At 50.4% G+C, this 55,674-nt stretch carries 57 protein-coding genes, 1 tRNA gene and 1 other RNA gene (2 of these 59 only partly in view); 36 read left to right on the top strand and 23 right to left on the bottom strand.

Features of this window, described 5'->3' with window-relative positions; translation table 11 throughout:
- From Q8M75_RS03625 to Q8M75_RS03655, 7 genes are all read left to right on the top strand, one after another.
- Window positions 1–40: the end of a class I SAM-dependent methyltransferase gene (locus Q8M75_RS03625; RefSeq protein WP_305486278.1), read on the top strand. It extends 758 nt beyond the left edge of the window; 40 of the gene's 798 nt are visible here — the last part of the coding sequence; its start codon lies beyond the left edge, outside the window; the stop codon is at window positions 38–40.
- 192 nt (window positions 41–232) lie between these two features.
- Complete coding sequence (coxB, locus tag Q8M75_RS03630) at window positions 233–1,387, top strand: cytochrome c oxidase subunit II (protein WP_305486280.1); 1,155 nt, start codon at window positions 233–235, stop codon at window positions 1,385–1,387.
- A 33-nt stretch (window positions 1,388–1,420) separates the two neighbouring features.
- Entirely contained in the window at window positions 1,421–3,025 is a 1,605-nt protein-coding gene (ctaD, locus tag Q8M75_RS03635; protein WP_305486282.1) for a cytochrome c oxidase subunit I, read from the top strand.
- A gap of 29 nt (window positions 3,026–3,054) precedes the next feature.
- Window positions 3,055–3,165, top strand: a complete 111-nt coding sequence (locus tag Q8M75_RS03640) for a cytochrome oxidase small assembly protein (RefSeq protein WP_234408098.1) — start codon at window positions 3,055–3,057, stop codon at window positions 3,163–3,165.
- A 13-nt stretch (window positions 3,166–3,178) separates the two neighbouring features.
- Window positions 3,179–3,775 carry a cytochrome c oxidase assembly protein gene (locus Q8M75_RS03645; protein WP_305486286.1) on the top strand — a complete coding sequence of 199 codons (597 nt, stop codon included), beginning with the start codon at window positions 3,179–3,181 and terminating at the stop codon, window positions 3,773–3,775.
- Window positions 3,772–3,966, top strand: a complete 195-nt coding sequence (locus tag Q8M75_RS03650; protein ID WP_305486287.1) for a DUF2970 domain-containing protein — start codon at window positions 3,772–3,774, stop codon at window positions 3,964–3,966. The genes Q8M75_RS03645 and Q8M75_RS03650 overlap by 4 nt, the downstream gene beginning before the upstream one ends.
- Before the next feature lie 30 nt (window positions 3,967–3,996).
- Window positions 3,997–4,851 carry a cytochrome c oxidase subunit 3 gene (locus tag Q8M75_RS03655; RefSeq protein ID WP_305486289.1) on the top strand — a complete coding sequence of 285 codons (855 nt, stop codon included), beginning with the start codon at window positions 3,997–3,999 and terminating at the stop codon, window positions 4,849–4,851.
- 57 nt (window positions 4,852–4,908) lie between these two features.
- Here the strand turns inward: Q8M75_RS03655 and Q8M75_RS03660 are convergent, their stop codons facing one another.
- Window positions 4,909–5,118 (bottom strand): twin transmembrane helix small protein, encoded by a 210-nt coding sequence (locus Q8M75_RS03660; RefSeq protein ID WP_108469815.1) that lies wholly within the window; start codon window positions 5,116–5,118, stop codon window positions 4,909–4,911.
- A 15-nt stretch (window positions 5,119–5,133) separates the two neighbouring features.
- Here Q8M75_RS03660 and Q8M75_RS03665 point away from each other — a divergent pair, with 15 nt between their 5' ends.
- From Q8M75_RS03665 to Q8M75_RS03685, 5 genes are read left to right on the top strand one after another with little or no spacing between them, the layout of a single operon-like run.
- Entirely contained in the window at window positions 5,134–5,910 is a 777-nt protein-coding gene (locus Q8M75_RS03665; RefSeq protein WP_305486291.1) for an SURF1 family protein, read from the top strand.
- Window positions 5,911–5,917: 7 nt separating this feature from the next.
- A complete protein-coding gene (locus Q8M75_RS03670) occupies window positions 5,918–6,577 on the top strand; it encodes a hypothetical protein (protein ID WP_305486293.1) in 660 nt (219 codons plus the stop codon).
- On the top strand, window positions 6,574–7,695 hold the full coding sequence (locus Q8M75_RS03675; RefSeq protein WP_305486296.1) for a heme A synthase: 1,122 nt from the start codon (window positions 6,574–6,576) through the stop codon (window positions 7,693–7,695). Before Q8M75_RS03670 ends, Q8M75_RS03675 begins: the two co-directional genes overlap by 4 nt.
- A complete protein-coding gene (gene cyoE / locus Q8M75_RS03680; RefSeq protein WP_305486298.1) occupies window positions 7,692–8,591 on the top strand; it encodes a heme o synthase in 900 nt (299 codons plus the stop codon). The genes Q8M75_RS03675 and cyoE overlap by 4 nt, the downstream gene beginning before the upstream one ends.
- On the top strand, window positions 8,584–9,210 hold the full coding sequence (locus Q8M75_RS03685; RefSeq protein WP_305486300.1) for an SCO family protein: 627 nt from the start codon (window positions 8,584–8,586) through the stop codon (window positions 9,208–9,210). Before cyoE ends, Q8M75_RS03685 begins: the two co-directional genes overlap by 8 nt.
- 14 nt (window positions 9,211–9,224) lie before the next feature.
- Here the strand turns inward: Q8M75_RS03685 and rpoH are convergent, their stop codons facing one another.
- Window positions 9,225–10,097, bottom strand: a complete 873-nt coding sequence (gene rpoH, locus Q8M75_RS03690; protein WP_305486302.1) for an RNA polymerase sigma factor RpoH — start codon at window positions 10,095–10,097, stop codon at window positions 9,225–9,227.
- Between the two features lie 157 nt (window positions 10,098–10,254).
- A complete protein-coding gene (ftsY, locus tag Q8M75_RS03695) occupies window positions 10,255–11,142 on the bottom strand; it encodes a signal recognition particle-docking protein FtsY (protein ID WP_305486304.1) in 888 nt (295 codons plus the stop codon).
- Between the two features lie 82 nt (window positions 11,143–11,224).
- Here ftsY and Q8M75_RS03700 point away from each other — a divergent pair, with 82 nt between their 5' ends.
- The 5 genes from Q8M75_RS03700 to Q8M75_RS03720 are packed head-to-tail and all read left to right on the top strand — an operon-like array spanning window position 11,225 to window position 15,377.
- Window positions 11,225–12,616, top strand: coding sequence for a pitrilysin family protein (locus Q8M75_RS03700; RefSeq protein WP_305486306.1), 1,392 nt, complete (start codon window positions 11,225–11,227; stop codon window positions 12,614–12,616).
- Window positions 12,617–12,627: 11 nt separating this feature from the next.
- A complete protein-coding gene (locus Q8M75_RS03705; RefSeq protein ID WP_305486308.1) occupies window positions 12,628–13,977 on the top strand; it encodes a pitrilysin family protein in 1,350 nt (449 codons plus the stop codon).
- 3 nt (window positions 13,978–13,980) lie between these two features.
- The gene (gene rsmD / locus Q8M75_RS03710) at window positions 13,981–14,580 is read left to right on the top strand and encodes a 16S rRNA (guanine(966)-N(2))-methyltransferase RsmD (protein WP_305486311.1); all 600 of its coding nucleotides are present in this window, start codon (window positions 13,981–13,983) and stop codon (window positions 14,578–14,580) included.
- Between the two features lie 37 nt (window positions 14,581–14,617).
- Window positions 14,618–15,115: a pantetheine-phosphate adenylyltransferase gene (gene coaD / locus Q8M75_RS03715; RefSeq protein WP_305486314.1), complete on the top strand. Its 498-nt coding sequence runs from the start codon at window positions 14,618–14,620 to the stop codon at window positions 15,113–15,115.
- A gap of 4 nt (window positions 15,116–15,119) precedes the next feature.
- Window positions 15,120–15,377: a YfhL family 4Fe-4S dicluster ferredoxin gene (locus Q8M75_RS03720; RefSeq protein ID WP_108469806.1), complete on the top strand. Its 258-nt coding sequence runs from the start codon at window positions 15,120–15,122 to the stop codon at window positions 15,375–15,377.
- A gap of 17 nt (window positions 15,378–15,394) precedes the next feature.
- On the opposite strand, the gene pth is transcribed toward Q8M75_RS03720, so the two are convergent.
- From pth to Q8M75_RS03750, 6 genes are all read right to left on the bottom strand, one after another.
- A complete protein-coding gene (gene pth, locus Q8M75_RS03725; RefSeq protein WP_305486317.1) occupies window positions 15,395–15,979 on the bottom strand; it encodes an aminoacyl-tRNA hydrolase in 585 nt (194 codons plus the stop codon).
- 99 nt (window positions 15,980–16,078) lie between these two features.
- Entirely contained in the window at window positions 16,079–16,723 is a 645-nt protein-coding gene (locus Q8M75_RS03730; RefSeq protein WP_305486319.1) for a 50S ribosomal protein L25/general stress protein Ctc, read from the bottom strand.
- A gap of 123 nt (window positions 16,724–16,846) precedes the next feature.
- Entirely contained in the window at window positions 16,847–17,800 is a 954-nt protein-coding gene (locus Q8M75_RS03735) for a ribose-phosphate pyrophosphokinase (RefSeq protein ID WP_305486322.1), read from the bottom strand.
- A gap of 75 nt (window positions 17,801–17,875) precedes the next feature.
- Window positions 17,876–17,952, bottom strand: a tRNA-Gln gene (locus Q8M75_RS03740).
- Between the two features lie 6 nt (window positions 17,953–17,958).
- Window positions 17,959–18,837 carry a 4-(cytidine 5'-diphospho)-2-C-methyl-D-erythritol kinase gene (ispE, locus tag Q8M75_RS03745; protein WP_305486324.1) on the bottom strand — a complete coding sequence of 293 codons (879 nt, stop codon included), beginning with the start codon at window positions 18,835–18,837 and terminating at the stop codon, window positions 17,959–17,961.
- Window positions 18,830–20,335: a lipoprotein insertase outer membrane protein LolB gene (locus Q8M75_RS03750; RefSeq protein WP_305486326.1), complete on the bottom strand. Its 1,506-nt coding sequence runs from the start codon at window positions 20,333–20,335 to the stop codon at window positions 18,830–18,832. The genes ispE and Q8M75_RS03750 overlap by 8 nt, the downstream gene beginning before the upstream one ends.
- Before the next feature lie 35 nt (window positions 20,336–20,370).
- On the opposite strand from Q8M75_RS03750, the gene mutM reads away from it, so the two are divergent.
- Window positions 20,371–21,207, top strand: a complete 837-nt coding sequence (gene mutM / locus Q8M75_RS03755; RefSeq protein WP_305486329.1) for a bifunctional DNA-formamidopyrimidine glycosylase/DNA-(apurinic or apyrimidinic site) lyase — start codon at window positions 20,371–20,373, stop codon at window positions 21,205–21,207.
- Window positions 21,192–22,451 (top strand): A/G-specific adenine glycosylase, encoded by a 1,260-nt coding sequence (gene mutY, locus Q8M75_RS03760; RefSeq protein WP_305486332.1) that lies wholly within the window; start codon window positions 21,192–21,194, stop codon window positions 22,449–22,451. Before mutM ends, mutY begins: the two co-directional genes overlap by 16 nt.
- Here mutY and rapZ read toward each other — a convergent pair.
- The 9 genes from rapZ to Q8M75_RS03805 are packed head-to-tail and all read right to left on the bottom strand — an operon-like array spanning window position 22,354 to window position 28,649.
- The gene (gene rapZ / locus Q8M75_RS03765) at window positions 22,354–23,247 is read right to left on the bottom strand and encodes an RNase adapter RapZ (RefSeq protein WP_305486334.1); all 894 of its coding nucleotides are present in this window, start codon (window positions 23,245–23,247) and stop codon (window positions 22,354–22,356) included. The two genes, mutY and rapZ, sit on opposite strands and share 98 nt — an antisense overlap.
- A gap of 1 nt (window position 23,248) precedes the next feature.
- Complete coding sequence (gene hprK, locus Q8M75_RS03770; protein ID WP_305488154.1) at window positions 23,249–24,223, bottom strand: HPr(Ser) kinase/phosphatase; 975 nt, start codon at window positions 24,221–24,223, stop codon at window positions 23,249–23,251.
- A 15-nt stretch (window positions 24,224–24,238) separates the two neighbouring features.
- Window positions 24,239–24,694, bottom strand: coding sequence for a PTS sugar transporter subunit IIA (locus Q8M75_RS03775; protein ID WP_305486337.1), 456 nt, complete (start codon window positions 24,692–24,694; stop codon window positions 24,239–24,241).
- A gap of 36 nt (window positions 24,695–24,730) precedes the next feature.
- On the bottom strand, window positions 24,731–25,054 hold the full coding sequence (gene hpf / locus Q8M75_RS03780; protein ID WP_305486340.1) for a ribosome hibernation-promoting factor, HPF/YfiA family: 324 nt from the start codon (window positions 25,052–25,054) through the stop codon (window positions 24,731–24,733).
- A gap of 54 nt (window positions 25,055–25,108) precedes the next feature.
- Complete coding sequence (gene lptB / locus Q8M75_RS03785) at window positions 25,109–25,867, bottom strand: LPS export ABC transporter ATP-binding protein (RefSeq protein WP_305486343.1); 759 nt, start codon at window positions 25,865–25,867, stop codon at window positions 25,109–25,111.
- Window positions 25,864–26,397 carry an LptA/OstA family protein gene (locus Q8M75_RS03790; protein WP_305486345.1) on the bottom strand — a complete coding sequence of 178 codons (534 nt, stop codon included), beginning with the start codon at window positions 26,395–26,397 and terminating at the stop codon, window positions 25,864–25,866. Before Q8M75_RS03790 ends, lptB begins: the two co-directional genes overlap by 4 nt.
- Window positions 26,398–26,429: 32 nt before the next feature.
- Entirely contained in the window at window positions 26,430–27,071 is a 642-nt protein-coding gene (gene lptC / locus Q8M75_RS03795) for an LPS export ABC transporter periplasmic protein LptC (protein ID WP_305486347.1), read from the bottom strand.
- Window positions 27,072–27,644: an HAD family hydrolase gene (locus tag Q8M75_RS03800; protein WP_305486348.1), complete on the bottom strand. Its 573-nt coding sequence runs from the start codon at window positions 27,642–27,644 to the stop codon at window positions 27,072–27,074.
- Between the two features lie 12 nt (window positions 27,645–27,656).
- The gene (locus Q8M75_RS03805) at window positions 27,657–28,649 is read right to left on the bottom strand and encodes an SIS domain-containing protein (protein ID WP_305486351.1); all 993 of its coding nucleotides are present in this window, start codon (window positions 28,647–28,649) and stop codon (window positions 27,657–27,659) included.
- 11 nt (window positions 28,650–28,660) lie between these two features.
- Between Q8M75_RS03805 and Q8M75_RS03810 the strand changes: the two genes are divergently transcribed.
- Window positions 28,661–30,643, top strand: a complete 1,983-nt coding sequence (locus Q8M75_RS03810) for a monovalent cation:proton antiporter family protein (protein WP_305486353.1) — start codon at window positions 28,661–28,663, stop codon at window positions 30,641–30,643.
- A 13-nt stretch (window positions 30,644–30,656) separates the two neighbouring features.
- On the opposite strand, the gene uvrA is transcribed toward Q8M75_RS03810, so the two are convergent.
- Entirely contained in the window at window positions 30,657–33,554 is a 2,898-nt protein-coding gene (gene uvrA / locus Q8M75_RS03815) for an excinuclease ABC subunit UvrA (protein ID WP_305488155.1), read from the bottom strand.
- A gap of 37 nt (window positions 33,555–33,591) precedes the next feature.
- Between uvrA and Q8M75_RS03820 the strand changes: the two genes are divergently transcribed.
- On the top strand, window positions 33,592–34,770 hold the full coding sequence (locus Q8M75_RS03820; protein ID WP_305486355.1) for an MFS transporter: 1,179 nt from the start codon (window positions 33,592–33,594) through the stop codon (window positions 34,768–34,770).
- Window positions 34,771–34,865: 95 nt separating this feature from the next.
- On the top strand, window positions 34,866–35,321 hold the full coding sequence (gene ssb, locus Q8M75_RS03825; protein ID WP_305486357.1) for a single-stranded DNA-binding protein: 456 nt from the start codon (window positions 34,866–34,868) through the stop codon (window positions 35,319–35,321).
- Between the two features lie 4 nt (window positions 35,322–35,325).
- Here ssb and queF read toward each other — a convergent pair whose 3' ends face one another.
- From queF to ilvA, 3 genes are read right to left on the bottom strand one after another with little or no spacing between them, the layout of a single operon-like run.
- Window positions 35,326–36,168 (bottom strand): NADPH-dependent 7-cyano-7-deazaguanine reductase QueF, encoded by an 843-nt coding sequence (gene queF / locus Q8M75_RS03830; protein WP_305486360.1) that lies wholly within the window; start codon window positions 36,166–36,168, stop codon window positions 35,326–35,328.
- A gap of 26 nt (window positions 36,169–36,194) precedes the next feature.
- Window positions 36,195–37,118 carry a 5'-nucleotidase gene (locus Q8M75_RS03835; protein ID WP_305486362.1) on the bottom strand — a complete coding sequence of 308 codons (924 nt, stop codon included), beginning with the start codon at window positions 37,116–37,118 and terminating at the stop codon, window positions 36,195–36,197.
- 9 nt (window positions 37,119–37,127) lie between these two features.
- On the bottom strand, window positions 37,128–38,648 hold the full coding sequence (gene ilvA / locus Q8M75_RS03840; protein ID WP_305486365.1) for a threonine ammonia-lyase, biosynthetic: 1,521 nt from the start codon (window positions 38,646–38,648) through the stop codon (window positions 37,128–37,130).
- 133 nt (window positions 38,649–38,781) lie between these two features.
- Between ilvA and Q8M75_RS03845 the strand changes: the two genes are divergently transcribed.
- From Q8M75_RS03845 to rnpB, 13 genes are all read left to right on the top strand, one after another.
- On the top strand, window positions 38,782–42,618 hold the full coding sequence (locus Q8M75_RS03845) for an FAD/FMN-binding oxidoreductase (RefSeq protein WP_305486367.1): 3,837 nt from the start codon (window positions 38,782–38,784) through the stop codon (window positions 42,616–42,618).
- The gene (locus Q8M75_RS03850; protein WP_305486369.1) at window positions 42,618–43,010 is read left to right on the top strand and encodes a DUF971 domain-containing protein; all 393 of its coding nucleotides are present in this window, start codon (window positions 42,618–42,620) and stop codon (window positions 43,008–43,010) included. Before Q8M75_RS03845 ends, Q8M75_RS03850 begins: the two co-directional genes overlap by 1 nt.
- A 21-nt stretch (window positions 43,011–43,031) precedes the next feature.
- The gene (ubiE, locus tag Q8M75_RS03855) at window positions 43,032–43,775 is read left to right on the top strand and encodes a bifunctional demethylmenaquinone methyltransferase/2-methoxy-6-polyprenyl-1,4-benzoquinol methylase UbiE (protein WP_305486371.1); all 744 of its coding nucleotides are present in this window, start codon (window positions 43,032–43,034) and stop codon (window positions 43,773–43,775) included.
- Window positions 43,776–43,816: 41 nt separating this feature from the next.
- Window positions 43,817–44,740 carry a Tim44 domain-containing protein gene (locus tag Q8M75_RS03860; RefSeq protein ID WP_305486374.1) on the top strand — a complete coding sequence of 308 codons (924 nt, stop codon included), beginning with the start codon at window positions 43,817–43,819 and terminating at the stop codon, window positions 44,738–44,740.
- 52 nt (window positions 44,741–44,792) lie between these two features.
- Window positions 44,793–45,455, top strand: a complete 663-nt coding sequence (locus Q8M75_RS03865) for an SCP2 domain-containing protein (RefSeq protein WP_305486376.1) — start codon at window positions 44,793–44,795, stop codon at window positions 45,453–45,455.
- A 2-nt stretch (window positions 45,456–45,457) separates the two neighbouring features.
- Window positions 45,458–47,035 (top strand): ubiquinone biosynthesis regulatory protein kinase UbiB, encoded by a 1,578-nt coding sequence (ubiB, locus tag Q8M75_RS03870; RefSeq protein ID WP_305486378.1) that lies wholly within the window; start codon window positions 45,458–45,460, stop codon window positions 47,033–47,035.
- 55 nt (window positions 47,036–47,090) lie between these two features.
- Window positions 47,091–47,747, top strand: a complete 657-nt coding sequence (locus Q8M75_RS03875) for a DUF502 domain-containing protein (protein WP_305486380.1) — start codon at window positions 47,091–47,093, stop codon at window positions 47,745–47,747.
- A gap of 7 nt (window positions 47,748–47,754) precedes the next feature.
- The gene (gene aspS / locus Q8M75_RS03880) at window positions 47,755–49,557 is read left to right on the top strand and encodes an aspartate--tRNA ligase (protein WP_305486382.1); all 1,803 of its coding nucleotides are present in this window, start codon (window positions 47,755–47,757) and stop codon (window positions 49,555–49,557) included.
- 15 nt (window positions 49,558–49,572) lie between these two features.
- The gene (nudB, locus tag Q8M75_RS03885; protein ID WP_305486384.1) at window positions 49,573–50,025 is read left to right on the top strand and encodes a dihydroneopterin triphosphate diphosphatase; all 453 of its coding nucleotides are present in this window, start codon (window positions 49,573–49,575) and stop codon (window positions 50,023–50,025) included.
- Window positions 50,026–50,049: 24 nt separating this feature from the next.
- Window positions 50,050–51,885, top strand: a complete 1,836-nt coding sequence (locus tag Q8M75_RS03890; protein WP_305486387.1) for an ABC transporter ATP-binding protein/permease — start codon at window positions 50,050–50,052, stop codon at window positions 51,883–51,885.
- Window positions 51,886–51,906: 21 nt separating this feature from the next.
- Window positions 51,907–53,256 carry a glycerate kinase gene (locus Q8M75_RS03895; RefSeq protein WP_305486389.1) on the top strand — a complete coding sequence of 450 codons (1,350 nt, stop codon included), beginning with the start codon at window positions 51,907–51,909 and terminating at the stop codon, window positions 53,254–53,256.
- The gene (gene pyrC / locus Q8M75_RS03900; RefSeq protein ID WP_305486391.1) at window positions 53,253–54,311 is read left to right on the top strand and encodes a dihydroorotase; all 1,059 of its coding nucleotides are present in this window, start codon (window positions 53,253–53,255) and stop codon (window positions 54,309–54,311) included. The genes Q8M75_RS03895 and pyrC overlap by 4 nt, the downstream gene beginning before the upstream one ends.
- A 42-nt stretch (window positions 54,312–54,353) precedes the next feature.
- Window positions 54,354–54,660: RNase P RNA component class A (rnpB, locus tag Q8M75_RS03905), an RNA gene on the top strand.
- A gap of 14 nt (window positions 54,661–54,674) precedes the next feature.
- On the opposite strand, the gene Q8M75_RS03910 is transcribed toward rnpB, so the two are convergent.
- Window positions 54,675–55,097: an OsmC family protein gene (locus tag Q8M75_RS03910; RefSeq protein WP_305486393.1), complete on the bottom strand. Its 423-nt coding sequence runs from the start codon at window positions 55,095–55,097 to the stop codon at window positions 54,675–54,677.
- Between the two features lie 399 nt (window positions 55,098–55,496).
- Here Q8M75_RS03910 and rplM point away from each other — a divergent pair, with 399 nt between their 5' ends.
- Window positions 55,497–55,674: the 5' end (the start) of a 50S ribosomal protein L13 gene (gene rplM, locus Q8M75_RS03915; protein WP_108469770.1), read on the top strand. 251 nt of this gene lie beyond the right edge of the window; the window shows 178 of its 429 coding nt (coding positions 1–178); the start codon lies at window positions 55,497–55,499; its stop codon lies off the right edge, out of view.

Below are 55,674 nucleotides of genomic sequence, written 5' to 3' on the forward strand. Positions count from 1 at the left end.
CTTTATTTCACCCGATCAAATTAAACGTAAGAATGGATGAGATCTTTAATAAGAGTAAGCACTTACTTTATTATTAAGTAATACCACTATTGAACCCCCTCAGCGCATATCTAAATTGTTGATTAAGATAAGAAACCCTATAATTACGCATCAATATGTAAAGCCAGCTTGCTTTTGCCTTATTTATGCGTGGTGATGCATTTAAAAATTACGATTATTAATAGAGATAAAGATGAATTTACTTGGAAAAGCCGTGAGAGCACTGCTCTTAACCCTTGCCTCAATTAGTACCGGAACGGTATTTGCGAATCAAGATATGCCAGGCGGACCCGCAGTAAATCAACTCAATTTCCCTGTCGCAGCAACCAAAATCATGGCCGAAATTCATTGGCTGCATTGGATGATGCTTGTTATCTGTACGGTGATTTTCATAGGTGTGTTTGGAGTGATGTTCTACTCCATTTTCAAACACCGCAAATCGAAGGGTGCTAAGTCTGCTTCCTTTCATGAAAGCACCACAGTAGAAGTGATCTGGACAGTCATTCCACTCCTCATCGTGATTGGTATGGCATTGCCAGCAACCAAAACCGTGGTGGCGATGAAAGACACCACTAACGCCGACATCACCATTAAGACTACTGGCTATCAGTGGAAATGGGGATACGACTACATCAAGGGTGAAGGCGAAGGGATCAGCTTTTTATCCACCTTATCTACTTCGCGCGAGTCCATCAATAACTTAGCGCCAAAATCAAATACGTATTTGATGGAAGTCGATAACGAAATGGTGGTGCCGGTCAATAAAAAGATTCGCATGATTACCACAGCCAACGACGTTATTCATGCGTGGGCGGTACCTGCATTTGGCGTTAAACAAGATGCTATCCCTGGATTCGTACGCGACACTTGGTTTAAGGCAGAAAAAATCGGCACCTATCGTGGCCAATGTTCCGAGCTCTGCGGCGCTCAACACGCCTTTATGCCCATCGTTGTCCGTGTTGTATCCGATGAGGATTACACCAAGTGGGTAGAAGAAAAGAAAAAAGAAATGGCCGCATTGGCAGATGATCCAAGTAAGGTCTATACCTTGGCTGAGCAAATGGAGCGCGGCGCAAAAGTATATGCAGCGAACTGCGCAGCATGCCATCAACCAAATGGAAAGGGTGCTGGCTCATTCCCTGCCTTGGACGGCAGCAAAGTTGTCTTAGGGCCTAAAGAAGCTAACTTCCAAATCATGCTCAACGGTAAAGGCGCTATGCCAAAGTGGGGCGGCGTGATTTCAGACGGCGACATTGCAGCAGTAATTACCTATACACGGAATGCATGGGGCAATAAAACAGGCGATGTGTATCAAACGCCTGACCTCATGGCAGCACGGACTAAATAACAACTTAATTAAAAAATCATCTCGGAGCAACTCATGAGCACAGTCTCTACTACCCACGATACAGCACACGATCACGCGCATGACCATGCGCATGACATGCCACATGGATGGCGTCGGTGGTTGTTTGCAACCAATCACAAAGACATTGGAACGATGTACCTCATCTTCTCCTTTATCAGCTTGTTGGCTGGCGGTGTCATGGCCCTTGGTATTCGTTTGGAATTGTTTCAGCCTGGCTTGCAATACCTGCGCCCCGAGTTCTTTAATCAGTTAACCACCATGCATGGCCTGGTGATGGTGTTCGGCGCGATCATGCCGGCCTTTGTTGGTTTTGCAAACTGGATGATTCCCTTGCAGATTGGAGCATCCGACATGGCCTTTGCGCGGATGAATAACTTTAGCTTTTGGATTTTGCCCGTCGCAGCGACCTTATTGTTTGGTTCATTTTTAGCTCCCGGTGGCGCGCCATCCGGCGGCTGGACGATGTATGCTCCGCTAACCTTGCAGATGGGCCCCGGCATGGACATGGCGATTTTCGCCCTTCACTTGCTCGGCGCTTCTTCCATCATGGGCTCGATTAACATCATCGTGACCATCTTGAACATGCGCGCGCCTGGTATGACTCTGATGAAGATGCCCATGTTTGCATGGACATGGTTGATCACAGCCTACTTGTTAATCGCAGTAATGCCAGTGTTGGCGGGCGCGATTACGATGGTTCTAACCGATCGCCACTTTGGTACTTCATTCTTCTCCGCTGTTGGCGGTGGTGATCCAGTGATGTACCAGCATATTTTCTGGTTCTTTGGTCACCCAGAGGTCTACATCATGATTCTTCCAGCGTTCGGAATTATTAGTGAAGTGATTCCTGCGTTCTCCAGAAAGACTTTATTCGGTTACAGCTCAATGGTCTACGCTACTGCGTCGATTGCGATTTTGTCCTTCATCGTATGGGCACACCACATGTTCGCTACGGGCATGCCAGTAACCGGTCAGTTGTTCTTCATGTATGCAACCATGCTGATTGCGGTTCCTACCGGCGTCAAGATCTTTAACTGGGTTGCAACCATGTGGAGAGGCTCGATGACATTCGAGACTCCGATGTTGTGGTCAGTTGGCTTCATCTTCGTATTTACGATGGGCGGCTTTACAGGCCTGATTTTGGCCATTGCCCCAATTGATATCGGTGTACAAGATACCTACTATGTTGTAGCCCACTTCCATTACGTCTTGGTTGCTGGCTCCCTCTTTGCGATGTTCGCTGGTTTCTATTACTGGTGTCCAAAATGGACTGGCTACATGGCTGACGAGTTCCGTGGCAAAGTGCATTTCTGGGGTTCGATGATTTTCTTCAACCTCACCTTCTTCCCAATGCACTTCTTGGGATTAGCAGGTATGCCACGCCGTTACGCTGATTACCCAACGCAGTTTGCTGACTTCAATATGATTGCATCGATTGGTGGTCTCGGCTTTGGATTGATGCAGGTTTATTTCCTCTTGTTTGTCGTAATGCCTGCCTACCGTGGTCACGGCATCAAAGCATCAGCTAGCCCATGGGATGGCGCTAAGGGTTTGGAGTGGACTGTGCCTTCGCCAGCACCGCACCATACTTTTGAAACACCTCCTCGGGTTAGCTAATTCACACTGTGACCCAGGAAACTAAGGACATGTACAAATCAGCTCAGGCAGCGCGTAACCGCCGCTTGGGTCTGATTATGCTCAGCGTCGCCTTTGTTTTCTTTATGGGCATTGTGATGAAACGGGTGATGTTGGGCTAAAGCCTAAAAAATTATGGCCAATATCAAAACCATCAATCGCCAAATTTTGTTGAAGCTGTTGCTGGCTTCTGTATTGATGTTTGGTTTTGGCTATGCTTTAGTGCCACTCTATAAAGCGCTGTGTGAAGTCACTGGCATCAATGTCGTGACCAATAAAAACAACTACGGTGTGCGTGCTCATGGCGCAACCAAGCCAGAAAATAGCCAGGTCGACTATTCACGTACGGTCACGATTGAATTTGACTCCAATAGCCGTGGCCCATTTTCGTTTAAGCCGATGAAGAATTACCTCGAAGTACACCCTGGCGAAATGGCGGAGATTGTCTACAAGGTTTCCAATAATCTGAATCGTCCAGTGGATGCGCAGGCCATACCAAGTTATGCGCCTAAGGCCGCTACCGAATTCTTTACGAAGCTCGAGTGTTTCTGTTTTCAGCAGCAAACCCTCAATCCCCACCAGATGCGCGATATGCCGGTGGTTTTTGTGATTGATCCCAATTTACCTAAAGACGTCAAAACAATTACCTTGTCTTATACTTTTTTTGAGCTTGGTGTAGGTATAAAGCCAGCTGGATCAAGTACGCCGCAAGCGGTGAAGACGGCCTTATGAAAAAGCAAAGCAGTTTTCTGCAATCGATGAAGGCGGTGATGTGGGGATTTTTAGGAGTACGTAAGCAGTCGGGTTTACAGGATGATGCAGCCAGTTTGAGTTTTGTGCACATCATCCTTGCTGGAATTTTGGGGGCAGTTGTTTTTATGGCTGCCTTGTTGTTGATTGTAAAAATGGTTGTATCAAGTTAATACTAATTTTGAGTAAATAGAGAGAGCACAATGTCGTCTAATTCAACCCCATACTATTTCGTTCCTGGTTTATCCAGACACCCCGTGATGGCTAGCATTGGCCTATTGGGTTTTGGAAGCGGCATGACTGGCTGGGTGAACGGCTATTCATGGGGCGCCCCTCTAACGATTGCCAGCGTGGTTTATGTTTTATTCGTGCTCTACAAGTGGTTTGGTGATGCCATCTCGGAGTCCAACTCAGGTCAAAACAGCATTAACGTGGATGTGTCCTATCGCTGGTCAATGAGCTGGTTTATTTTCTCGGAGATTATGTTTTTTGCGGCCTTCTTCTCTGCACTGTTTTATGCGCGCAGCATCTCCATGCCTTGGCTTGGCGATATTGAAAGCAAATTACTCTGGCCTACCTTTACAGCAGTGTGGCCGAACGATGGCCCTGCCGGCTTGGTAGAGCAGTTTTCAACTATTGGCCCATGGCCGATCCCAACCATTAACACCTTGCTTTTGTTGACTTCTGGCGTCACGGTAACCTGGGCTCACCATGCTATTCGTGAGAACAACCAAAAGCATGCTGTATGGGGCCTCGCAGCAACCGTATTTTTGGGCGCGATCTTCTTGGGCTTCCAGGTATACGAGTACATTCATGCCTACCGTGACCTAAATCTAAAACTAACATCCGGCGTTTACGGCTCAACCTTTTTTATGTTGACTGGATTCCATGGATTTCACGTCTTCTTAGGCGCATTGATGTTGGCTGTAGTTTTGCGCAGAGCGATTCGCGGTGACTTTACAGCAGACAACCACTTTGCCTTTGAAGGTGCATCCTGGTATTGGCACTTTGTTGACGTCGTTTGGCTTGGACTCTACGTCGTTATCTACTGGATGTAAGGGTAGGATGAACTAGCCAGTAATGGCAAGTTCAATCAACGATCAAATCGGCCAAGTTTATTGGCCGATTTTGATTCCGGTGGGCTGGATATAGCCTAAGGAATAAGCAAGCCAAATGCCCAAGAAAAGAGCAATGGATAGGCCGATGCGCAGCATGAGTGAATGAACCATCCGAGAGCTATTGCCTTTGTCTTTCATCATGTAATACAAAGCCGAGCCAAGGCTCGCAATAATCAGTAAAAGGGCAGCAGGCATGATCCATTTCATAAGCGAATCCTACCATTGAATATTCTTTCTAGCTTGCTCCGCAATCGCATCATTCCGACCATCGCTATGGTCGTGGTGATGTCGATCGGAATTGGCGCAGGCCTTTGGCAGATGAGCCGAGCTGCTGGAAAAATCGACAAAGCAGAAAAGCTCGCATCCCAGATTGCGCTGCCGCCGCTCAATCTCAATACAAAACCCCAATGGACTTTGGCCGAGGCCGATAGTCGGCGTTTAGTTGTAGAGGGTTCGTTTTTAGCCGATCAGGCGATTTGGTTGGATAACCGTCCACAGCCAGGCGTCACGCCATCCAAAGCGGGCTCAGGTCAGTCCGGATTCTATGTGCTGATGCCGTTTCAGGTAGCTGGTATGGAGAACACTGTCATTTGGGTTCAGCGCGGCTGGGCCCCCCGTAATCGAGAAGACCGCTTAGCACTGCCACCGATCAATACCCCCAGCGGCGAGTTGCGTATCGAAGGAATTGGCATTGCCCAGCCCGACCGCGTTTTTGAGCTGGGGGATGGTGGAATGAGTGGCAATGGGCCGGTACGGATACAGCAAAATCTGGATCTAACGAAGGAGGCGGAGCGCCATCGGTGGCAACAAATCCCCTTCGTATTGAAGCAAATGAGTGATTCCGAAAACGATGGCTTAATGCGTAATTGGACCGCAGCAGCAAGCGGCGTCGAACGCCATTATGCTTATGCATTCCAGTGGTTTGCACTCGCACTGAGTGCCTTCTTATTTTGGCTGATTCATGGCTTGCTGCGAATTCGCCAAACAACAAAAAGGTAGAACGATAGTGGAAGATAAAGAGCTGTTGATACCGGCGGCGCAACATGAGGCGCCGATACCAAACGCACAAACTCGCCGTGGCCGCATTCAAATGCTGTTGCTCTTGTTTGCATGCGCTCTGCCGGTGATTGCCTCCTACTTTACGTTTTATGTATTAAAGCCAGAAGGCGGCAAAACCAATTACGGTCGCTTAGTTACGCCTCCAGAGCAGGCCCAATCAGCCTGGTTTAATCTGCCCCTAGAAGGAAAGTGGACGCTGCTCGTTGCACGTCCTGCTGCTGACTGCGTCAGTCAAAATGAAGCATGTTTGCAAGCCTTGTTTTTAATGCGTCAGGTACGCGTTGCACTTGGTAAGCAAAGTCCACGTACGCAATTGGTTTGGGTGGTAACCGATGGCATGCCAGTCGATCCGCAAGTCAGGCGGGCATACGATGAGCAGACGGCCGGATTTTTTATTGTGAATGCGCCTACCGCTGCCGCAGAAAAAGAACAGTGGACCAATTGGCTCAATGCGAGACAAGGCGGCAAGGACATTCAACTCCTCAATCCGTTTGGGGAAAAGATGATGCAGTTTGCTGTTACATCGGATCCGAAAGAATTTGCCGGAATGCGTAAGGATCTGGAGAAGTTGCTCAAAGTAAACCAGGCAGGTGAAAAGATTCAATGAGCGATAGCGCAATTCTCTTTCTGGAATTAGCTGCAATCGCGATTGTCTTCGCTGGTATACCGCTCGCGTATCTATTCTCGCGCCCAAGCCTCAATTTATTTCAGCGGCTCAATTGGACTATTGTCTTTCTGACATTTGACCTAATCGTCTTCGGCGCCTTTACCCGCCTAAGCGACTCTGGCCTCGGCTGTCCAGACTGGCCAGGATGTTATGGCACCTCAAATCCATTTCGCGCAATGGAGCAGATTCGTTTGGCGGAGGCGGCCATGCCAGATGGTCCAGTAACCGAAGTCAAAGCCTGGATTGAAATGCTGCACCGCTATTTAGCGATGACCGTCGGTGCATTGATTGTGCTGCAAGTTGGCCTAGCGATTGTCAAAGTAAAAGCCTTGGGCACAAAAGCCGTCATCGGCAGCCTTGGTTTGTTGGTATTGGTCTGCTTGCAAGGCGCGTTTGGCGCATGGACAGTGACGTTAAAATTACAACCCATCATCGTATCGATTCATTTAATGCTCGCTTTAATCTTATTGGCCCTCCTCACCTGGTATGCACAGCAGCCTTGGCAGGAGAGCGCTGCCTGCGCTTATAAGCCCATGCTATCTGGTAAGTTCCTTGCGATTAGTTTTGGGATCTTGTTTTGGCAAGTATTTTTGGGGGCTTGGGTTAGCACGAATTATGCTGTGTTGGCATGCCCGGATTTTCCAACCTGCATGGGTAGCTTTAGGCCCGAGACAGATTGGAGCAATGCATTTACCTTATGGCGTCAGCTAGGACTGGATGCCCAGGGGGGTGCGATCTCAACAATTGCACTGCAGACGATTCACTGGACACACCGGGTGTTTGCTATAGCTGTGATGCTGGTATTGGGTTATTTTGCGTGGCATGCATGGCGCGCTGCTGGAGAGGCTCATCCCACATTACGTCGCTGGGCAATAGCAGTTGTTGCCTTGCTGGTATTGCAAGTACTCACCGGTATATCCAATGTCGTCTTTCAGTGGCCCCTGGTAGCTGCCTTATTGCACACCGCAGGCGCGGCTGCCCTGGTCTTGTGCCTGGTCCGGATGTCGGCATGGGCTTCATGGACGCCGACTTTAGTTAGCCCTGGGCGAATCGCATGAGTACTCAACCTAATGCCGTTGGATCTGCGGTGAGACCGATGCCGAAGTGGCGTCAATACGTGGTCTTGACAAAGCCGCGGGTCACGATGCTAGCTGTTTTTTGCGCCATCATCGGCATGTTCTTGGCTACGCCAGGCATGGTGCCGCTCTCGATACTCATTGGGGGAACCATTGGCATCTGGATGTTGGCCAGCGCTGCTTTTGCGGTCAACTGTTTGATTGAGCAAGCAGTGGATGCCAAGATGCGTCGTACTGCGTGGCGACCATCGGCAACCGGTGAAATTTCATCCTCCCACATTATTATTTTCTCGATCATCATTGGCGGCATTGGGATGGTGGTGCTGTGGTATTTCACGAACCCACTAACGATGTGGCTGACCTTTGCCACCTTTGTGGGATACGCAGTGATTTATACCTGGTTGTTAAAGCCGGCAACACCACAAAACATCGTCATTGGCGGCCTCTCTGGGGCGATGCCGCCCGCATTGGGTTGGGTTGCAGTCACAAACTCGCTATCCGCTGAGGCGTGGCTCTTGGTCTTAATTATTTTTGCCTGGACTCCCCCGCACTTTTGGGCGCTTGCCTTGTATCGCCGTGAGGATTATGAAAAGTCTGGACTCCCGATGCTGCCGGTAACGCACGGCGAGCGCTTTACCTTGCTGAACATTTTGCTCTACACCTTGATTTTGATCGCAGCCACTTTATTGCCCTACATTTATGGCATGAGTGGTTTGCTCTATTTGATCGGTGCAATTATTTTGGGTCTGATCTTCTTAGCCTATGCAATTGCCTTGTATATGTCGTATAGCGATCAACTGGCGAAGAAGACCTTTCGGTATTCCATCACCTACCTATCCCTGCTGTTTGCTGTTCTACTGATAGACCATTATGTTTAGTTTGAATGTGCGCCCCATTCTGAGGCTGGCCCCAATCAGGATATTGGGACTGTTCTTGTTATCCCTTCTGATTGTTGGCGTTCTTGGATGTAGCCCAAAGCCAAGCTTTAAGAACGTCGATATCACAGGCAGTACTGCCTTTGGTAACAACTTTAGCTTGCTCGATACCAATGGCAATACAAAAACCATGGCCGATTACAAAGGCAAAGTAGTCGTACTATTTTTTGGTTTTACACAATGCCCCGATGTTTGCCCCACTACCTTAACGGAGATGGAGGAGGCGCTCAAATTACTTGGGCCAAAAGCGGATAAGGTACAGGTCATTTTTGTCACAGTAGATCCTGAGCGCGATACGGCAAGCGTACTAGCGCAGTACGTGCCCGCATTTAATCCACGCTTTGTTGGACTTCGTCCTGCAGACGAGGCCGGCCTTGAGAAAGTAACGAAGGGCTTTCGGATCTATTACAAAAAAGTACCTGGATCCAAGCCGGGCTCATACACCATCGACCATACAGCGGGAAGTTACGTATTTGATCAAAATGGTCAGTTACGGCTTTACATCAAGCATGCGCAAGGACCGGAGGTCTTGGCGCACGACTTGAAGAATATTCTGCAATAAAAAACAGAAATGCTTTAGGCCGCCGATGCTTCGAGCAGGCCGCGCATTTTTTTCAGAGCGGCTGTTTCGATTTGGCGTACCCGTTCTGCAGATATGCCGTACTCTGCGGCTAACTCATGCAAAGTTTTCGTGCCATTACCCTCGGCATCCATCGACAGCCAGCGCGATTGCACAATGTCACGGCTGCGATCGTCTAGTCCACTTAAGGCTTGATCTAGTAGGGGCCCATGCAAACGGTTGGCATCGTTTGCCGCCATCACCCGCGTTGGCTCTTGGCTTTCGTCAGCCAGCCACTGAATCGGCGCATAGGCCTCTTCATCAGAGTCATCGCCATCCAGGGCAACATCACCACCCGCTAAGCGCATTTCCATCTCGCGGACCTCTGCGCCTTTTACATCCAAAGCTTTTGCTAAGGCCTCGACTTCGCTTGCGCTGAGTGCATTGAGTGTGGGCTTATTGCTACGCAGATTAAAAAACAATTTGCGCTGCGCTTTGGTTGTGGCGAGTTTAACCAGGCGCCAATTTTTGAGAATGTATTCATGAATCTCTGCCTTGATCCAATGAATAGCATACGAAACTAAGCGGGCACCTTGCGTTGGGTCGTAGCGCTTGACTGCCTTCATTAGACCAAGATTGCCCTCTTGTATTAGGTCTGCATGCGGAATTCCATAGCCCAAGTATTGGCGCGCAACCGATACCACCAGACGCAGGTGAGAGAGAACCAAGCCTTTCGCAGCATCAACGCTCTCAGTGCGTCGAAACTCTTGCGCTAGGTGTAGCTCTTCCGCAGCGCTGAGCATTGGTAAGCGATTGACATATGCGATGTAGGAATCTAATGTGCCAACCCCGAGGGAGGGCAGCATGGATGTGCTGAGACTGGCGCTCATACTTCCTTGATACGAAAATGGCGCAGCAGCAATAGGAGACTTCAATATGTTCTTTTGGACCATTGTTAACTTGTGATTATCAGTAGTAAGAATACAACCATTTTAGCACTCTATTTAAGAGAGTGCTAATTTGCTTATTATTTCATAACTTACTGATTTAATTGAATAATTCAGACGAATACTGCTTTGCATTGAAGGGCACTAGGTCCTGAACACCCTCTCCTTTACCCAGCGCAAAGATGAGGGGTTTAGCCTCCCCCTGGAAGGTCTGTGCCAAGGCGCAAATCACTCCCCCTTTGGCTGTGCCATCCAGTTTGGTGACTATTAAGCCAGTCAGGCCTAGCGCGGCATGAAAGGCCTTTACCTGACTAATTCCGTTTTGACCGGTGTTGCCATCCAGAACCAAGAGGATTTGATGTGGCGCCCCTGGTAAGGCCTTGCCGATCACGCGCTTGACCTTTTTAAGCTCTTCCATCAAGTTATCTTGAGTAGCTAAGCGACCGGCCGTATCAATAATCAAGACATCACTTTTCCGAGCAATGGCGGCGTGGATAGCATCGTGCGCTACAGCGGCAGCATCGCCGCTTTCTTGACTTACCAGGTCTACGCCATTGCGCACAGCCCACTCTTTGAGCTGATTGCGTGCGGCCGCTCTAAACGTATCACCGGCAGCCAATAGGACGGCACGCTCTTGCGACTGAAAGTGGTGACAGAGTTTGCCGATCGTCGTGGTTTTGCCGGCGCCATTGACCCCAACGACGAGCCATACTTCAGGCTGATACGCCGATTGCATGAATAGAGGATTAGGATTGGCTTCTAGGCCGGAAAGCAGAGTACTGACAGCATCAATCAGAAGTGCTTGCAGTGCTTCTGGGGAAGCGGCTTTTTCAGACTTCGCGGCTGCACGCAGGGTTTGCATCAGCCGCTCCGTAGTGGGTAAACCAACATCACTTTGAATTAGTGACTCTTCCAGTGTGTCAAACCATGCCTCATCCGTGCGGCTTGATTTAAACAGGGACCCTAGGGTTTTACGTAATCCAAACATTGTCGATACAATCCATTTGAGGGCATGCGTTTTCTATAGGTGCATCTTATCAACTAAATCTAACATGATGGCGGTCTTGTCAATGCAATCTTCCCATTTACGTCATGGCGTTTTCGTGTTGCTGTGCCAAATGGTACTGGCTGGATTTCAGCCAGTACAGGCGCAAGCGAAGCCCGACACGGCACAGACCCATGAATACCGGCTGGCCAATGGCCTGAAATTGATTGTTCGTGAAGACAATCGCGCCCCGACAGTAGCGCATATGGTTTGGTACAAGGCCGGCTCAATGGATGAAACGAACGGCCGTACGGGAGTGGCGCACGTGCTCGAGCACATGATGTTTAAAGGCACCAAAACCGTCAAGTCCGGCGACTTTTCAAAGCGGGTCGCCGCAATGGGCGGCCGCGAGAATGCCTTCACCTCCATGGACTACACGGCTTATTTTCAGCAAATTGAGCGGAGCAAATTAGCTGAAGTGATGCACCTCGAAGCAGACCGAATGAATAACCTGAATTTTGATGATGCCGAATTTGCCAAAGAAATCCAGGTGGTCATGGAAGAGCGTCGCCTGCGCACCGAAGACAAAGCATCAGGCTTGCTCTATGAAAATCTCATGGCAACCGCATTTAAAGCAACGCCTTACCGTCACCCCATTATTGGCTGGATGAATGATTTAGAAAACATGGTACCCAATGATGCGCGCCAGTGGTATCGGGATTGGTATGCGCCGAACAATGCCACGGTTGTGATTGCTGGGGATGTTGATCCAGAAAAAGTGCGGGCCATCGCTGAAGCAAGCTATGGAAAATTGAGTGCGCGTGAGTTACCCATTCGCAAGCCACAAATCGAGCCGCCCCAACGTGGTAGTAAGCAGGTGATTGTGAAAGCCCCTGCTGATACACCGCAATTGGCAATGGCTTGGAAAGTGCCGCACATTGACCCAGCAAAAATAGAAGAATACGAGCCATATGCACTCGCTTTATTAGCGGCAGTATTGGACGGTTATGACAACGCAAGGCTGAATCGCGCTTTAGTTAAACAAGACCGAGTAGCTAATACGATTGATGCGAGTTATGACATGGTTGCCCGTGGCCCACAACTCTTTTTTATCTTAGGTACTGTGGCCCAAGGCAAGACAGTGGCGCAACTAGAAAACGGTATCCGGTCGGTTTTATCTGAGCTTAAAACCAAGGGCATTACTGCGGCCGAACTAAAGCGCATTCAGGTGCGCATCTTGGCCGACAAAATTTACAAACGCGATTCTATTTTTGGCCAAGCCATGGAAATTGGTAGCGCTGAAATTGCAGGCGTCTCATGGAAGCAACTTGATCCCATCCTAGATCGACTGCAGGCAGTTACACCAGAACAGGTGCAGGCGGTAGCTAAGAAGTACTTGATTGACGATACGCTGACGATTGCGACCTTAGAGCCACAAGCCAGAGGGGCGTCCAAGTTGCCATTCAAAGCATTTTGAACGAGAAAAATATGAGTCCATTTACCCACATTCGATCAACTTTGCTTCAATTGATTGGTTTAGCTAGTTTTGCATTTGCTAGTAGCGCCAATGCCATTTTGCCAATTGAAACCCTCGATACCGTAAAGGGAGCTAAAGCATACTTTATTCAAACCAAGTCATTGCCCATCATTGATGTAGAGGTCTCGATTGATGCTGGCAGCCGGTATGACCCCGAGAATAAAAATGGCGTCGCTGCTTTAGCAGCGCAGCTATTGACCTTAGGTACGGGTAGTGGCAAGTCGAGCTTGAATGAAGCACAAATTGCGGATCAGATCGCTGACCTTGGCGCTAGTATTAGCGTGGCAGCCAGCAGTGAGCGTACGGTATTGCGGATACGCAGCTTAAGCCGTACTGATTTGCGTGAGCAGGTGGTGCAATTAGCCTCCTTGATTCTGGCAAAGCCGAGCTATGACAGCAAAGTGCTTGATCGTGAAAAGCAACGTCTGATTACTGCGCTACTCGAAGCCCAAACCAAGCCAGAAACCATCTTGCAGCAAAACTTGCGTAAAGCCGTTTACGGAAAGTATCCGCTAGCCTATTTTTCGACGCCCAAAACAGTGGCCGCAATCACCACTGCTGATTTACGAAACTTTCATACCAGTTTGTATCGTGGCGATCGGATCAGTGTCAATATCGTTGGTGACTTAGATCGCGCCCAGGCTAACGCCATCGTGCAGACTCTGTTGGCCGGTCTGCCACAATCGGGTCCGGCCATTGCCCCGCTACCCGTGATGCAGCAAACCCCCCAAGGGCCATTGAGTCAGCGCGAAGTACGGATTCCGTTTGATACACAGCAGGCTCATATTGCCATGGGGATGACGGCCATTACACGCAATAATCCGGATTTTTTCCCGCTGCTAGTTGGTAATTATGTTCTCGGTGGCGGTGGTTTTGTATCCCGCTTGATGGCTGAGGTTCGAGAAAAGCGCGGCCTTGCTTACAGTATTAATAGTTATTTTGCGCCTGGTAAGGATGCGGGGTTTTTTGAAGCAGGCATGCAAACAAAAAAAGACCAAGCGATTTTGGGTTTAGAAGTGATGCAGAAAACAATTAGCCAATTCATTGCAGATGGTCCAAGCGAGCAAGAGTTGCTGGCCGCTAAATCGAATTTAATCAATGGCTATCCATTGCGACTGGATAGCAATCGCAAACTGCTGGATAACCTATCGGGCATCACTTGGAATGACTTGCCACTCGACACCATGGAAACCTGGACCAAACAGGTTGAGGCAGTGACTCTTAGCCAAATACGCGCGGCCTTTCAGCGGCATTTGGATATGAACCGCATGCAAATTGTTGTGGTTGGAATTAATAAGTAAGCAATGCCGCAGTCGATGCAGTCAAAAAAGATACGCATCATTGGCGGGGTTTGGCGCAGTCGCTTAATCAAGGTGATTGATGCGCCTGGATTGCGCCCAACCACCGATCGGGTTCGGGAAACCCTCTTTAATTGGTTGGGTCAAAATTTAGATGGCCTGCGATGTTTGGACGCCTTTGCCGGAGCCGGTGCTCTTGGTTTTGAGGCAGCATCGCGGCGAGCGCGTGCGGTTACCTTGGTTGAGCGGGATAAAACCGCCTTTACCAATTTACGGGGGAACTTAAGCGATCTGCAGTCGTTTCCGGCGGATGCTGCAATTGACTTGGTGCACGGCGACGGCATAGGCTTTCTAAAAAGGCAGGCGAACGCGTCCTGGGACCTGGTTTTTCTAGACCCCCCGTTTGATGATTTCGCGGCTCTGGAGTCCTCCGTTCGCGAGGCGGGGCGCGTTTGCGATGGCCCTGGCGGCGGCCAAATCTACATCGAGACCGCAGTTGGCTGCGATTTAAAGGCGTTAAACAGCCTTATTCCTGACTGGGAATGCAGCAAAGAAATGACGGCAGGCCAAGTAAAAGCGCTCCTATTTCAGCTCAGAAGGGGCTAAACTTTGGCTATCTGCAGTTAGAGCGAAAGAACAATGTATGACCATTGCTGTATATCCCGGAACATTTGATCCCTTGACGCGGGGTCATGAGGACTTGGTGCGTCGCGCCTCCAGTATTTTTAGTCAAGTGATTGTGGGCGTGGCCGATAGCCGCAGTAAGCGTCCATTCTTTGATTTAGAGGAGCGTATTGCGATTGCCAAAGAAGTCCTCGGACACTATCCCAACGTCAAGATTGCTGGGTTTACGGGCCTCTTGAAAGACTTTGCACGCGAGCATCAGGCGCGCGTGATTGTGCGTGGTTTGCGTGCGGTCTCTGACTTTGAGTACGAGTTTCAAATGGCTGGGATGAATCGCTACCTCTTGCCGGATGTGGAGACCTTATTCTTGACGCCATCCGATCAGTATCAGTTTATTTCAGGTACCTTTGTACGTGAAATCGCCACCATGGGCGGCGATGTCAGCAAGTTTGTTTTTCCATCAGTTGAAAAATGGTTGCTACAAAAAACGGCTGCCATGAAGGGCGAAGGCAAATAAGCACATGGCTTTATTGATTACTGACGAGTGCATCAATTGCGACGTCTGTGAACCCGAGTGCCCTAATGATGCGATTTTTATGGGGATTGAGATTTACCAGATCGACCCCAACAAGTGCACGGAGTGCGTAGGCCATTTTGATGCCCCGCAATGCCGGCAAGTCTGCCCCGTTGATTGCATTCCATTGCATCCTGATTATGTGGAAACGCATGATGATCTGATGCAAAAGTACCATCGCTTAACGGCAGCCAAGGCAGCATAAAAGACCGAGGTCAGCCCTTAACAGCTGGAATGCAGGTCCTTCACCGCAGTCGCAGTCTCCCCTTTTAAGAACAAAGGCATTGCATCCAGCGACCGTGATAAGGCGCTATCAATCGCAATCTGCTCCTCCAGAAGAGGCTTACGCAAAACATAGTCGGCAACATCCATTAGCCGGCCAGGTAGGTCGCGAGGATGGCCAATGCCGATGCGCAGGCGCCAGTAATCCGGGCTAGAGAGGTGAGCCAGAATATCTTTTAGTCCGTTGTGGCCGCCAGTGCCGCCAGCAAACTTCAGGCGCGCAACCCCCGCTTTGAGGTCGAGCTCATCGTGGACAACAAGGATTTCTTCGGGTTGAATTTGATGAAAGCGGGACAATGCACCCACCGATTGACCGCTGAGGTTCATAAAGGTATCAGGTTGCAATAGCCAGATGTCGTGCCCATACAGCGACGCCTTCGCCACCTTGCCGTGAAAGCGTTTTTCTTGCTCGAGCAGCACTCCAGCCTGTTTTGCCAAGAGCGACACAAACCAAAATCCAGCGTTATGCCGATCGGTTTCGTGTTTACTGCCTGGGTTGCCAAGGCCAACAATTAATCGAATCATGATCTAAAGTGTATTAGAGGCTGGAATGTTAATACAGCATTACTTACAAAAAAGAAAACCCGCAGAAGCGGGCTTTCTGAATCAAACACCTAAGCAGAATTACGCTTTGGCATCCTTCTCTTTTGCCGCATCTGGCGCTGCTGCAGGCGCTGCAACTGCAGTCTCCACAGCCTCAGCCTTAACAGTTGGTACGCGTGCGTTAACCAGCACTGGATTCTCTTGCTCAACGTGCAAGACCAAAGAAACGCCTTTAGGCAAGGGAACGTCTTTAGCGTGAATCGAGTGACCCACTTCAATCTTGCTCAAGTTCACTTCAATGAACTCTGGCAAGTCAGCTGGCAAACAGGTAACTTCAATGTCATTGGCAATATGGCTGATGATGGCGCCGCCGAGTTTGACTGCAGCCGATTCTTCAGCGTGAGTAAAGTGCAACGGAATGCGCATATGAATTTTTTCAGTCGCTGAAACGCGCTGAAAATCAATGTGCAAGACCAGAGGCTTAAATGGATGCATTTGATAGTCACGTAGTAATACTTTTTGTGACTTCCCACCCACTTCAATGTCCAAAATAGACGAGTGGAATGCTTCTTTACGGAGAGCATGGAACAGGGCGTTGTGGTCAAGTTCGATGACCTCAGGCTTGTTTTTGCTGCCGTAAATAATGCCCGGAGTTTTACCGGAGTTGCGCAGGCGGCGGCTCGCACCCGTTCCCTGTACGCTTCTTTCAAAAGCTACGATTTTCATGATGACTCCCAAATTAAGGTTAATTTCCGTTCGCGACCAAACAGAAAAGCCTTCAATTATAGCGTGAACTTGGTATTTTTGGCCTATTTAGGCCGTAAACAGGCCAAAAGTGCTTTTTTAAGCTTATTCCGCAAACATCGACATGACCGAATCACCCTTGGTAATGCGGGAGAGGGTTTCAGCTAGGATGGGAGCAACGCTGAGTTGGCGGATTTTTTCAACCTGCCGAGCTTCGTCGGTCAAGGGAATGGTGTCGGTAACCACGAGTTCATCTAGCTGCGAGGCAGCAATGCGAGCAACTGCGCCGCCGGACAAGACGGCGTGAGTACAGTAGGCCGTTACACCCTTGGCACCACGCTCTTTAAGGGCCTCGGCTGCCTTACAGAGGGTTCCGCCGGTGTCAATGATGTCATCCATGATGACGCAGTGACGGCCTTCTACCTCGCCAATTAAGTGCATCACTTCCGAGACATTGGCTTTGGGACGGCGTTTATCAATAATCGCTAAATCACAACCCAGTTGCTTGGCCATCGCCCGGGCACGAACCACTCCGCCAATATCGGGAGAAACAATAATCAGGTCTTTGCTTTTTTGCTTTTGCAGGTCGGCCAATAAGACGGGTGAGGCATAAATGTTGTCGACTGGAATGTCAAAAAAGCCTTGAATTTGGTCTGCATGGAGGTCCATGGTTAATACGCGCTCAATGCCGGCAACCGATTGCAGCATATTGGCCACAATGCGGGCGGAGATAGCAACCCGCGCGGAACGGGGGCGACGGTCTTGGCGTGCATAGCCGAAGTAAGGGATCACTGCCGTTATGCGGCTTGCAGATGCTCGTTTTAGAGCATCAATCATGATCATTAGCTCCATCACATTATCGTTGGTGGGGGCGCACGTCGATTGAATAACAACGACATTTTTACCGCGCACATTTTCTTGAATTTCAACCTGAATCTCACCGTCCGAGAACCGACCGACAAACGCCTTGCCGATGGGAAGATTCAATTCTTTGGCTACTGCGTTCGCTAAAACAGGATTTGCATTGCCAGTAAAAAGAGTCAAAAATTCAGAATTCATGATGGCAGTTTGGCTTATGAAGGTTTGGGGGAGTTTTAGACAGAATATCGCATAGCACGTTGTTCAGAAGAAAGTTGGCAGGGGAAGAAGGATTCGAACCTTCGCATGCTGGAATCAAAATCCAGTGCCTTAACCAGCTTGGCGATTCCCCTACAGTGTCAATCTGAAGATATGGAATTGTAAGCGGGATTTTTATTTATCCCCCGAACAATCCGGCCTATCCACTCCCGAGGTAGATTTTGCAATAGAGCGGCGGCACTTGCACCGTCAAGCTGGCTCGGCAGCGCAGCAAAGACGCTGCTACCAGAACCAGACATTTGGGGCTTAGCGCTTGGCAGGGCCCCGGTGATCCAATCTATCGCATCCTTCACTTCAGGACAAATCTGCATCGCTACGGCCTGACAGTCATTGATGTATGCCTGATGGGGTAGTGGAGATGCAAGAAAGCGGTCTATTGTAATCGGGGCGTGATCACGGGTCAATTCAGGGTGCTCAAAAAGCGCTTTGGTGGCGATGCCGCGATTGGGGAAAATCACGATAAAGCCTTGCTCGGGCAGGCTAATTGCCTGAATTGCCTCGCCAATTCCCTCCACAAAGGCATTGCTTCCATGGATAAAGAAAGGAACATCGGCGCCCAATTGCAGGCCCAGTGCCATGAGCTCAGGGCGTGAAAGGCCCAGGTTCCAGAGGTGATTTAAGCCAATTAAGGTGGATGCGGCATCGGATGAACCGCCGCCCAGACCGGCTCCGACCGGCAATACTTTGTTGAGGGTGATTTCAGCGCCCATGGCCACATCGCACTCACGCTGTAGCAGAGTTGCCGCACGGACCACCAAGTCATCAGCTTCAGCAATGCCGGGAACGGGGTTGATGCGGGTAATGCGATTACTACTGGTTCTGCAGAGGGTAACGCTATCGCACCAATCAATTAACTGAAAGGCGGACTGCAAGAGGTGATAGCCATCCTTCCTCCGGCCAATAATGTGCAGAAATAAATTGAGTTTGGCAGGCGCTAAAAGGGTGAGCGTATCAGTCATCAATTTGATCAAAAACAAGGCGGATATCGATTGGCCCTGTTTTCGTATTGCGGGTCATATTTAGTTTTTCTAGCTTGCTGCTACTGTCGCCCCAAACATAGGATAAGTTCCATCCATCTTGACTGATTTTCGAAACAATACCGTTGGGACTGCGTTCTAAGCTGGCTGGGCTACCAGGCCGCACTTGGCCGCGCAGCCAGTCCGATAAGCCACGCGCAGGCAAAGGCAGCCCTAATGCAGACTGAATCAGGGTATCTGCATCAATTGCTTTGCTTATTTTGCCGTCACGTTCTAACACTGCTTCGCCGGGGGTAATGGTAATTTTTGCAATCGAGCCCCCGACCGGATTACGAATCTCCAAAGTGTCGTTCAGCGCATCTTGGCTGAGGGTGAAGCCGCCCGAGCCTCCCTCGGCAGGCCGTTCAGCGCCGCCGTTCATGCGAATCGAAAAGCGGCCATCCCAAACAATCTTGGTGGACTGGTTGGGCATTACCCAGTTGGGCTTGAAGCGTTTTAAGGTTTCACGCAGGGTGGCATTGTTCGCATCCATTCGTTCGGCATCACGCCATGCGCTTTCGGCCGCGTTTAGATTGCCGATGGCCCAATACACCTCACCTAAGTGCGCTGATATTTCTGCTTCGGGTTTCATCTGAGCTGCTTTGCTCAGCTGGTCGCGCGCTAGCTCCAGTTTGCCTAGGCGGAAATTAACCCAGCCGAGGCTATCTAAGATAAAGGCATCTTGTGGCGCTAGGTTGTGTGCCTTCGTTATGAGGGCCAATGCCTCTGGCAGATTCTGCTTGCGATCGGCCAGGGAGTAACCGAGTGCATTCAGTGCATTGGCATCGTTCGGTGTTTTTTTCAGAATTTGCCGCAGGGTCGATTCCATCACATCAAAGCGACCCACTTTTTCCGCTGCCATCGCATAGGTATACAAAATGCCAGAGTCACTGGGCAAGGGCTTGAGTGCAGAGATAATTTCAAAATAGGCGCGCATTGCTGCGCCCTCATCCACTGCGCGACCCAGTAGTGGTTGCAGCTGTTTCAAAATGCGCTCTTGACTCGCAGGATCTTGTTTCTGTAATAAGGCAATTGCGGGTTTTACAGAATCAGACCAGCGTTGATTGAGCATTAATAAGGTAACCAGCACTTCTTTTGGCTTGGTATCTCCTGCAGGAGCAAGGCTGTCCCATGCGCTAGCCGCATCGAGCGCAAGCTCAGGGGCATTGGCTGCAATCGCAATCTCCATGGCGCGCTGGGCCAACTTTGGATCGCCAGTTTGACGGGCTAGGCTCAGGTAGGTTTGGTAGGCTAGCGCCGGCTCACCCCGCTGGAGGGCGATCTCAGAGGCCAAGATCTCAAAAACCTGCTCACCAGTAGCCCCTTGGTTGCTATGCGCCAATGAACCCCAGCCGAGGCATGCGCTAGCCAGTAATAATATGACACGCTTGCGAGCAGGCAACAGGGCTTCAGTGAGGCGCAAATGCATTAAATGGAACATAGGCACATTCTAATCTCCGAATCTACAATTCACCTATGCCAGAACTCCCAGAAGTAGAAGTCACACGCCTTGGAATACAGCCGCACCTAGAAGGGGAGCGGATTACCGATACCCTGATTATTGATGGCAGGTTACGCTGGCCCGTGCCGCGTAATCTGCGGGCAATCTTGCTGGGCCAAACCCTGCACGGCATTGAACGCAGGGGAAAGTATTTGTTATTGCAAATGGATCAAGGGTATTTGCTGATCCATTTGGGCATGACGGGAGTTCTACGGGTATTGCCAGTCAAGGAACCATTAAAGCCCCATGACCGGGTTGTATTGGTATTCGGTAAGCGCAGCTTACGTTTACATGATCCGCGTAAATTTGGGGCGGTACTATGGCATGCAAATAAGAGCGGTCCCATCGAGGATCACCCCTTACTTAGTAAGTTAGGAACAGAACCCTTTTCCGCTGATTTTGCGAACGAGCGAGGCGCTGCAGTTCTCTACCGCTGTTCGCGCGGACGGAGTGTTGCAGTGAAATCTTTTTTACTTGCAGGGCAGGCCGTTGTCGGGGTTGGCAATATTTACTGCTCAGAGAGTTTGTTTGAGGCCGGAATACATCCTGCAAAGCAGGCAGGAAAATTAACCAAGCCACAATGTGCGCGTCTAGCGAGCGCTGTACGCATGGTATTAACGAAAGCCATTGCCGCAGGCGGTAGTACTTTACGTGACTTTGTTGATAGCGAGGGTAAGCAGGGCTACTTCATGATGGAAAGCAAGGTCTATGATCGACGGGGCGAGCCCTGCCGAGTATGCAAGACGCCGATTCAGCAGATTGTTCAAGGTCAGCGTTCCACTTACTTTTGCCCTGTATGCCAAAAGCGCTAAGTACGCAACCGACACACGATGCTGCTCTCATTGCATCCTTTTCAAAGCAACTGATTCAGTGGCATAAAAAGCATGGACGTCATGGACTACCATGGCAAAGCATTACTGACCCCTATGCTGTGTGGGTCTCTGAAATCATGCTGCAACAAACGCAGGTAGCTACTGTGCTGGAGCGCTACCCCAAAATGATGAAGCGCTTTCCATCGGTAGTGCATTTGGCTCGCGCCAATATTGATGAGATATTGGCTGAATGGAGCGGCTTGGGCTATTACTCGCGGGCGCGTAATTTACATGCTTGCGCAAAGCAAGTCGTAACGCAATACCAAGGGAAATTTCCGTCCGACCCTATGGCCCTAGAAGGCCTTAGTGGCATTGGGCGATCAACAGCAGGGGCGATTGCCGCATTTGCTTTTCAGGCTAGGGCGCCAATTTTGGATGCCAATGTGAAGCGCGTATTAGCACGGCTATTTGGTATTAGTGGCGCGCTGCAAGAAAAGAAGGTGACGGATTCGCTGTGGCAATTAGCTACGGAACTTCTTCCGCGATCACCACAGCACATGCCGGTGTATACCCAAGCACTGATGGATTTTGGTGCCACCTGGTGCACCGCAAAACAACCGGTTTGCTTGACGCAAAAAGCACCATGCCCATTTGAGGGTTCGTGTCAGGCAAAGGCCTTAGATCAAGTGCTTGCGATTCCAAAAAAAGAAATTAAAAAGAAGTCGCCGCAATTTGCGTGTGCGGTTGGCGTTCTGACCCACGGCAATACGGTGCTATTGCAAAAGCGTCCTGCTAAAGCCATTTGGGGCGGTCTTTGGTCGCTGCCTGAGAGTCCATGGCAAGCGCAAACGGCAATAGACTTAAGCTCCACAGTACAGGCAGAGTCATTAACGGGCGAGCAACTGATCGGATTGATTCTGCCAAACCTATCTTCTAAAAAAACACCGGCTTTGTTTGGGGGGTTAGTGAGGACGGGTATGGGCATAAAACATATTTTTAGCCACCGCGTTTTACAGATTCAGACCTATGAGATGGCCCTGAATGCCAAGGCAAAAAAAGAGTTGGACAGGAGTATTGGGTCAACTGAAAATCAGTTTATTTGGGCCGAGCTGGATACGCTCGAGCAGTACGGACTTCCCCAGCCGATCAGGCTGCTTTTGGAGGGGCGGAATCCAGCTCGCGGTGGCGCTGAATCAGATCAATACACGAATGCAGCTCCGATTGCTTTGAAAAGTAGCTCATGAGTTGGTCGACCAAAAAGACCGAGCGGTGCTGTCCGCCGGTGCAACCAATGGCAACGGTCAAATAGCTTCTGCCGTCCGCAATGTAGCTGGGCAGCCACTTCTCAATAAAGTGAACGATGTCTTCTTCCATACTCTTGACTACCGGAAGCTCTCGTAAAAAGGCCTTCACTGGCTCATCATGCCCAGTCAGCGGACGTAGCACTTTGTCGTAATGGGGATTAGGTAGGCAGCGAACATCAAAGACTAGGTCAGCCTCGCTGGGAACGCCTTTCTTAAAACCAAATGACTCCAGAATGAGTGTGAGGCCATTGGGCTTTTCTTTAAGAAGCTCATGAATCCAGGCGCGCAAGGTATGCGATGGAAGATTACTGGTATCGATGCTATGGGCTTGCTCCCGTAATGGATCCAGTAAACTACGTTCACGCTCGATCGCCTCAATGATGGTAGCCGATTGATTCTGTTGTGCGCTGACAGCAGCAGACAGAGGGTGGCGACGGCGCGTTTCGGAGAAGCGCTGCACTAAGGTATTCGTGTCAGCATTCAGAAACAACACTCGGACTTGATGCTTTTTGCTAATGGTTTCTAAGAGGGTCGGCAGCTCTGCAATCGATTGGCCGCGCCGCGCATCAATTGCAACTGCAACAAACTCACGCCCTTCATTCTCCATCGCAGTGATGAGGTTTTCCAATAATGGCACGGGCAAGTTATCGACGCAATCGTAACCACTGTCTTCAAATGCCCTGAGGGCAACCGATTTACCTGAGCCAGAGATCCCGGTTATCAGATGGATCTGCATACTAAATTAAGCGCCCTTGAATTTTTGGCTGCTCTGATTCGGTAATCATTTGTACGCGCTGTCGCTCAATGAATTCTTTCAAGGTATCGATGCCACGCAATTGCAAAATGGTATTACGGACCGCAGCCTCTACCAGCACCGCTAGATTTCGTCCTGCTGCCACTTGAATTTTCACCGTACGAATTTGCGTTCCCAATACATCAATAAACTGGGCATCAATCGGTAGGCGCTCAAACTCACCGTCATTGCGGCGGACCAACTGAACAATCAGACGTAACTTCAGTTTGCGGCGGACTGCGGTTTCACCAAAAATAGTGCGGATATCAAGTAAGCCTAAGCCGCGCACTTCGAGTAAATCACGCAGAATCACGGGGCAACGCCCTTCAATGTAGTCTGGACCAAGTCGCGCAAAATCTACTGCATCATCAGCAACCAGGCCATGCCCCCGGGAGATCAGCTCTAAACCCAATTCGCTTTTGCCAAGACCCGATTCACCCATGATGAGGACGCCCAACCCCAAAATATCCATAAAGACCCCGTGCATGGTGACTTGAGGTGCTCCAATTTTGGTTAGGTAAGTCCGTAAATGGTCGATGACCTCAGCTGCTGAAACGGGAGTGGTGAAGAGCGGAGTGGAGGAGCGCTGGCAAAACAACTCCAAATCGGGATCGGCTACTCGGCCATCCGCCACAATCACACAGGGCGGCGTTTTTGAAATCAGATTGGCAATTTGAGCATGACGCTGTTCGGCGGTCAGGTCGGCGTGGTAATCAACCTCTTGCTCGCCAAATATTTGAATGCGGCTGGGGTGGATCAGGTTAAGGTGACCAACCAGGTCAGAGGAGGCCGCAGCTGCGCGTACCGCTTCGGTTGGAAATTTACGATCAGCTCCTTCTAGGCCACGAATCCAAGATAGCTTGAGATCCGAGACGTTGTCATCAAAAATCTGAAGCGCGGTGAGACCCTCAAGCAGCAGATGTTGTGACATAAATCAGGTACTCCATTCCTGTAATAGCAGGCCCACCTTTGCTGGATCACTTTCGGCATTGATTTTGCTACGCGTATCGGGATCGGAGAGAAGTTGCGCAATCGAAGAAAGGATTTCTAGATGTTGCTGCGTTGCTTTTTCAGGCACCAGTAAAAAAATGAGTATCGATACAGGTAGGCCATCGGGAGCAGCAAATTCAATCGGTGTATTCAGCCGAACCAATGCTGCCACAGGTTCTTTTAATCCCTTGACTCTGCCATGCGGTATTGCAACCCCAGCACCCAAGGCGGTGGAACCTAAATCCTCACGCGCATTTAAAAACGAAACAATGAGGTCGGAGCTAAGGTTTAAACGCTGACTAAATAGAGAGCCTGCTAGCGCAAAAGCTTCAGCTCTGTTTTTGGCAGGGCTATGAAGCGCAATGCAGTCTGTAGTGAAAAGATCAAGTAGGGCATTCATATGCAATTGATTATATGACTAGCCCAATCGATCCGCTTATTCCGGGTGTTTTTCGTGGTGGTGGTCTTGCACCTTTTCCTTGTGCTTGACCACCTGCCGCTCTAGCTTGCCCACAGCAGCGTCGATGGCGTGGTAGAGGTCGGCATTATGTGCCTCAGCGTACAAATCCTTGCCTTTGAGGTGAATCGTTAACTCCGCGGTTTGCCGTAAATCTTTTTCTTTGGCATTGTCGATCATTAAGAAAACAGTCGCGTCAATCACGTGATCAAAGTGCTTTCGAACTTTACTCATTCCTAACTCTACATGGGTACGCATTGCGGGGGTAACTTCAAGATGACGGCTGTTGATTTTTAAGTTCATAAGCAATACCTCCAGAGTAGAAACGAACTACTAGTAAATCACATTTACAGTAAATTACATACGGAAATTTTCACCCAGATACACGCGCCGGACAGCATCATTCTCGATAATTTCATCTGGCTTGCCGGCAGCCAGGACGCTGCCTTCACTAATAATATAGGCGTGATCGCATATACCTAATGTTTCACGCACATTGTGGTCGGTAATCAACACCCCAATTTGACGATCCCGAAGAAAGCGAACGATGCGCTGAATTTCCCCAACTGCTATGGGGTCAACGCCTGCAAACGGTTCGTCGAGCAAGATAAATTTAGGCTGAGAGGCAAGTGCCCTGGCAATTTCAACACGTCGCCGCTCACCACCGGAGAGCGATAGCGCTGGATTATTGCGCAGATGGGTAATCTGCAGCTCCCCCAGGAGCTCATCTAAGCGCGCCCGAATTTCTTTTTTGCTTAGCACCTTACCACCTTGAGCTTGTAACTCTAGTACGGCTTGAATATTCTCAGCAACATTGAGCTTCCGAAATACGGAAGCCTCTTGCGGGAGGTAGGACAGGCCCATGCGAGCACGTTCATGAATCGGTAAATGGCTAATTTCTTTTCCATCTAAATTAATATTGCCGCCATCGAGTGGAACAAGGCCAACAATCATGTAAAACGACGTGGTTTTGCCGGCACCATTCGGGCCAAGCAGCCCAACCACCTCACCGCATTTCACTTCAATCGAAACGTCCCGAACAACGGTTCGAGATCCGTAGCGCTTTTGCAGGTTGCTTGCGATCAGTGTTGGGGTGGCTACAGATGCGGTATTCATTGAGTTACTACTTTACTACGAGGAGCTAAAACAGCCCTTGAGGATGGTAGAGCGCTTTTGGGCTGATTGGGCGGCGGACTCACACGGTATTCTTGGGTATCGTCACGGTATTCTATTTTCCCGCCGCGTAAATGATCGCGCATTTGCATATTTAGTAAACGCTTCATATTGGCATCGCCAAGCAAAATCAGCACTTCCTGTTTGCCGTTGTAACTAACGTCTCTGCCGAGCCCCTGCATAAACTCATTCGCCAGCCCTTCGCGGCGCTGTCGAAATGTTGCCAGCGATTTTGCGTTGCCCTTCACTTCAATGAATTGATAGCCCTCTGGATCAACCAGAATGTCGCCCTTATCGCCGGTCACCACAATACTGCCCTTAATCAAGAGAATATCGCCTTGCAGTTTGTATTTTTGCTCGACCTCATTAATCGATACGGAGTCTGCATTGAGGATCAATGGTTTATCTTGATCTGCCTTTTCAGCTAGCGCAAGACCCGTGACTAAGCTGAGTCCAAAAAATACAAAAGACATGAGGAGGGAAATCAATCGCGTATCCATCCGTCTTACCGGGTTCCTTGTTGTGCGGGTTCGATGCGCCCTTTGACTGTGCCAAGTAACTGCATGCTCTGCTTCACATTATCAAATACACCGCCGTCATTCGATTGCATAACAGATAAACCTTGCTCGAGCTCTACCGGCTTATCCGTTGTGATGATGTCATCATTAATCAAGACCTGAAAGTAGCTCGACTTTGCCAACATATAGGGGCTGGCCTTTTGGGTTTCGTTTGCGCTTTGTGGCGGCCTGTAGATTTCGACGTTATCGAATAGATCTAAGATAGTTAAATCGCCATCGATGTGACCACGCTGCGCACGAACGGTAACGGGCGCCTTATCTGGCTGGAAAGATCGCATTCTGGGACGCACAATATCAATCGATGCATCGTCATCGTAATGAATCAACTCTTTACCTAAAATTCGATACTTCGTTTGGCCTTGCTCGTTGAGGTAGGAGAGTGCCCCATTTTTGATGGTGTAGTCCGGCTCATGCAGGCGTGGACGCTCAATCACATTGATGGGTAAGGGTGTATTTTTTTGAACTAGCCAAAAGGTGAGCAAAGTCAGTCCACCCATTAGCAGCAAAGGCATTAAGCGAAGAATGGTACGAACAGTGCCCAGCTTGACTTGGGCCATATTGACTTGCATTTAGTTGCGCGCCTGCGTTAGCAGTGCTTCATAGCGGTTTTGCGCTTTCAGAATGAGATCGCATAGTTCGCGAACCGCGCCGTAGCCACCAGCCTTGGAAGTAACGAAGTGCGCAAACTCGCGCACGGCCTCGTGTCCTTGGGCGGGGCTAACGCGCAGGCCAGCCTGTTTCATCATCGGTAAATCGGGCCAGTCATCGCCCATGACAGCGCAATCTGCAGCCGTATGGGCAGTGCGCTTTAGTAATTCACTGAGCGCGATTGCTTTGTTCTCTACCCCCATAAATACATGCTTAATCCCTAGCTCTTCGCAGCGGGCGAGCACCATTTTGGAGTTTCTGCCGGTAATGACGGCGGTTTCAATGCCGCATTGCTGTAATAACTTAATGCCAAGCCCATCCTGAATATCAAAGGCCTTCATCAACTCTTTACCATCTTGACCAAAAAATACCTGGCCATTGGTGAGCACGCCATCGACATCTAAAACGAGTAGCTTGACCTGGGCCGCCCGTTCCCATGCCTGCGGAAATTCCACCGATGGGTTGGTTTGGTGTGGATTAAATGCAATTGGCATACGAATCGTTTCTTAAAGGACTTTGGCAGCAAACAAGTCGTGCAGATTGAGGGCGCCTAATAAATGGCCATGTGGATCTGTTACAAGCAAATGGTTAATGCGGTGCTTTTCCATCATCTCAATCGCTTCTTCTGCTAGCAGCTCAGGTGGAATGGTGCGAGGTTTACTGGTAACCGCATCTTTTAGAGTGACCCCAGTCAGGTCAGTTGATTTTTCAAGCAAGCGGCGCAGATCCCCATCGGTAAAAATACCGGCGACCGTCGAGTCCGAAGCCAGCATGACAACCATCCCCATTTTTTTGGCCGTCATTTCCAAAAGGGCGGCTGGTAGATTTGCATCAATCGAAATGCTCGGGGTTTCCGCAAGGCTGCGCATCACATCGCTCACATACATCAACTGCTTGCGTCCAAGACGCCCTCCGGGATGCGAGCGAATAAAGTCCTCCGCCTGAAAACCGCGGGCATCGAGCAAAGCCACTGCCAATGCATCGCCCATCGCAAGGGCGGCTGTTGTGCTGCTCGTGGGGGCTAGGTTGAGTGGGCAAGCCTCTTTTTCAACGCCGGTATCCAGGTGTGCATCTGCCAATTTCGCTAGCGATGACGCTGGCTTGCCGGTGAGGGCAATGAGTTTGGCGCCGGTGCGCTTGATGATTGGGATGATGGTTAACAGCTCTGCGGTTTCGCCGGAATTCGAGAGGGCGACAAAGACATCATCGCGCGTCACCATCCCCAAATCTCCATGACTTGCTTCCGCAGGATGTACAAAAAAAGCGGGGGATCCAGTGGAGGCAAAAGTAGCAGCAATTTTGCGGGCAATGTGCCCCGATTTGCCAATACCTGAGACCACAATGCGGCCTTTGCACTGTTGTAACAAATGAATGGCTAATGCAAAGGCATCAGCACCGGCGCCTTCAAGGCGGTTGCGCATTGTAATGAGCGCATCTGCCTCAATCGTGAGGGTATCGCGCGCGAGCTTTAGGATTTGGTCTTGCGTCTTCGCTATCATGGGATGAGTATATGCCGTCAGTCCTTCAGTTAACCCTCATTTTGCTGGCCTCCGGCGTTGCCGGAGTCCTTATTTTCCGCTATTTTGGCTTGCCGCCAATTTTGGGCTATTTAGCCATTGGCGTCTTAATCGGGCCAAAGGCCTTCGGAATTGCCAGCGACTCCGAAACAGTGCGCTATTTGGCAGAGTTTGGGGTAGTTTTTTTGATGTTCTCCATTGGCCTGGAATTTAACCTTCAAAAGCTGCGGGCAATGCGCTCCATCGTATTTGGTTTGGGCGCCAGTCAGGTGCTTCTAACTATGGTTTTGGCCGTACTCAGTAGTTTTTTACTGAGCTGGGTCTACCCCATGAGCTGGCAGGCGGCGCTGGCCTTGGGCGGCGCTCTATCCATGTCATCTACTGCCATTGTGACGAAGTTGCTCTCAGATCGGGGTGAGCTCGAAGCAGGGCATGGCCGTAACGTCATTGGCGTGCTCTTGTTTCAGGATCTGGCAGTCGTCTTTTTACTCATTTTACTGCCTGCACTTGGCAAGGATCCAAAAGACCTCTTTTTTGCCTTAGGAATTGCGCTGATCAAGATATCGATTGCCTTATTTTTGATCTTCTTTGTTGGGCGTCAAATGATGAGCCGGTGGTTTAAGTTGGTTGCGCAATTTCGTTCGCAAGAATTGTTTATGCTCAACTTGCTGTTGATCGTATTAGGCTTTTCTGCGATCACGGAGCATTTGGGTTTGTCGCTGGCCTTAGGTGCCTTTTTGGCTGGCATGCTGATTTCAGAAACTCCTTTCCGTCATCAAGTGGAAGAGGATATCAAGCCTTTCCGCGATGTGCTCTTGGGATTGTTTTTCATCACAGTAGGCATGCTTTTGGATCTGCATGTGATTCTGGATCAATGGGTCTTAGTGCTTGCCCTATTGGCGATAATCGTCATCATTAAGTTCGCCATGATCGCTGCATTAGCAAGGGCCTTTGGCGCCAGCGCAGGTGTGGCGATTCGAACTGGTTTGTGTTTATGCCAAGCCGGTGAATTTGGTTTTGTGCTCTTGAATCAAATTGATGGCTTGAAATTGATTGACCCAGCACTAAGCCAGGCACTGCTCGCAGCGATGTTGATATCGATGTTTGGGGCGCCCTTCTTGATTCAATATAGCGATCGCATTGCCTTGCGCTTCGCAAGCAGCGAGTGGCTACTGCAGTCCTTGGCCTTAACCCGGGTAGCGGCAAAAAGTGTTCGACATGAAAACCACATCATTATTTGCGGCTTTGGCCGTGCAGGGCAAAGTCTTGCACGCATGCTCGATCAAGAAAAAATTCCCTACATTGCATTAGATCTAGATCCTGATCGCGTTGCAGAAGCTAGCATGGCTGGCGATCAGGTGGTTTACGGCGACTCTAGCCGAGAAAATTACTTGGTGTCGGCAGGCATTGCGCGTGCTAAAGCGGTTGTCGTGACTTTTGCGGATACGGCCGCGAGCTTAAAGGTGCTCTATCAAGTGGAGCGTTTACGCCCGGGTATGACCACGCTGGTTCGTACTAAGGATGATTCAGACTTGAAAAAACTGGAGGCAGCGGGTGCAACGGAAGTGGTACCCGAGTTGATTGAGGGCAGCTTGATGTTGGCTTCCCACGTGCTGTTGATTATGGGTGTGCCAATGCGCAAAGTGGTGCGCCGCGTAACCGAAGCACGAGAGGCCCGCTATGGCTTATTGCGCGGTTACTTTCGGGGATCGGAAGGCGATGACTTGGAAGAGAATGATTCTTGGCGTTTACACACGCTGACTTTACTTGCTGGGTCGCATGCAATTGGTAAAACCCTGCACGAGATTGGCCCAGATTTAGAAGGCGTAGCAATCCAGGCGGTAAGACGCAAAGTCGGCGGTGATGATTACGTGAAACTCCCCCTTAGTCCGGATCTGTGTCTACTCGAGAACGATATTTTGGTGCTATCGGGCAGCTCTGACTCAACCGATGTCGCCGAAAGCAAACTGCTCTAAGGTATTTCTCGGCTTAGGCAGTTACTTTCTTTGCCTTGACTTTGGCGGGCTTTGTTTTAAGCAGTGGGGCAAGGTAGTGACCAGTAAAACTATCTGGATTCTTGGCCACATCTTCAGGAGTGCCGGTTGCAATAATCAAACCGCCACCAGCGCCGCCCTTCGGCCCTAAATCAATAATCCAGTCTGCGGTTTTAATTACATCCAAATTGTGCTCAATGATGACAATCGTATTGCCTTGTTTTTTAAGCGTGTGAATCACAGTCAACAGCAATTGGATGTCATGAAAGTGCAGCCCTGTAGTGGGCTCATCCAAAATGTAGAGGGTTCTGCCGGTATCGCGTTTCGAGAGCTCCAGCGATAACTTCACACGCTGTGCCTCACCGCCCGATAGTGTCGTTGCACTTTGACCCAGCTTAACGTAGCCCAAACCCACATCCAGTAAGGTTTTGAGTTTGCGTTTGACTACGGGCACTGCTTCAAAAAATTCATGGGCTTGCTCAATCGTCATTGCCAAGACTTCGTGAATATTCTTTCCTTTGTAGCGGATGTCTAAAGTTTCGCGGTTGTAGCGCTTACCGTGGCAAACATCACAGGGAACATACACATCGGGCAAAAAGTGCATTTCGACTTTGAGAACGCCATCGCCCTCACACGTTTCGCAGCGACCCCCTTTAACGTTGAAAGAGAATCGACCGGCTTCATAGCCACGCTCGCGCGATGCAGGTACACCAGCAAACAGTTCACGAATGGGTGTAAATAAGCCAGTGTAAGTTGCAGGATTGGACCGCGGTGTACGACCAATCGGTGATTGATCAACGCTAATCACCTTATCAAAGTGCTCAAGGCCTTCAATCGCTTTGTGCGGCGCTGGCTCTGCATTCGACTTGTAGATATGGTGGGCAACTGCATGATGCAAGGTGTCATTGATCAGGGTTGATTTGCCAGAGCCCGATACGCCAGTGACGCAGGTCAAAAGTCCTACGGGGATTTCCGCATTCACGGATTGCAAATTATTACCCGTAGCACCAATGATTTTTAAAAACCGATCACTGGCAGGTATACGCTTTTCAGGTACTTCGATGCGCTCACGCCCAGCTAAATAGGCGCCCGTGAGGGAATTGGGATTAGCCTCTACTTCGGCGGGCGTGCCCTGCGCCACCACCCGGCCGCCGTGAACACCAGCACCTGGACCAATATCAATCACGTAGTCAGAGGCCCGAATCATGTCTTCGTCGTGCTCAACCACGAGCACGCTGTTTCCTAAATCACGCAGGTGCTTGAGTGTGCCAATCAGGCGATCGTTATCGCGCTGATGCAGGCCAATCGAAGGTTCATCGAGTACATACATCACACCGGTTAGGCCAGAGCCAATTTGCGAGGCGAGGCGAATGCGTTGCGCCTCGCCGCCGGATAGGGTGTCAGCACTGCGCTCGAGCGAGAGGTAATCGAGGCCAACATCGTTTAAGAAGGTTAAGCGGGAGCTAATCTCCTTCACAATTTTGTCGGCGATTTCTCGTTTTGCACCTTTGAGCTGGAGAGTTTCAAAATACTCTTTGGCTTCTTTGAGGGGCAGTGCGCTGATTTCAAAAATGCCGCGCGACTGCTTGCCATCGCCTACTTTGACAAAGCGCGCTTCACGGCGCAAACGGGTCCCATTGCAGTCGGGGCAGGAGCGAATATTTTGATAGCGCGATAATTCTTCGCGCACCGCCATCGATTCGGTTTCGCGATAACGGCGTTCAAAGTTAGCCACAATCCCTTCGAAAGGATGTTGCCGCACGCTTAACTTGCCGCGTTCATTCAGATACTCAAACGCAATATTGGTGTCACCGGATCCCATTAGGACGAGGTCTTGTGCTTTTTTAGACAGGTTCTCAAATGGTTTTTCAATATCAAAGCCGGCATGCTTTGCTAAGGTCTGTAGCAGCTTGAAATAAAACTGATTGCGGCGATCCCAGCCTTTAATTGCGCCTGAGGCTAGCGATAAATCGGGGTGGGCCACAATGCGCTTGGGATCAAAAAAGGAGATGTGACCTAAGCCATCGCAAGAAGGGCAGGCGCCCATCGGATTATTAAACGAGAAGAGCCGCGGCTCAAGCTCTTGCAGCGAGTAAGAGCAAATTGGGCACGCAAACTTACTGGAGAAAATCGTATCAACCCCGGTGTCCATATCAACAATCATGGCTTTTCCATCCGCTAAGCGCAGAGCTGTTTCAAAGGACTCGGCTAAGCGCTGCTGAATATCGGGACGAACTTTAATGCGATCCACTACGACTTCAATCGAATGTTTATCGGTTTTTTTCAGCTTCGGCAGTTGATCTACTTCAAAGATCTCGGCTTTGGCTGTATTGGTAGTGCCGCCACCCGAGCGCACCCGAAAGCGCACAAAGCCTTGAGCCTGGAGATCCTGAAATAGGTCAACAAACTCGCCCTTACGTTCACTCACGACGGGCGCCAAAATCATTAGCTTGGTTTCCGCTGGCAGTGCCATCACCGTATCCACCATTTGCGAAACACTCTGCGCTGCTAAGGCCAGATTGTGCTCTGGGCAGTGCGGTGTTCCCGCCCTGGCAAACAAGAGTCGCAAATAGTCATGGATTTCCGTGACTGTGCCTACGGTAGAGCGGGGGTTATGGCTCGTTGCTTTTTGTTCAATCGAGATCGCGGGGGATAGACCTTCGATGACATCCACGTCTGGTTTTTCCATCAGCTGTAGAAATTGACGGGCATAAGCAGACAGCGACTCGACGTAGCGGCGCTGCCCCTCGGCATAGAGGGTATCGAATGCCAGCGAGCTTTTACCGGATCCGGAGAGTCCAGTGAGAACCACTAACTTCTCTCTGGGGATGTCCAGATTGATATTTTTCAGGTTGTGCGTGCGCGCACCGCGGATCTTGATTTCGTTATTCATGGTTTTTAGGCGTAACTTGTTAATATAGCCTTTTCCCATGAATTCTTCCGAACTCCGCTCGACTCTGGCTTTAGCAGGCATATTTGGCCTGCGGATGCTGGGCCTTTTTCTGCTTTTGCCGGTGTTTAGCCTGCATGCAGAGGGCTTGCCAGGCGGCGATCGCGCCTTTTTGGTGGGATTGTCCCTGGGCATGTTCAATATTGTTCAGGCCTTTTTTCATATTCCGCTGGGCGCACTGTCGGATCGGATTGGCCGACGCCCGGTTGTGGTGGGGGGTCTGATTTGCTTTGTGCTGGGCGCCCTGATTGCCGCTAGCCACGATGATTTGCTGTGGATTGGAATTGGTCGTGGACTCATGGGTGCAGGCGCGATTTCTGCGGCGATTTCGGCCTGGGTTGCCGACCTGGTGAGTGAAAAGGTACGAACCATGGCCATGGCGATTGTGGGCGGCAGCATTGCCATTTCATTTGCCCTCTCCTTGGTCTTGGCTGCGCCGATTTATCGCTGGATTAGCTTAGACGGTATGTTTCTATTGTTGGCCGCAATGGGCTTTGTCGCCATTCTGGTTGCGCTTTGGTACGTACCTGCCCCAGAGAAAAAAGCAGCTCCCCAGCACACCCCGTTTTTTACTATCCTGCGTCGCCCTGAGTTAATGCGCTTGAATGTCGGTGTGTTTGTTCTCAACGCAACCCAGGTGGCGATGTTTTTAGTCGTACCGCGCTTATTGGTGCAGATGGGCTTTCCACTGTCGCGTCATTGGGAAATCTATCTCCCAGTACTGCTCATTTCTTTTGCGTTAATGGCACCCATTTTGGTATTGGGTGAAAAGAAGCAGCGCCTGCGTGTTGCGGTATTAGTGGCTATTGGTCTGCTGTTTATTTCGCAAGCGGTCTTTATTGAGGCCACGACCATTTTGCTCATTTCAGCAGCCTTGCTGATTTACTTTGTCGGATTTAATTTACTCGAGGCATTACAGCCCTCCTTGGTATCGCGCTGGGCACAAGACTCCAAGGGTACGGCACTTGGTATTTACAACACCACCCAGTCCTTAGGACTCTTTTTTGGTGCTGCGGTTGGTGGTTTGGTAACCCAATACTTTGGCGAGTTATCGGTATTTATGCTGGGAATGGCGCTCATTTTTGCCTGGCTTATAATTGCATGGTCGATGCGCGAGTTACCAGCAAAAAAGCATGCCCAGGAAACTCCAGCCGCATAAACAGACAAGTTGACTACTTACCCGCTGTACAAGCCTCATTAATACTAGTGCATTGATTTACATTTTTTTCACATACATTTTCTTCGGGAGACATCATGGCTTCGGTAAATAAAGTCATCATCGTGGGTAACATTGGACGGGACCCAGAAACACGTTATATGCCTAGCGGCGACGCAGTAACCAATATTTCAGTAGCCACATCGGATCGCTATAAAGACAAGCAAACCGGTGAGATGAAAGAAACCACCGAATGGCATCGCGTTGCGTTTTTTGGCAAGCTTGCTGAAATTGCAGGTCAGTACCTTAAAAAGGGATCGCAGGTCTACGTCGAAGGCCGTTTGCGTACACGTAAGTGGGCTGATGCCAGCGGTCAAGAAAAATACTCCACCGAGATTGTGGCGGACTCAATGCAGATGTTGGGCTCGAAGATGTCTGGTGGCGGTGAAGGTGGCGAGAGCTATTCGCGCCCTAAGTCGTCTGAGTCATCGAATTCCGCACCAGCGCCCACAGCAGCGTCCTTGGGTGCCATGGACGACGATATTCCGTTTTAATGAATTACTGTCTGGCGTGGCGAGTGTTGTCAGGCCAGACAGCGTTGTAATCGGTTCGAAACGGATTGATATCCAGACCACCTCGCCGAGTGTAGCGCGCATAGACCGATAATTTTTCTGGTTTGCACTGCCGCTTAATATCGCAAAAAATAGTTTCTGCACAGTGCTCATGAAATTCCCCGAGCTCTCGAAACCCAATTAAATAACGCAGCAATCCTTCTTCTTCAATGGGCCTGCCTTGGTAGCGAATTTGAATGCTGGCCCAGTCGGGTTGTCCAGTTACTGGGCAATTCGATTTCAGTAAATGCGACACCAGGCATTGTTCTATGGGGGAACTCGAGTGATCTGCCTTCAATAAGGCGGGGTCTGCTTTTACGTTCGGATCAATTTCAATATCAAGGCGATCGAGTAATACCCCATCCATTTCTCGCATACCGCGTTTTGACAGTTGCTCTGGAGTGAGAATGCGCATCCGAATCGGCGCTCCTGCAACCGCCGATAAATCAGCCACGACTCGCTCCCGCAGGGTTTCTTCATCTGCAATGCGTTCACTGTTCAGGCTATTTAAAAACAGTTTGAAGGATTTGGATTCGATCATGCAAGGCGAGTCTGCGGGGATTTCAAACTCAGCTAAGGCGATTTGCGGCTTCCCTTTTAAATTGAGCCAGCTGAGCTCAAATGCATTCCACAGATCAACGCCAAAAAATGGGAGAGCGCTCTCAGGGCCAAGACCTAACTTCGCTCGGTTTTCTGCGCGCGGAATCGGAAACAGCACACTGGGATCATAGTGCTGGGGGTATGCAGTTTCTTTACCAAGCGGTAAGTGGGGGGAGTCGGAATAGCTCATGAAGAATATGGGTCAGGCGCGCCGAATTAACTGCTGGATTTTGGGCGGTTAGCGACCCCTGAAACCACGTGCCCGGTAGGCGCAACTGAGGCTGCCGAATTGCAATGCCCGGTTTGATCGTCAAAGAAAAAATCAGGCTCGAATTCACGGAGGAACTCACTTTTGGAAAGGCCGCCTAAGAACATAGCTTCATCCACATCGATGCCCCAGTTCATCAGGGTGCGAATCGCGCGTTCATGCGCAGGAGCAGAGCGCGCAGTAACGAGTGCAGTACGAATGCGCATGCCATGTGCGGCCTGTGTCCCAGACTGACTTTGCAGGCGGTGTAGGGCTTCCAGTAGGGGTTTAAAAGGACCAGGCGGTAATGGAATCGCCACCTTTTTGCTTTCGTGATCAACAAATGCCTCGAGTCCGCTACTCTGAAAAACTTGCTCTGCTTCGTCTGAAAACAAAACGGCATCACCGTCAAAGGCAATGCGAATTTCATTGGGATGCGATTCGGCAGTTTTACTGGACTCGGGGTAAACACGCGCCGCCGGAAAGCCGGCATCAATCGTCGCCCGCACATCGTCTTCATTAGCTGATAAAAACAAATTCGCCTGCAATGAGCGCAGGTAATGGTAGGGCGGCCTGCCGCGAGTAAATACGCCGCGCTCTAGGCGAAGCTGGTGATGCTCGGCAGAGCGGAACACACGCAAGCCACTGACTGGATCATTGCGCGACAAGATCACCACCTCAACACGTTGTTCATCGCCTTGATTAAAGGCCAGTAGTTTTTGTACCAGCGGAAAGGCAACGCCCGTTTGCGCAGGCATGGCCAATCGATCGAGTTGCAACTTCATATAGGCACTGTCATCGCTGGTTTCAAATAAGCGATTCTCTTCCTCAAAGTCAAATAGGGCGCGCGATGAAATCGCAACAACGAGCTTTCCGGTCAGGCTATAGGACATTCAGCTGACTTACTTTAGGAAGAGCTGGTAAGCAGGATTCGCACTTTCATTCCAGTGCGGGTAGCCTAGGGATGCCAAGAAGGATTGGAATTGCTTCTGTTCATTCTTGGGAACTTGAATGCCAACCAAGATGCGGCCGTAGTCTGCGCCATGATTGCGGTAATGAAACAGGCTGATATTCCAATTGGGTGCCATGCTGGTTAAAAAGCGCATCAATGCACCGGGGCGCTCTGGGAACTCAAAGCGGTAGAGCAGCTCATCGTGCGCCAAAGGAGAGTGACCGCCAACCATATGCCGGAGATGCGACTTGGCAAGTTCGTCGTGGGTTAAATCGATCGTCGCAAATCCCGCTTTGGCAAAGTGCTTGGCGATCTCGGCGCTATCGGCCGATTTCTGCGTACCAATGCCAACAAAAATATGCGCTTTGGCTTGATCGGCAATGCGGTAATTAAATTCGGTGACGTTGCGTTTGCCAAGCAGTTGACAGAAGCGCTTGAAGGAGCCTCGCTCTTCTGGAATGGTGACGGCAAACACAGCCTCCCGAAACTCGCCCACATCGGCGCGCTCAGCCACAAAACGTAAGCGACTGAAATTCATATTGGCGCCGCATGCAATCGCAACTAGGGTTTTATCTTTTACTTTTTTCTTCTCAACGTATTTCTTAAGACCGGCGATAGCGAGCGCACCTGCGGGCTCCAAAATACTGCGCGTGTCGGTAAACACGTCATTGATCGCGGCACAAATTTCATCGGTATCGACGGTAATGATGTCATCGACTACGCGTTTGCAAATGCGGAAGGTTTCTTTGCCGACTACCTTGACCGCAGTGCCGTCCGAAAACAAACCAACTTCTTTTAACTCAACGCGACGACCGGCCTTGAGTGACTGACGCATGGCGTCAGAGTCAGCGGCTTGTACGCCGATGATTTTGGTTTCTGGGCGAACGGCTTTGACGTATTCACCGATGCCAGCAATCAGACCGCCACCACCAATGGCGACAAAAATGGCATCAATTGGCGCTTGGTGTTGTTGCAAAATTTCCTGGGCGATGGTTCCTTGGCCGGCGATGACGTCCGGATCATCAAAGGGGTGAACAAAAGTCAGCCCCCGTTTTTTCTCCAGTACCTTGGCGTGATCAAAGGCATCGCTATACGATTCGCCAAACAAAACGAGTTCTGTCCAAGAGCCACCGCGGGCCTTGACTGCATCGATTTTGACTGCAGGGGTGGTTACCGGCATCACGATGACTGCCTTGCATTTCATCTTGGCGGCGGCGAGGGCTACACCTTGGGCATGGTTTCCGGCCGAAGCGGCGATAACGCCGCGTTTGAGGGCGGCAGGGCTCAGCTGCGCCATCTTGTTGTAAGCGCCGCGCAGCTTAAACGAGAAAACGGGCTGGTTATCCTCTCGTTTCAGGAGAATTCGATTGCCCAGGCGCTCCGTTAAAGCGGGCGCTAGCTCCAATTCAGTCTCGCGCGCAACGTCGTAAACGCGAGCCGTTAATATTTTCTTTAAATAGTTGATTGCCATGCGATGAGCGTACCACGGTTGACCCCTAAGCCCTTAGTTTTGCAAGGTTTTATGGGTGTTGTCAGCTAAATTAGGGAATTCCTGTCAGGATCGGATTACTCCTTTAAAATGCTTATTTAACGAATCCCACTCCATGAACGCCCCACTCGGATTAAACCAATTACTCACTGCTGAGGCTGGGGAGCCCCGTTTACGGGAAATTCCGTACAACTACACCTCCTTCTCAGACCGTGAAATTGTCATTCGCCTTCTAGGGCCGGAATCTTGGCGCGTACTTGATTCACTTCGTGGTGTTCGCAAAACGGGCCGTTCGGCTCGCATGCTATTTGAGGTCTTGGGTGACATTTGGGTAGTGCAGCGCAATCCCTATTTGCAAGACGATTTATTGGATAACACCAAGCGCCGCAGTATGCTGATTAGCGCGCTCTGGCATCGCCTTGGTGAAGTCGAAAAAAGAATGACCGGCGATTCGGCCGAGCAAGTTGAAATCTTGATCAAAGCAGCGCGGACTGCGGTCGAACTCTTTGAGCAGAATTTTGAAACAGTTGCCCAGTTACGCAAGCGCGCAATAAAAGTATTGGGACGCCATACGGCGGCGGATAACGTCGCTTTTGACGGCATGTCGCGTGTTGCCCATGTGACGGACGCGACCGATTGGCGTGTTGAATACCCATTCGTTGTTTTAAAGCCAGATACTGAAGCCGAGATACCCGGATTAGTGAAGGCCTGCATTGAGCTTGGGCTCACCATCATTCCGCGTGGGGGCGGCACTGGCTATACCGGCGGTGCGATTCCTTTGGTCGCCATGTCGGCGGTCATCAATACCGAAAAGCTAGAACAAATTGACCCAGTAGTGAAAGTAAGCCTGCCTGGTTTAAATGAGCTGGTACCAACGATTTTCACAGGCGCCGGTGTTGTAACGCGCCGCGTTGCCGAGGCAGCAGAGCGAGTTGGTTTGGTGTTTGCGGTAGACCCCACATCAGCGGATGCGAGTTGCATCGGCGGTAATGTGGCGATGAATGCAGGTGGTAAGAAAGCCGTTTTATGGGGTACCGCCTTAGATAATCTGGCCAGCTGGCGCATGGTGGACCCTGAGGGGAACTGGCTCGATGTGATTCGAGTTAACCATAACTTGGGCAAGATTCATGATGCCGATGCTGCGCAGTTTGATCTGGTGTGGTCCGACGGATTGCAAGCGCCAGGTGAGAAGGTGTTGCGTCGCGAGACTCTGAATATCGAAGGCCATCGCTTTCGGAAAGCGGGTTTAGGCAAAGACGTTACCGACAAGTTTTTATCGGGACTACCGGGCGTTCAAAAAGAGGGCTGTGATGGCCTCATCACCAGTGCTACCTGGATTCTGCATCGCATGCCGCAATACATGCGCACCGTTTGCCTGGAATTCTATGGACAGGCACGTGAAGCTATCCCGAGCATTGTTGAGATCAAAGCCTACCTTGATGGTTTAAGTCGTGAAGGTGGCCCTATCTTGGCTGGCCTTGAGCATTTGGATGATCGCTATTTAAAGGCTGTGGGTTACTCCACTAAGTCCAAGCGCAATACTCTGCCGAAGATGGTATTGATTGGCGATATCGCCGGCGATGATGAGTCGGCCGTGGCCGCTGCGACCAGTGAGGTGGTACGCATGGCTAATTTGCGCGTCGGTGAGGGCTTTGTTGCCGTTAGCCCGGAAGCGCGTAAGAAATTTTGGTTAGACCGGGCGCGTACCGCTGCGATTGCACGCCATACCAATGCCTTCAAAATTAATGAAGACGTGGTGATTCCGCTCGATCGCATGGGTGAGTACACCGATGGCATTGAGCGTATCAATATTGAGCTCTCCCTTAAAAACAAATTGCAATTACTCGATGCGCTGGAAGCATTTTTGCGCAAAGGTAATTTGCCGCTGGGTAAGGCTGATGAAGACGATGACATCTCCCCCGCAGAAATTCTAGGTGATCGTGTTGATGGGGCTATTGCACTGTTGCACCAGATGCGGACGCGCTGGTCTAGTTGGTTGAATGACCTTGATCGTTTTTTCCCTGACTTACAAAACTACACCTTGCGTGCATCGTGGAAGACGGATGTGCGCGCGGAGCTGCGCATTATTTTTGGCGGCGCTGCTTTTGAACAGATTTTGGCTGAGCTAGAAAAGACCCACCAGGCTATTTTGCGTAAGCGGGTATTTGTGGCGCTACATATGCATGCCGGTGATGGCAACGTGCATACGAACATTCCGGTGAACTCGGATGACTATGGCATGTTGCAAGACGCACATCGCTCAGTTGATCAAATTATGGCTTTGGCGCGCTCGCTCGATGGTGTCATCTCAGGTGAGCATGGCATTGGTATTACCAAGCTCGAATACCTCAGCGAGGAAGAGTTAAAAGATTTCAGGGCATACAAAAACCGCGTTGATCCCGAAGGCAGATTTAATAAGGGCAAGCTAATGCCCCATGCGGATTTGAGCATGGCGTATACGCCCAGCTTTGGATTGATGGGTCACGAGTCCTTGATCATGCAACAAAGCGATATTGGCGCGATTGCCGATAGCGTGAAAGACTGTTTGCGCTGCGGCAAATGCAAGCCTGTCTGCGCGACGCATGTGCCCCGAGCCAATTTGCTGTACAGCCCCCGCGATAAGATCTTGACGACATCCCTGCTGATCGAGGCGTTCTTATACGAAGAGCAGACCCGAAGGGGGATTTCAATCCGCCATTGGGAAATGTTTGATGACGTAGCAGCCCACTGTACGGTCTGCCATAAGTGCGCTACGCCTTGCCCAGTCAAGATTGATTTTGGTGATGTGACCATGAATATGCGCAACTTACTGCGCAAGATGGGTCAGCAGCGTTTTAATATCGGCACAGCCACATCGATGTTCTTTTTGAATGCAAGTAATCCCGATACGATTCGCCTGACACGCAAATTAGTGATTGAGTGGGGTTACAAAGCGCAGCGCATTGCGAATAATTTATTCCGCAGCTTTGCCAAAAAACAAACGGCTACGCCGCCTGCAACGGTAGGAAAGCCGCCGATCAAAGAGCAGGTGATTCATTTCATTAACAAGAAAATGCCGGGGAACTTGCCCAAGAAAACAGCCCGAGCGCTCCTGGATATTGAAGATGCGAATTACGTCCCGATTATTCGTGATCCAAAAATAACGACTGCAGATACCGAGGCGGTATTTTATTTCCCGGGTTGCGGCTCGGAGCGTTTGTTCTCGCAAGTTGGTTTAGCTACACAGGCCATGCTGTGGAATGTCGGTGTACAGACCGTTTTACCGCCAGGCTATTTGTGCTGCGGCTACCCCCAGCGCGGCAATGGTGAATTCGAAAAAGCAGAAAAGATGATTACGGACAATCGCGTTCTGTTTCATCGGGTGGCCAATACGCTGAACTATTTAGACATTAAAACTGTCGTGGTGTCCTGCGGTACCTGCTACGACCAATTAGCGGGTTATCAGTTTGAGCAGATTTTCCCTGGATGCCGAATCATTGATATTCATGAATACTTATTGGAGAAGGGCGTCAAATTAGAGGGCGTGACGGGCGTGCGTTACATGTATCACGATCCTTGCCATTCGCCGATGAAGTTGCAAGATCCACTGAAGACCGTGAATGAGCTGATTCAGACGGAAGACAAGCAAGCCATTTTGAAGAATGAGCGTTGCTGCGGTGAGTCAGGTACCTTAGCTGTGACACGCCCGGACATTTCCACGCAGATCCGCTTTCGCAAGCAGATTGAAATGGAAAAGGCAGCGACAAGCTTAAAGGCTGACTTTACTGGCGAGGTTAAGGTATTAACGAGCTGCCCATCTTGCCTGCAAGGTTTGTCGCGCTTTGATGCCGATAGCGCAACGACCGCAGATTACATCGTTGTTGAAATGGCGCAGCGCATCTTGGGTGACAATTGGATGCAAGATTACGTCGCCCAAGCTAATCAGGGCGGCATTGAGAGGGTATTGGTTTGATGATTCCAACAAATGTAGTGATGCACCAGCAATCCAAAGTATTGGAACTGAGTTATGAGAATGGCAGTTCATATCGCCTGCCCTTTGAATTCTTACGCGTGTTATCGCCATCGGCAGAAGTTCGGGGCCATGGCCCTGGTCAAGAGACTCTGCAGACTGGCAAACGCAATGTAGGCATTAATGAGCTTGAGCCAGTCGGCCACTATGCGATTCGCCCGATGTTCTCAGATGGACACGATTCCGGATTGTTTTCATGGGAGTATTTGTATTTCCTGTGCGAAAACCAAGACGCCTTGTGGAACGATTACCTCGATAAGCTAAAGCAAGCAGGCGCAAGCCGCGATGTCGCCAGCGCGCCAACCGGGCATGAAGGCCACTCTTGTGACCACTAATACATATACCCAATACGGCACATGAATAAAACCCATTTTGGTTACCAAACGGTAGACGAGGCAGAAAAAGCAGGCAAGGTTGCCGATGTCTTTCACTCCGTAGCGACTAAATACGACGTGATGAATGACTTGATGTCATTCGGTCTGCACCGCATTTGGAAAAAACTCACCATCGCTCGGGCCCAGGTTCGCCCGGGTCAAAAAGTGCTTGATATTGCAGGTGGCACTGGTGATCTGGCTTGTGCATTTGCAAAAGCTGCTGGGTGGGCCAAACACCCTGATGCCGAGGTTTGGCTGAGTGATATCAATGCATCCATGTTGGGGGTCGGGCGCGATCGATTGTTAGATCAGGGCATGTCTTTGCCCTGCGTGCAGTTTGATGCTGAGTCCATCCCATTCCCGGCAAATCATTTTGACGTGGTCACGGTTGCCTTTGGACTACGCAATATGACTCACAAAGACCGGGCCCTTGCTGAAATGCTGCGCGTGATTAAACCGGGTGGACGAGTTTTGGTGTTGGAGTTTTCGAAGCCCGATGCGATGCTTCAGCCGGTTTACGATGTGTATTCCTTCAAGGTGCTGCCGTGGTTGGGTGAAAAAATCGCCCAAGACGCTGAAAGTTATCGTTATTTGGCGGAATCGATCCGGATGCACCCGGACGCTGAAACCTTAAAAAATATGATGCTAGAGGCCGGTTTTGATGCCGTTGATACCCATAGATTAACCGGGGGTATCGTTGCGCTTCATATTGGTATTAAATTCTAAGTATTAGTTTTGTTGTTGTGCATTACTGGAGACCTAAATAAATGAATAAAAATGCAATCAAAGCCATCGTACTTACTGTCGCGCTGACCTTTTCTTCGGTTGGCTATGTTGACGCGAAGCGTATGGGTGGTGGAAAAAGTATCGGCCAATCGGCCCCGGTTCAGAAGCAGGCGCAGCCTGCGCAAGCGCAAAAGCCAGCGCAGCAAGCACAGCCTGCGGCACCCGCTGCTGGTAATGCTGCAGCGGCAGCGCCCAAGCGTCCTGGATTTGGCGGCATGCTGGGTGGTTTAGCAGCTGGCCTTGGTATTGCTTACCTTCTTTCCCATTTTGGCTTGGGTGAAGCTGCGGCTTCGATGTTTACCGGTATTTTGATTGCCTTGGCAGTCGGCTTGCTCCTCCTGTTTATCCTCAAGCGTTTTATGCCATCGATGTCAGGTGCGGGGCGTACAAGCCCAGCAGCTGCCGGGAACAATGGCATGCAGCGTACGGCTTATGAGCATGGCAACACCACACGCAATGAGCCTGGCTTTGTCCCTGTCGCCGCTTCGTTTGGTGGCGCAGCAGCAGTCGTTCCTGAGGCGGCTAAATCCTTGCCAGCTGGCTTTGATGAGTATGCGTTCTTGGATAATGCAAAGCACTACTTCGTGAAATTGCAAAAAGCATGGGATGACGGCGATTTGGATTCCCTGCGCGAGTTCGCTACGCCCGAGATGTTTAGTAATCTGATGCAAGACCTGAACGCACGTGCCGAATCAAGCAATCAAACTGACGTGGTTACCCTCAATGCCGAGTTACTGGGTGTTGAAACTGGCCAGGACAATTATTTAGCCAGCATTCAATTTACCGGCATGATTCGGGAGCAGGCAGGCGCTCCAGCTGAGCCATTTACCGAAATTTGGAACTTGAGCAAGCCAATTCATGGTTCTGGCGGTTGGGTTCTAGCCGGGATTCAGCAGTTGGTTTAAGCTTAGGCTTTCCCCACGGAAAAACCCGCATTCGTGCGGGTTTTTTGCACCCATGAATTCGGTATCCACATCCGCCCGGCCTATCACCAGCGCAGCCATCTGCCACGGCATTAATCATGTCTTGGCGGGTGAGCCATGGGCGAGTACCGAGCTGGCAAAGCACGCCGGCAAAGCGATTGCCCTCGAAATGCCGTTTGGTCGATTTGCCGTGCAAATTAACAGTAATGGCCTATTGGAGGCCGTGCGCCATTCGGATGTGCCGACTCAAGCCGACGATGGGCAAGTTCCGCCTCCAGTCAGAACAGCCCTGGTGCTGACGATTTCAAGCCAAGCACTTTCCACCTTACTGACTAGCGGCGGCCCCATTCGGGAAAATGCATTTAAATCAGTCACGATTGCGGGCGATGCTGATTTGGCTCAGTTGTTGGGTCGCCTAGCCGGCCAGTTGCGCTGGGAATACGAAGAAGACCTTTCAAAAATCATTGGCGATGCGCCAGCCCATTTTGCTGTCGCCCAAGGAAAAAAAATAGCGAGTGCCGGGAAAGCAGCTGGCCGCGATCTACTTGAAAATACCGTTGAGTACCTCAGTGAAGAAAAGAAGGTCCTATTGAATCAGCGTGACTTTGCAATACACAAAAACCAACTTATGGAATTGCGCGATAGCGTCGAGCGTTTAGATAAGCGCATTGCATTATTGCAGCAAAGGAGCAAATAAACATGGCTCGCTTTGCACGGCTTTGCTTTATCTTTTTTACGGCCTGGCGTTTTGGTTTATTGCCTTTACTGCGCGACAACCTTAAGCCAGGCATAAAGCGCTTTCTACTTTCAATTGCTTGTGTGGCCTCACCCAATACATTGCCGCGGGGTATGCGGATTCGATTGACACTCGAAGCGCTTGGTCCGATCTTTGTTAAGTTTGGCCAAGTCCTTTCAACCCGCCGCGACTTATTGCCTGATGACATCTCCGATGAGTTGGCTAAGTTGCAAGACCAAGTGCCACCCTTTTCGAATGCTGAGTCGCGCGCCTTAATTGAATCGGCTTTGGGTAAGCCAATTGAAGAGGTGTTTATTCAGTTTGATGCCACGCCAGTCGCCAGCGCCTCGGTAGCCCAAGTGCATTTCGGTGTACTGCGTGCAACCCCACAGCGTCCTGAATGGGAAGGGCGCGAGGTAGCCATTAAAGTCTTGCGCCCCGGCATCTTGCCGGTGATTGAAGACGACCTGGCTTTGATGCACGACTTAGCCAAGATCGTTGAAAAGGTATCGGCTGATGGCAGGCGTTTAAAGCCGCGCGAGGTGGTTGCAGAGTTTGATGTCTACTTGCACGACGAATTAGATTTGATGCGCGAAGCGGCCAATGCAAGTCAGTTGCGTCGTTACTTTATTGATTCAGATAAGTTAATGATTCCTGAGATGTATTGGGATCTGTGCCATACCAGCGTGATTGTGATGGAGCGCATGAATGGCATCTCAATTGGCCGCACCGACGAATTGCGCGCGGCTGGAGTTGATTTCAAAAAATTGGCAGCCGATGGCGTTGAAATCTTTTTTACCCAAGTGTTCCAGTATGGCTTCTTTCATGCGGACATGCACCCAGGCAATATTCTGATCAGCTTGGAGCCCGAGCGATTTGGGCGTTTTATTTCCTTGGATTTCGGTATTGTGGGTGCGCTGAGTGAGTCCGATAAAAATTACCTCGCGCAAAATTTCTTGGCTTTCTTTAATCGCAATTACCGCCGCGTTGCAGAGTTGCATATTGAATCTGGCTGGGTGCCGGCAGATACGCGCGTAGAAGAATTAGAAGGCGCAGTGCGTTCCGTGTGCGAGCCCTACTTTGATCGTCCCTTGAAAGAAATTTCTTTGGGCATCGTATTGATGCGTTTATTTCAGACTTCGCGGCGCTTTAAGGTCGAAATTCAGCCGCAACTGACCTTGCTGCAAAAGACACTGCTTAATGTAGAGGGCCTGGCGCGGCAATTGGACCCCGATCTCGATTTGTGGAAAACCGCCAAGCCGATCCTGGAAAAGTGGATCAGTGAGCAATTGGGCTGGAGGGGCTTGGTCGAGGGACTCAAAACAGAGGCACCCAACTGGGCCAAAATTTTGCCCACCTTGCCCCGTTTGTTGGCTGAGAGCCTGGCGCAGTCAAGCAAGGCTGAGCAGGGCGCTGAGCTGGTTTTACTCAAAACTCTGCTCCAGGAAGAGCGCCAGACCCGGCGCCTGATTACGGGGGCTTTGCTCTTTGCAGGCGGCTTTATTGCCGGCGCCGTACTGATTTCCCTCAGTATTTTCTAGGCTCAAGCCCATCGGGATCGTCTAGCCGTTAAAATGCCGGCAAGGCTAATTAATTATGAAAAAATACTTTATTGCGGGCATTCTGGTTTGGGCTCCAGTGGCGATCACGGTTTGGGTGATCTCCTGGGGTCTGGGTGTGCTCGACAGTATTTTCGGTTCGGTCATGATGGCCATCATTACCCTGTCTCCGGGCGAGTTCTCCCCTGACTTAAAGCATTTCCGTGAAATTCCAGCCATTGGTGTGTTGATTGTGATCGGCGTCATCATGGTCACCGGCCTTCTGGCGATTAGTTTTGCGGGTCAGTGGTGGGTCCGCGTTTGGGATAAGCAGGTCAATCGCATTCCGATCGTGCGTTCAATTTATTCGAGCGTCAAACAAGTTTCCTCCACCCTGTTTTCTGGAAGTGGCCAGGCGTTTCGAAAAGCCTTGTTGATTCGCTATCCTCATCCAAACTCCTGGGCGATTGCCTTTCAAACGGGCACACCCGCCGCAGAAATCAGCTCTAAAGTCGGCGAAGATTATGTCAACGTATTTTTACCGACGACCCCAAATCCCACATCGGGATTTTTCATGATTGTTCCGAGGTCCACTGTGATTGAATTGGACATGACTGTTGAAGAGGCATTGAAGCACATTGTTTCAATGGGCTCAGTACCACCCGGCGTTCGCACGAATGCCCCCACCACACTTACAAAAAATAGAGATTCATAGGAACATTATGTCGATGCGAAGCCATGCCTGCGGTCAGGTAACGGAAACACTGATTGGTACAGAAGTCACACTGGCTGGCTGGGTTAACCGCCGCCGCGACCATGGTGGCGTTATCTTTATTGACTTACGCGACCGCGAGGGTTTTGTGCAGGTAGTATGCGATCCGGATCGTGCCGCGATGTTTGCACTTGCCGAGCAGGTACGTAATGAATTTTGTATTCAGATTAAAGGCCTGGTACGTGCCCGTCCTGCAGGCACTGAAAACGCCGATTTAGTGAGCGGCAAGGTTGAGATTTTGTGTCATGAGCTTGTGATCTTGAATGCATCGGTTACACCGCCATTCCAATTGGATGATGAGAATCTCTCTGAAACCACACGCTTGACTCACCGTGTATTGGACTTGCGTCGTCCGCAAATGCAAAAGAATTTGCGCCTGCGTTACAACGTCGCAATGGAAACGCGTCGCTACCTCGATGCTGCTGGATTCATTGATATCGAAACACCGATGTTGACGAAGAGTACGCCAGAGGGCGCGCGCGATTACTTGGTGCCATCACGCGTGCATGATGGTCAATTTTTTGCTTTACCCCAATCGCCACAGCTATTTAAGCAGTTGTTGATGGTTGCTGGTTTTGAGCGTTATTACCAAATTACCAAATGCTTTCGCGACGAGGACTTACGTGCCGATCGCCAGCCTGAATTCACCCAGATCGATTGCGAAACCTCCTTCTTGGATGAACTGGAGATCCGCGATCTGTTTGAAAACATGGCACGTCATATTTTCAAAACAGTCATGAATGTGGATTTACCAAACCCATTCCCAGTCATGCCTTATTCGGAAGGCATGGCACGCTTTGGTTCGGACAAGCCAGATTTGCGCGTGAACCTCGAATTTACCGAGTTAACCGATCTGATGAAGGATGTCGACTTTAAAGTATTCTCTGGTCCCGCCAATCAGGCTGACGGTCGTGTTGTCGCCTTACGTATTCCAGGCGGCGCCGAGATTAGCCGTAGTGAAATTGATGATTACACCCAGTTCGTTGCCATCTATGGCGCGAAGGGATTGGCTTGGATTAAGGTGAATTCGGTCAGCGAAGGCCGCAATGGCTTGCAGTCACCGATCGTTAAGAATCTGCACGATGCCGCAATCGATGGCATTTTGAAGCGTACGAATGCGAAAGATGGCGACATCATTTTCTTCGGCGCCGATAAGGTCAAGGTGGTGAATGATGCAATCGGTAATCTGCGTTTGCGTATTGGTTTGTCAGACTGGGGCAAAGCACACGGTCTCTTTAACGATGCATGGAAGCCATTGTGGGTAGTTGACTTCCCGATGTTTGATTACGACGACGGTGAAGGGCGCTGGGTTGCTTGCCATCACCCATTTACGAGCCCTAAAGATGAGCACTTGCAATTCTTAGAAACTGATCCGGGCAAGTGTTTGGCAAAAGCCTATGACATGGTCCTCAACGGCAGTGAAATTGGTGGCGGTTCAGTGCGTATTCACCAAGAGGCAGTGCAGAGCCAAGTCTTCCGCGCCTTGAATATCGGTCCTGAAGAGGCGCAAGCCAAGTTTGGTTTCTTATTGGATGCCTTGCAATACGGCGCTCCTCCCCATGGCGGTATCGCCTTTGGCTTAGATCGCATTGTGACGATGATGACGGGTTCTGAATCGATTCGTGATGTGATTGCCTTCCCCAAAACTCAGCGTGCGCAATGCCTCTTAACTCAGGCCCCAAGCCCAGTAGATGAGCGTCAATTGCGTGAGTTGCATATTCGTTTGCGTCAAGCAACGCCTGTGGCGCAATAGGATCGATACCCTCTCTTGAAAATCCCCATTTCAGTATTGGTCGTGATTCACAATGCGAATGGCGAGGTTTTACTGATTGAGCGCGCCGATCGGCCGGGGTTTTGGCAGTCGGTGACTGGCAGTCTTGATTTTCCGGACGAGCCTACGCGTGAAGCGGCAATCCGCGAGGTGTTTGAAGAGACGGGCATTGATGTCACTGCATTGCCAGCTGATGCTCTTCACGATATGCAGCATGCCGTCGATTATGTGATTTACCCCGATTGGCGGTATCGCTATGCGCCCGGCGTTACCAGTAACCGTGAGCACTGGTTCTCGCTCTTGGTCCCTAGCAATACCGCAGTGCGTTTAGCGCCACGAGAGCACACTGCGTTTGAGTGGTTGCCCTTTGCCGAAGCGGCAAAACGGTGTTTCTCGGAAAGTAATACTGCAGCGATCCTACGCTTGCAAGCCCAGAATGCAGCAGAGTAAGCCATTCATCGCTAAGATAGGCTAATGAGACCCAGTTCCCACCACGCAGCAACGGATTCTGCTGGCTCCCCAAAAGCAAACGCATTTACTCGTGGGGATTGGCGCGTCATTCGCGATTTACTGCCCTACTTACTCGAGCATAAAGTGCGCGTGGCATTCGCGCTGTCCTGCTTAATTGCCGCCAAATTTGCGAACTTAGGTATTCCGATCCTCTTAAAGGATTTGATAGACACGCTTAATGTAAAGGTCGATTCAGCGCAGGCCTTGATGTTGATTCCCGTGGGTTTGATTCTGGCATATGGGGCTTTGCGCGTATCCGCTTCTTTGTTTAACGAACTGCGTGAGGCTTTGTTTGCGCGAGTCACTCAAAATGCCGTGCGTAAAGTGGCATTACAGGTCTTTAACCATTTGCATTCGCTGGCGCTGAGTTTCCATTTAGCGCGCCAAACAGGCGGCGTGAGTCGTGATATTGAGCGCGGCACACGCGGCATCCAGTCGCTGATTTCGTATTCGCTCTACAGCATCCTCCCAACCCTGATTGAGTTTTGCTTGGTGCTTGGCTACTTAGCGTATGCCTACGATATTTGGTTTGCTGTTATTACCTTTGTGGCCCTAGTGCTCTACATTATTTTTACCGTCGTGGTGACCGAGTGGCGCACCCATTTTCGAAGAACCATGAACGACATGGACTCGAAGGCAAATCAAAAAGCCATTGATTCCTTATTGAATTTTGAGACCGTGAAGTATTTTGGTAATGAGCAGTTTGAATCACATCGCTATGATGAAAATTTAGTTCGCTACCAAACCGCAGCCATCCAGTCGCAAAAGTCCTTAGCGGTTTTGAATTTAGGTCAGCAAATCATCATCGCTATTGGCCTTGTTTTGATTCTGTGGCGGGCGACGATTGGAGTCAGCAATGGCACGATGACCTTGGGCGATCTCGTACTCGTTAATACGCTAATGATCCAGTTATACATTCCCTTGAATTTCTTGGGCGTGATTTACCGGGAGATCAAGCAAGCCATTACTGACATGGATCGCATGTTTAGCTTATTGAGCACCGATCGGGAGGTTGCTGATAAGCCCAATGCCCCGCCGCTGCATATTGCCAACTACCAGACCGGCCCCGAAGTCTGTTTTGAGCATGTGTCGTTTCATTATGAAAAAAAGCGGGAGATTTTGAAGGACATTAGCTTTACGATTCCGGCGGGGACAATCACCGCGGTTGTTGGTCAAAGCGGAGCGGGTAAGAGCACCTTAGCTCGTTTACTTTTTAGGTTTTACGATATTCAAAGCGGTCGTATCGACATCGATGGGCAAGCCATTAATGCGGTTCAGCAGGCGAGTTTGCGCAGCGCGATTGGCATCGTGCCACAAGACACGGTTTTGTTTAATGACACTATCGGCTACAACATTGCCTACGGTAAACCTGGGTCCTCAATGGAAGAGGTACAAGCTGCTGCAAGGGCGGCGCAAATTGATGGTTTCATTCAGCGCTTGCCGGATGGCTACAACACCCAAGTGGGCGAGCGTGGATTGAAGTTATCGGGCGGTGAGAAGCAGCGGGTTGCGATTGCTCGAACATTGCTTAAAAAACCAGCCATGTTGATTTTTGATGAAGCCACTTCAGCCCTCGATTCCAAGACGGAGCGGGCTATTCAGGAGGAGTTGCTCAATTTAGCGCGCAATCGAACCACCTTGATTATTGCCCACCGACTCTCTACCATTACCCATGCCGATCAAATTTTGGTGATGGAGCAGGGGCAGATCATTGAGCGCGGCACCCATGCCCAGTTACTGGAAGCCCATGGCCGGTATGCGGAAATGTGGCAAATGCAAGAACGGACTGCAGTTGATTAGAATGGTATTGAAAGCATACTCATGGCCCACCCAGAAGAAAAAATACTGAAGGATACATTTGCAGCTGCACTTGCGGTTGCAGAGCCTAAGCACATCGTGCCCGAGTGCTTGGCGCGTATTTTTCCAGCGGGTAGCGAGCCCAAAGGGCGCTGCTTGGTAATTGGTGCTGGTAAGGCCAGCGCTGCCATGGCTACTGCGCTCGAGTCGCATGCTTCAAGCCACTGGCCTGAGGCGCAGCTCGAGGGCATTGTGCTGACACGCTATGGCCACGCCTCTCCTACAAAATACATCACGATTGTTGAGGCGGGTCACCCTGTCCCCGATCAAGCCGGAATGGATGGCGCTGCCCAGATGATGCGCCGCGTGGGCGAGCTCAAAACAGATGACATCTTGATTGCGCTTGTCTCGGGCGGTGGATCCAGTTTGCTGACGCTGCCACAGGCTGGAATCACCATCGGTGATATGCGCCAGACTACCGAAGCCTTGTTGCGGAGTGGTGCGCCGATCGAGGAAATGAATATCGTACGCAAACACCTGTCTGCTATTTTGGGCGGCAATGTTGCGCGCCTTGCGATTGCGCGTGGCGCTCGTGTCGAGGCATTGTTGATTTCCGATGTCACGGGCGACTCGCCGGCGGACATTGCGAGCGGTCCCTGCGCAGCAGACTATTCGACCTATGAAGATGCGTGTGCGATCTTGGCTAAATACAATCTGGGGTCTGATGTCATTCCGGCCAGCGTATTAACGCACCTCGAAAAAGGCCGCAGCGGACTCATTCCAGAAACCCTAAAAGAGCTTGATTTAGTAAACCAGCCGGTTCGCAATCACGTGATTGCTACAGCCCATCGCAGCCTAGAGGCTGCAGCCGAGTGTGTGCGCCAGTTTGGTTACACCCCATTTATTTTGGGCGACACCATTACGGGTGAAGCAAAAGACGTTGCCTTGGTGCATGCGGGATTAGCCAGAGAGGCTCTGACCCATGGGCAATGGGGCGCTTTGCCAATGGCCTTGATTTCAGGGGGTGAGTGCACGGTGACCTTGCCGGCTGGCGTAAAAGGGCGCGGCGGGCGTTGCAGTGAATTCTTACTATCGCTGTTTGCAGCTACACCCGATCTCGGTGGCATTGCAGCGCTAGCTGCTGATACGGATGGCATCGATGGCAGTGAAAAAAATGCCGGCGCTTGGTTTACTCCTGCTACACGCAAACGCGCTCGGGATGAACATAAACGGGCTGGGCAGTATTTAGCGGCGCACGATTGCTATGGATTTTTTAGTGAGCTGGGCGCCTTGGTGGAAACGGGCCCCACATTAACGAATGTAAATGATTTCCGAATTATTTTATTGCCCGCTGGAGTGGGAGCAAAACCATGACCGCAGTGACTAGCATCACCTTAACTCAGCCTGACGATTGGCATTTGCATGTCCGCGATGGTGATGTATTGAGGCATGTGTTACCCCATACCGCCAAGCAGTTTGCTCGGGCCATCATCATGCCGAATTTGCGCCCACCGGTGACGACAGTGGCCTTGGCCAATGCCTACCGTGGCCGCATTGAAGCGCAACTCAAAGCAAGTGGTATTACTGGTTTCACCCCGCTCATGACCTTGTACCTGACGGACAATACGCCAGCAGAAGAGGTGCGTAAGGTGCGTGAGGCTGGGGTTGCTGGATTTAAACTCTACCCGGCTGGTGCAACGACCAATAGCGATGCAGGCGTCACGAATATCAAACACTGTTACGCCACTTTAGAGGCCATGCAAAAGGAAGGCGTGCCTTTATTAATGCATGGTGAAGTAACACATGCCGAGATTGATGTGTTTGATCGTGAAGCCGTTTTCATCGATACCATCCTTGAGCCCTTGCGGCGCGATTTTCCAGAACTCAAGATTGTGTTTGAGCACATCACGACGCGGCAAGCAGCGCATTATGTCCGTGACGCGCACACCAATAATAAAAATACCTTAGCTGCCACGATTACGCCGCAGCATTTACTGATGAACCGCAATTCGATTTTTGCGGGCGGCATACGGCCACACAATTATTGTTTGCCTGTGTTGAAACGCGAAGAGCATCGCTTGGCTTTAGTTGACGCAGCTACGAGCGGTAACTCGCGATTCTTCTTGGGGACCGACAGTGCGCCGCACGCCAAAGGCCTTAAAGAAAACAGTTGCGGTTGTGCAGGCTGTTACACCGCTTTCAATGCCCTTGGTTTGTATGCTGAGGTATTTGAAGCGGCCAATCAGTTGAGTCGCTTTGAGGCTTTTGCTAGTTTTTATGGCCCCGATTTTTATGGAATGCCGCGCAATACGAAGATGATTACCTTGCATAAAGTGGCGCAGAATGTTCCTGAGGAATTGCCTTTGGCAGAAACCGTCGTCGTGCCGCTGCGCGCTGGCGAAACGATCGCCTGGTCCTTAGCCGAGTAATTTATCGGCAGATACGTGCAGTCTCGGTTAGACTGTCCGCGCAGAGTCAATTAGGCAATCGCCGCTTTCGTAAGAAAGGGGAGGAAAGTCCGGACTCCATAGGGCAGGGTGTTGGCTAACAGCCATCCACGGTGACGTGCGGAATAGGGCCACAGAGACGAGCGTATTTAGTTACGGTGAAACGCGGTAACCTCCACCCGGAGCAATCCCAAGTAAGCAGACGATGAGGCGGCCCGCTGAGTCTGCGGGTAGGGAGCTTGAGCCGCCAGGTAACTGTCGGCCTAGAGGAATGGTTGCCCCCAAACGCAAGTTTGGGCGACAGAATCCGGCTTATCGATTGACTCTGCACTTTCTTTAATGCAATTACTCCTCTACGACATCAATGCTGTACGTGATTTCGGCCATTTTGGCGAGCATGGTAGTGGCTGAGCAGTATTTCTCATGGGAAAGTTGCACGGCTCGCGAGACTTTGCCTGGATCCAGGTCCTTGCCTTTGACAGTGAAGTGCAGATTAATTTTGGTGAAGACCTTGGGTTCAACCTCAGCGCGCTCGGCCGTTAATGCCACCTCACACCCTGAAACTGCTTGCCTTGCCCGCTGGAGGATTAAAACCACGTCAAATGCCGAGCATCCGCCAGTACCTGCCAGAAGCAATTCCATGGGTCGCGCGGCGCTATTTTTACCGCCTGCATCGGGTGGTCCATCCATCTGCAGCTGGTGGCCACTGCCGGTTTCGGCAGCAAAGGCCATCGTTCCAGCCCCTTGCCAGGTGACTTTGCATTCCATATTAGTGAATCCTTACTTCAAAATTAATTAATATAAACAAGTACTTGTGATTTTACTTAAGACGGATAAGTTAAAAAAACACCGATGAAAAAATAATTTCTTGCATTGCAACATAGTTACGAATAAAATAACCTTATTGACAGCGGGTTATGTAACACCAATTAACCAGCTTTCTGCAATTGTCTCCTCCACCCAAACATCGGTGGATTCCAACCCAGGACTCGTTCCTGGGTTTTTTTTGGGTTACAATTCAAGGCTTTACTGAATTACCGATCTAGTCAGCGGTAATTGTTGTGTCAGTTTAATTGATCAATCTGCGAGCCTGCAAGCATAAGCAGGGCCAAAGGGCGAATGATTGAATTGATGGTAATTTTTTGACTATAACAATTTGAGAAAATCATGAAAACTTTTTCCGCAAAATCCCATGAGGTGAAGCGTGATTGGTTCGTGATTGACGCTACGGACAAAGTCCTCGGTCGTGTCGCCAGTGAAGTGGCACACCGTTTACGCGGCAAGCACAAACCTGAATTCACCCCCCACGTTGATACAGGCGACTTCATTGTCGTTATCAACTCAT

Source organism: Polynucleobacter sp. (assembly GCF_030693775.1).
Lineage (GTDB): Bacteria > Pseudomonadota > Gammaproteobacteria > Burkholderiales > Burkholderiaceae > Polynucleobacter.

Excerpts from the sequence above, each read along its gene's own strand:
- Q8M75_RS03720 (WP_108469806.1), top strand. The coding sequence starts at position 15,120 with ATGGCTTTATTGATTACTGACGAGTGCATCAATTGCGACGTCTGTGAA.
- Q8M75_RS03640 (WP_234408098.1), top strand. The coding sequence starts at position 3,055 with ATGTACAAATCAGCTCAGGCAGCGCGTAACCGCCGCTTGGGTCTGATT.
- hpf (WP_305486340.1), bottom strand. The coding sequence starts at position 25,054 with ATGAACTTAAAAATCAACAGCCGTCATCTTGAAGTTACCCCCGCAATG.
- Q8M75_RS03890 (WP_305486387.1), top strand. The coding sequence starts at position 50,050 with ATGAGACCCAGTTCCCACCACGCAGCAACGGATTCTGCTGGCTCCCCA.
- aspS (WP_305486382.1), top strand. The coding sequence starts at position 47,755 with ATGTCGATGCGAAGCCATGCCTGCGGTCAGGTAACGGAAACACTGATT.
- Q8M75_RS03800 (WP_305486348.1), bottom strand. The coding sequence starts at position 27,644 with ATGCCAATTGCATTTAATCCACACCAAACCAACCCATCGGTGGAATTT.
- rpoH (WP_305486302.1), bottom strand. The coding sequence starts at position 10,097 with ATGAGCGCCAGTCTCAGCACATCCATGCTGCCCTCCCTCGGGGTTGGC.
- Q8M75_RS03700 (WP_305486306.1), top strand. The coding sequence starts at position 11,225 with ATGCAATCTTCCCATTTACGTCATGGCGTTTTCGTGTTGCTGTGCCAA.
- coaD (WP_305486314.1), top strand. The coding sequence starts at position 14,618 with ATGACCATTGCTGTATATCCCGGAACATTTGATCCCTTGACGCGGGGT.
- Q8M75_RS03820 (WP_305486355.1), top strand. The coding sequence starts at position 33,592 with ATGAATTCTTCCGAACTCCGCTCGACTCTGGCTTTAGCAGGCATATTT.
- Q8M75_RS03655 (WP_305486289.1), top strand. The coding sequence starts at position 3,997 with ATGTCGTCTAATTCAACCCCATACTATTTCGTTCCTGGTTTATCCAGA.
- Q8M75_RS03750 (WP_305486326.1), bottom strand. The coding sequence starts at position 20,335 with ATGTTCCATTTAATGCATTTGCGCCTCACTGAAGCCCTGTTGCCTGCT.
- pth (WP_305486317.1), bottom strand. The coding sequence starts at position 15,979 with ATGATTCGATTAATTGTTGGCCTTGGCAACCCAGGCAGTAAACACGAA.
- Q8M75_RS03775 (WP_305486337.1), bottom strand. The coding sequence starts at position 24,694 with ATGAATGCCCTACTTGATCTTTTCACTACAGACTGCATTGCGCTTCAT.
- Q8M75_RS03805 (WP_305486351.1), bottom strand. The coding sequence starts at position 28,649 with ATGATAGCGAAGACGCAAGACCAAATCCTAAAGCTCGCGCGCGATACC.
- Q8M75_RS03685 (WP_305486300.1), top strand. The coding sequence starts at position 8,584 with ATGTTTAGTTTGAATGTGCGCCCCATTCTGAGGCTGGCCCCAATCAGG.
- Q8M75_RS03875 (WP_305486380.1), top strand. The coding sequence starts at position 47,091 with ATGAAAAAATACTTTATTGCGGGCATTCTGGTTTGGGCTCCAGTGGCG.
- lptC (WP_305486347.1), bottom strand. The coding sequence starts at position 27,071 with ATGCAAGTCAATATGGCCCAAGTCAAGCTGGGCACTGTTCGTACCATT.
- Q8M75_RS03845 (WP_305486367.1), top strand. The coding sequence starts at position 38,782 with ATGAACGCCCCACTCGGATTAAACCAATTACTCACTGCTGAGGCTGGG.
- ubiB (WP_305486378.1), top strand. The coding sequence starts at position 45,458 with ATGGCTCGCTTTGCACGGCTTTGCTTTATCTTTTTTACGGCCTGGCGT.
- Q8M75_RS03735 (WP_305486322.1), bottom strand. The coding sequence starts at position 17,800 with ATGAATTCTGAATTTTTGACTCTTTTTACTGGCAATGCAAATCCTGTT.
- uvrA (WP_305488155.1), bottom strand. The coding sequence starts at position 33,554 with ATGAATAACGAAATCAAGATCCGCGGTGCGCGCACGCACAACCTGAAA.
- ubiE (WP_305486371.1), top strand. The coding sequence starts at position 43,032 with ATGAATAAAACCCATTTTGGTTACCAAACGGTAGACGAGGCAGAAAAA.
- Q8M75_RS03810 (WP_305486353.1), top strand. The coding sequence starts at position 28,661 with ATGCCGTCAGTCCTTCAGTTAACCCTCATTTTGCTGGCCTCCGGCGTT.
- ctaD (WP_305486282.1), top strand. The coding sequence starts at position 1,421 with ATGAGCACAGTCTCTACTACCCACGATACAGCACACGATCACGCGCAT.
- rapZ (WP_305486334.1), bottom strand. The coding sequence starts at position 23,247 with ATGCAGATCCATCTGATAACCGGGATCTCTGGCTCAGGTAAATCGGTT.
- Q8M75_RS03730 (WP_305486319.1), bottom strand. The coding sequence starts at position 16,723 with ATGAAAATCGTAGCTTTTGAAAGAAGCGTACAGGGAACGGGTGCGAGC.
- Q8M75_RS03865 (WP_305486376.1), top strand. The coding sequence starts at position 44,793 with ATGAATTCGGTATCCACATCCGCCCGGCCTATCACCAGCGCAGCCATC.
- queF (WP_305486360.1), bottom strand. The coding sequence starts at position 36,168 with ATGAGCTATTCCGACTCCCCCCACTTACCGCTTGGTAAAGAAACTGCA.
- Q8M75_RS03650 (WP_305486287.1), top strand. The coding sequence starts at position 3,772 with ATGAAAAAGCAAAGCAGTTTTCTGCAATCGATGAAGGCGGTGATGTGG.
- Q8M75_RS03850 (WP_305486369.1), top strand. The coding sequence starts at position 42,618 with ATGATTCCAACAAATGTAGTGATGCACCAGCAATCCAAAGTATTGGAA.
- lptB (WP_305486343.1), bottom strand. The coding sequence starts at position 25,867 with ATGAATACCGCATCTGTAGCCACCCCAACACTGATCGCAAGCAACCTG.
- Q8M75_RS03705 (WP_305486308.1), top strand. The coding sequence starts at position 12,628 with ATGAGTCCATTTACCCACATTCGATCAACTTTGCTTCAATTGATTGGT.
- Q8M75_RS03860 (WP_305486374.1), top strand. The coding sequence starts at position 43,817 with ATGAATAAAAATGCAATCAAAGCCATCGTACTTACTGTCGCGCTGACC.
- mutM (WP_305486329.1), top strand. The coding sequence starts at position 20,371 with ATGCCAGAACTCCCAGAAGTAGAAGTCACACGCCTTGGAATACAGCCG.
- Q8M75_RS03645 (WP_305486286.1), top strand. The coding sequence starts at position 3,179 with ATGGCCAATATCAAAACCATCAATCGCCAAATTTTGTTGAAGCTGTTG.
- Q8M75_RS03675 (WP_305486296.1), top strand. The coding sequence starts at position 6,574 with ATGAGCGATAGCGCAATTCTCTTTCTGGAATTAGCTGCAATCGCGATT.
- coxB (WP_305486280.1), top strand. The coding sequence starts at position 233 with ATGAATTTACTTGGAAAAGCCGTGAGAGCACTGCTCTTAACCCTTGCC.
- Q8M75_RS03790 (WP_305486345.1), bottom strand. The coding sequence starts at position 26,397 with ATGTCTTTTGTATTTTTTGGACTCAGCTTAGTCACGGGTCTTGCGCTA.
- ilvA (WP_305486365.1), bottom strand. The coding sequence starts at position 38,648 with ATGGCAATCAACTATTTAAAGAAAATATTAACGGCTCGCGTTTACGAC.
- Q8M75_RS03835 (WP_305486362.1), bottom strand. The coding sequence starts at position 37,118 with ATGTCCTATAGCCTGACCGGAAAGCTCGTTGTTGCGATTTCATCGCGC.
- ftsY (WP_305486304.1), bottom strand. The coding sequence starts at position 11,142 with ATGTTTGGATTACGTAAAACCCTAGGGTCCCTGTTTAAATCAAGCCGC.
- pyrC (WP_305486391.1), top strand. The coding sequence starts at position 53,253 with ATGACCGCAGTGACTAGCATCACCTTAACTCAGCCTGACGATTGGCAT.
- Q8M75_RS03895 (WP_305486389.1), top strand. The coding sequence starts at position 51,907 with ATGGCCCACCCAGAAGAAAAAATACTGAAGGATACATTTGCAGCTGCA.
- ispE (WP_305486324.1), bottom strand. The coding sequence starts at position 18,837 with ATGACTGATACGCTCACCCTTTTAGCGCCTGCCAAACTCAATTTATTT.
- Q8M75_RS03660 (WP_108469815.1), bottom strand. The coding sequence starts at position 5,118 with ATGAAATGGATCATGCCTGCTGCCCTTTTACTGATTATTGCGAGCCTT.
- ssb (WP_305486357.1), top strand. The coding sequence starts at position 34,866 with ATGGCTTCGGTAAATAAAGTCATCATCGTGGGTAACATTGGACGGGAC.
- cyoE (WP_305486298.1), top strand. The coding sequence starts at position 7,692 with ATGAGTACTCAACCTAATGCCGTTGGATCTGCGGTGAGACCGATGCCG.
- mutY (WP_305486332.1), top strand. The coding sequence starts at position 21,192 with ATGCCAAAAGCGCTAAGTACGCAACCGACACACGATGCTGCTCTCATT.
- Q8M75_RS03910 (WP_305486393.1), bottom strand. The coding sequence starts at position 55,097 with ATGGAATGCAAAGTCACCTGGCAAGGGGCTGGAACGATGGCCTTTGCT.
- rsmD (WP_305486311.1), top strand. The coding sequence starts at position 13,981 with ATGCCGCAGTCGATGCAGTCAAAAAAGATACGCATCATTGGCGGGGTT.